The organism is Evansella tamaricis, assembly GCF_019042215.1.
Classification (GTDB): domain Bacteria; phylum Bacillota; class Bacilli; order Bacillales; family Salisediminibacteriaceae; genus Evansella; species Evansella tamaricis.
Genome location: NZ_JAHQCS010000186.1, coordinates 1 through 57,671 on the forward strand (window position 1 = coordinate 1; position 57,671 = coordinate 57,671).

Annotated in this window: 52 protein-coding genes and 2 other RNA genes (1 of these 54 running past the window's edge); 39 read left to right on the forward strand and 15 right to left on the reverse strand. The window is 39.6% G+C overall.

Features of this window, described 5'->3' with window-relative positions; all coding sequences use genetic code 11:
* Positions 1 to 184 precede the first annotated feature (184 nt).
* From KS419_RS23995 to KS419_RS24005, 3 genes are all read left to right on the forward strand, one after another.
* Entirely contained in the window at positions 185 to 703 is a 519-nt protein-coding gene (locus KS419_RS23995) for a YwpF-like family protein (RefSeq protein WP_343215122.1), read from the forward strand.
* 74 nt (positions 704 to 777) lie between these two features.
* Positions 778 to 3,864, forward strand: coding sequence for a GNAT family N-acetyltransferase (locus KS419_RS24000; RefSeq protein ID WP_217069638.1), 3,087 nt, complete (start codon positions 778 to 780; stop codon positions 3,862 to 3,864).
* 18 nt (positions 3,865 to 3,882) lie between these two features.
* Positions 3,883 to 4,734, forward strand: coding sequence for an amidohydrolase family protein (locus KS419_RS24005; protein WP_217069639.1), 852 nt, complete (start codon positions 3,883 to 3,885; stop codon positions 4,732 to 4,734).
* Between the two features lie 27 nt (positions 4,735 to 4,761).
* On the opposite strand, the gene KS419_RS24010 is transcribed toward KS419_RS24005, so the two are convergent.
* Positions 4,762 to 5,139 carry a YhjD family protein gene (locus tag KS419_RS24010; RefSeq protein ID WP_217069640.1) on the reverse strand — a complete coding sequence of 126 codons (378 nt, stop codon included), beginning with the start codon at positions 5,137 to 5,139 and terminating at the stop codon, positions 4,762 to 4,764.
* Between the two features lie 194 nt (positions 5,140 to 5,333).
* Entirely contained in the window at positions 5,334 to 6,053 is a 720-nt protein-coding gene (gene ric / locus KS419_RS24015) for an iron-sulfur cluster repair di-iron protein (protein WP_217069641.1), read from the reverse strand.
* A 116-nt stretch (positions 6,054 to 6,169) separates the two neighbouring features.
* Here ric and KS419_RS24020 point away from each other — a divergent pair, with 116 nt between their 5' ends.
* The 3 genes from KS419_RS24020 (at position 6,170) to KS419_RS24030 (ending at position 11,483) form a co-directional block, all read left to right on the forward strand.
* Positions 6,170 to 6,958 carry a peptidylprolyl isomerase gene (locus tag KS419_RS24020; RefSeq protein ID WP_343215120.1) on the forward strand — a complete coding sequence of 263 codons (789 nt, stop codon included), beginning with the start codon at positions 6,170 to 6,172 and terminating at the stop codon, positions 6,956 to 6,958.
* A gap of 2,058 nt (positions 6,959 to 9,016) precedes the next feature.
* Complete coding sequence (locus tag KS419_RS24025) at positions 9,017 to 9,385, forward strand: ArsR/SmtB family transcription factor (protein ID WP_217069642.1); 369 nt, start codon at positions 9,017 to 9,019, stop codon at positions 9,383 to 9,385.
* Positions 9,378 to 11,483 carry a heavy metal translocating P-type ATPase gene (locus tag KS419_RS24030; protein ID WP_217069643.1) on the forward strand — a complete coding sequence of 702 codons (2,106 nt, stop codon included), beginning with the start codon at positions 9,378 to 9,380 and terminating at the stop codon, positions 11,481 to 11,483. The genes KS419_RS24025 and KS419_RS24030 overlap by 8 nt, the downstream gene beginning before the upstream one ends.
* 189 nt (positions 11,484 to 11,672) lie before the next feature.
* Here KS419_RS24030 and KS419_RS24035 read toward each other — a convergent pair whose 3' ends face one another.
* Together KS419_RS24035 and KS419_RS24040 are read right to left on the reverse strand one after the other, a co-directional pair.
* The gene (locus KS419_RS24035) at positions 11,673 to 13,229 is read right to left on the reverse strand and encodes an alpha-amylase family glycosyl hydrolase (RefSeq protein WP_217069644.1); all 1,557 of its coding nucleotides are present in this window, start codon (positions 13,227 to 13,229) and stop codon (positions 11,673 to 11,675) included.
* 222 nt (positions 13,230 to 13,451) lie between these two features.
* Complete coding sequence (locus KS419_RS24040; RefSeq protein ID WP_217069645.1) at positions 13,452 to 13,628, reverse strand: hypothetical protein; 177 nt, start codon at positions 13,626 to 13,628, stop codon at positions 13,452 to 13,454.
* A gap of 399 nt (positions 13,629 to 14,027) precedes the next feature.
* On the opposite strand from KS419_RS24040, the gene yhfH reads away from it, so the two are divergent.
* Together yhfH and KS419_RS24050 are read left to right on the forward strand one after the other, a co-directional pair.
* A complete protein-coding gene (gene yhfH / locus KS419_RS24045; RefSeq protein ID WP_217069646.1) occupies positions 14,028 to 14,159 on the forward strand; it encodes a protein YhfH in 132 nt (43 codons plus the stop codon).
* 170 nt (positions 14,160 to 14,329) lie between these two features.
* Positions 14,330 to 15,091 carry a DUF3891 family protein gene (locus KS419_RS24050; RefSeq protein WP_217069647.1) on the forward strand — a complete coding sequence of 254 codons (762 nt, stop codon included), beginning with the start codon at positions 14,330 to 14,332 and terminating at the stop codon, positions 15,089 to 15,091.
* A gap of 159 nt (positions 15,092 to 15,250) precedes the next feature.
* On the opposite strand, the gene KS419_RS24055 is transcribed toward KS419_RS24050, so the two are convergent.
* The 3 genes from KS419_RS24055 to KS419_RS24065 all read right to left on the reverse strand — a co-directional run bounded on the left by KS419_RS24055 (position 15,251) and on the right by KS419_RS24065 (position 20,280).
* The gene (locus tag KS419_RS24055; protein ID WP_217069648.1) at positions 15,251 to 17,551 is read right to left on the reverse strand and encodes a thiamine pyrophosphate-dependent enzyme; all 2,301 of its coding nucleotides are present in this window, start codon (positions 17,549 to 17,551) and stop codon (positions 15,251 to 15,253) included.
* Positions 17,551 to 18,564 carry a 2-oxoacid:acceptor oxidoreductase family protein gene (locus KS419_RS24060; RefSeq protein WP_217069649.1) on the reverse strand — a complete coding sequence of 338 codons (1,014 nt, stop codon included), beginning with the start codon at positions 18,562 to 18,564 and terminating at the stop codon, positions 17,551 to 17,553. The genes KS419_RS24055 and KS419_RS24060 overlap by 1 nt, the downstream gene beginning before the upstream one ends.
* A gap of 330 nt (positions 18,565 to 18,894) precedes the next feature.
* Positions 18,895 to 20,280 carry a C40 family peptidase gene (locus KS419_RS24065; RefSeq protein ID WP_217069650.1) on the reverse strand — a complete coding sequence of 462 codons (1,386 nt, stop codon included), beginning with the start codon at positions 20,278 to 20,280 and terminating at the stop codon, positions 18,895 to 18,897.
* A gap of 170 nt (positions 20,281 to 20,450) precedes the next feature.
* Here KS419_RS24065 and KS419_RS24070 point away from each other — a divergent pair, with 170 nt between their 5' ends.
* Both KS419_RS24070 and KS419_RS24075 read left to right on the forward strand, forming a co-directional pair.
* Positions 20,451 to 20,981, forward strand: coding sequence for a type 1 glutamine amidotransferase domain-containing protein (locus KS419_RS24070; protein ID WP_217069651.1), 531 nt, complete (start codon positions 20,451 to 20,453; stop codon positions 20,979 to 20,981).
* 243 nt (positions 20,982 to 21,224) lie between these two features.
* On the forward strand, positions 21,225 to 22,190 hold the full coding sequence (locus tag KS419_RS24075) for an alpha/beta fold hydrolase (RefSeq protein WP_217069652.1): 966 nt from the start codon (positions 21,225 to 21,227) through the stop codon (positions 22,188 to 22,190).
* On the opposite strand, the gene KS419_RS24080 is transcribed toward KS419_RS24075, so the two are convergent.
* From KS419_RS24080 to KS419_RS24095, 4 genes are all read right to left on the reverse strand, one after another.
* Positions 22,114 to 23,289, reverse strand: coding sequence for an MFS transporter (locus KS419_RS24080; protein WP_217069653.1), 1,176 nt, complete (start codon positions 23,287 to 23,289; stop codon positions 22,114 to 22,116). The genes KS419_RS24075 and KS419_RS24080 overlap by 77 nt on opposite strands.
* A gap of 308 nt (positions 23,290 to 23,597) precedes the next feature.
* On the reverse strand, positions 23,598 to 24,869 hold the full coding sequence (locus tag KS419_RS24085; RefSeq protein ID WP_217069654.1) for an L-lactate MFS transporter: 1,272 nt from the start codon (positions 24,867 to 24,869) through the stop codon (positions 23,598 to 23,600).
* 226 nt (positions 24,870 to 25,095) lie between these two features.
* A non-coding RNA gene (gene ssrS / locus KS419_RS24090) (6S RNA) lies at positions 25,096 to 25,279 on the reverse strand.
* Positions 25,280 to 25,372: 93 nt separating this feature from the next.
* A complete protein-coding gene (locus KS419_RS24095; protein WP_217069655.1) occupies positions 25,373 to 25,576 on the reverse strand; it encodes a hypothetical protein in 204 nt (67 codons plus the stop codon).
* A 125-nt stretch (positions 25,577 to 25,701) separates the two neighbouring features.
* Between KS419_RS24095 and KS419_RS24100 the strand changes: the two genes are divergently transcribed.
* From KS419_RS24100 to KS419_RS24115, 4 genes are read left to right on the forward strand one after another with little or no spacing between them, the layout of a single operon-like run.
* Positions 25,702 to 27,279: a spore germination protein gene (locus tag KS419_RS24100; protein ID WP_246594763.1), complete on the forward strand. Its 1,578-nt coding sequence runs from the start codon at positions 25,702 to 25,704 to the stop codon at positions 27,277 to 27,279.
* Positions 27,280 to 27,289: 10 nt separating this feature from the next.
* On the forward strand, positions 27,290 to 28,468 hold the full coding sequence (locus KS419_RS24105; protein WP_217069656.1) for a Ger(x)C family spore germination protein: 1,179 nt from the start codon (positions 27,290 to 27,292) through the stop codon (positions 28,466 to 28,468).
* Positions 28,469 to 28,473: 5 nt separating this feature from the next.
* Positions 28,474 to 29,196 (forward strand): GerAB/ArcD/ProY family transporter, encoded by a 723-nt coding sequence (locus KS419_RS24110; RefSeq protein ID WP_217069657.1) that lies wholly within the window; start codon positions 28,474 to 28,476, stop codon positions 29,194 to 29,196.
* Positions 29,197 to 29,556, forward strand: a complete 360-nt coding sequence (locus tag KS419_RS24115) for a hypothetical protein (protein WP_217069658.1) — start codon at positions 29,197 to 29,199, stop codon at positions 29,554 to 29,556.
* A 45-nt stretch (positions 29,557 to 29,601) separates the two neighbouring features.
* Here KS419_RS24115 and KS419_RS24120 read toward each other — a convergent pair whose 3' ends face one another.
* Positions 29,602 to 29,745, reverse strand: a complete 144-nt coding sequence (locus KS419_RS24120) for a hypothetical protein (protein ID WP_217069659.1) — start codon at positions 29,743 to 29,745, stop codon at positions 29,602 to 29,604.
* A 160-nt stretch (positions 29,746 to 29,905) separates the two neighbouring features.
* On the opposite strand from KS419_RS24120, the gene KS419_RS24125 reads away from it, so the two are divergent.
* The 5 genes from KS419_RS24125 to KS419_RS24145 all read left to right on the forward strand — a co-directional run bounded on the left by KS419_RS24125 (position 29,906) and on the right by KS419_RS24145 (position 34,771).
* Positions 29,906 to 30,076 (forward strand): hypothetical protein, encoded by a 171-nt coding sequence (locus KS419_RS24125; RefSeq protein ID WP_217069660.1) that lies wholly within the window; start codon positions 29,906 to 29,908, stop codon positions 30,074 to 30,076.
* Between the two features lie 348 nt (positions 30,077 to 30,424).
* A complete protein-coding gene (locus tag KS419_RS24130) occupies positions 30,425 to 31,480 on the forward strand; it encodes a C40 family peptidase (RefSeq protein ID WP_217069661.1) in 1,056 nt (351 codons plus the stop codon).
* A 323-nt stretch (positions 31,481 to 31,803) separates the two neighbouring features.
* On the forward strand, positions 31,804 to 32,679 hold the full coding sequence (locus KS419_RS24135) for a polysaccharide deacetylase family protein (RefSeq protein WP_246594764.1): 876 nt from the start codon (positions 31,804 to 31,806) through the stop codon (positions 32,677 to 32,679).
* A gap of 450 nt (positions 32,680 to 33,129) precedes the next feature.
* On the forward strand, positions 33,130 to 34,290 hold the full coding sequence (locus tag KS419_RS24140) for a CapA family protein (protein WP_217069662.1): 1,161 nt from the start codon (positions 33,130 to 33,132) through the stop codon (positions 34,288 to 34,290).
* Positions 34,291 to 34,444: 154 nt separating this feature from the next.
* Positions 34,445 to 34,771, forward strand: coding sequence for a hypothetical protein (locus KS419_RS24145; protein WP_217069663.1), 327 nt, complete (start codon positions 34,445 to 34,447; stop codon positions 34,769 to 34,771).
* 53 nt (positions 34,772 to 34,824) lie between these two features.
* Here KS419_RS24145 and pgeF read toward each other — a convergent pair whose 3' ends face one another.
* The gene (gene pgeF / locus KS419_RS24150) at positions 34,825 to 35,670 is read right to left on the reverse strand and encodes a peptidoglycan editing factor PgeF (protein ID WP_217069664.1); all 846 of its coding nucleotides are present in this window, start codon (positions 35,668 to 35,670) and stop codon (positions 34,825 to 34,827) included.
* A 117-nt stretch (positions 35,671 to 35,787) separates the two neighbouring features.
* Between pgeF and KS419_RS24155 the strand changes: the two genes are divergently transcribed.
* Genes KS419_RS24155 through KS419_RS24170 form a run of 4 tightly spaced genes read left to right on the forward strand, consistent with a single transcriptional unit; the run spans position 35,788 to position 42,033 of the window.
* A complete protein-coding gene (locus KS419_RS24155) occupies positions 35,788 to 38,064 on the forward strand; it encodes a DEAD/DEAH box helicase (protein WP_217069665.1) in 2,277 nt (758 codons plus the stop codon).
* 2 nt (positions 38,065 to 38,066) lie between these two features.
* Complete coding sequence (locus tag KS419_RS24160) at positions 38,067 to 39,332, forward strand: ribonuclease H-like domain-containing protein (RefSeq protein WP_217069666.1); 1,266 nt, start codon at positions 38,067 to 38,069, stop codon at positions 39,330 to 39,332.
* Positions 39,333 to 39,348: 16 nt separating this feature from the next.
* On the forward strand, positions 39,349 to 41,265 hold the full coding sequence (locus KS419_RS24165) for a DUF294 nucleotidyltransferase-like domain-containing protein (protein WP_217069667.1): 1,917 nt from the start codon (positions 39,349 to 39,351) through the stop codon (positions 41,263 to 41,265).
* Complete coding sequence (locus tag KS419_RS24170; RefSeq protein WP_217069668.1) at positions 41,266 to 42,033, forward strand: 3'-5' exonuclease; 768 nt, start codon at positions 41,266 to 41,268, stop codon at positions 42,031 to 42,033.
* Between the two features lie 2 nt (positions 42,034 to 42,035).
* Here the strand turns inward: KS419_RS24170 and KS419_RS24175 are convergent, their stop codons facing one another.
* Entirely contained in the window at positions 42,036 to 42,359 is a 324-nt protein-coding gene (locus KS419_RS24175) for a 2Fe-2S iron-sulfur cluster-binding protein (protein WP_217069699.1), read from the reverse strand.
* Positions 42,360 to 42,830: 471 nt separating this feature from the next.
* On the opposite strand from KS419_RS24175, the gene KS419_RS24180 reads away from it, so the two are divergent.
* The 11 genes from KS419_RS24180 to moaA all read left to right on the forward strand — a co-directional run bounded on the left by KS419_RS24180 (position 42,831) and on the right by moaA (position 51,276).
* Positions 42,831 to 43,109, forward strand: coding sequence for a CotD family spore coat protein (locus tag KS419_RS24180; RefSeq protein WP_217069669.1), 279 nt, complete (start codon positions 42,831 to 42,833; stop codon positions 43,107 to 43,109).
* A gap of 111 nt (positions 43,110 to 43,220) precedes the next feature.
* Positions 43,221 to 43,781, forward strand: coding sequence for an SLOG family protein (locus tag KS419_RS24185; protein ID WP_217069670.1), 561 nt, complete (start codon positions 43,221 to 43,223; stop codon positions 43,779 to 43,781).
* Positions 43,782 to 43,841: 60 nt separating this feature from the next.
* The gene (gene gpsB, locus KS419_RS24190) at positions 43,842 to 44,165 is read left to right on the forward strand and encodes a cell division regulator GpsB (protein WP_217069671.1); all 324 of its coding nucleotides are present in this window, start codon (positions 43,842 to 43,844) and stop codon (positions 44,163 to 44,165) included.
* 14 nt (positions 44,166 to 44,179) lie between these two features.
* Positions 44,180 to 44,587 carry a reverse transcriptase-like protein gene (locus KS419_RS24195; RefSeq protein ID WP_217069672.1) on the forward strand — a complete coding sequence of 136 codons (408 nt, stop codon included), beginning with the start codon at positions 44,180 to 44,182 and terminating at the stop codon, positions 44,585 to 44,587.
* 54 nt (positions 44,588 to 44,641) lie between these two features.
* Positions 44,642 to 45,032, forward strand: an RNA gene (gene rnpB, locus KS419_RS24200) — RNase P RNA component class B.
* 163 nt (positions 45,033 to 45,195) lie between these two features.
* Entirely contained in the window at positions 45,196 to 46,332 is a 1,137-nt protein-coding gene (locus tag KS419_RS24205; RefSeq protein WP_217069673.1) for a THUMP domain-containing class I SAM-dependent RNA methyltransferase, read from the forward strand.
* A gap of 249 nt (positions 46,333 to 46,581) precedes the next feature.
* Positions 46,582 to 47,850, forward strand: coding sequence for a quaternary amine ABC transporter ATP-binding protein (locus KS419_RS24210; RefSeq protein WP_217069674.1), 1,269 nt, complete (start codon positions 46,582 to 46,584; stop codon positions 47,848 to 47,850).
* Positions 47,847 to 48,680: an ABC transporter permease gene (locus tag KS419_RS24215; protein WP_217069675.1), complete on the forward strand. Its 834-nt coding sequence runs from the start codon at positions 47,847 to 47,849 to the stop codon at positions 48,678 to 48,680. Before KS419_RS24210 ends, KS419_RS24215 begins: the two co-directional genes overlap by 4 nt.
* Positions 48,681 to 48,702: 22 nt before the next feature.
* Positions 48,703 to 49,611, forward strand: a complete 909-nt coding sequence (locus KS419_RS24220; protein ID WP_217069676.1) for a glycine betaine ABC transporter substrate-binding protein — start codon at positions 48,703 to 48,705, stop codon at positions 49,609 to 49,611.
* Between the two features lie 36 nt (positions 49,612 to 49,647).
* Positions 49,648 to 49,890, forward strand: coding sequence for a DUF2564 family protein (locus KS419_RS24225; protein WP_217069677.1), 243 nt, complete (start codon positions 49,648 to 49,650; stop codon positions 49,888 to 49,890).
* Between the two features lie 369 nt (positions 49,891 to 50,259).
* The gene (moaA, locus tag KS419_RS24230; protein ID WP_281419880.1) at positions 50,260 to 51,276 is read left to right on the forward strand and encodes a GTP 3',8-cyclase MoaA; all 1,017 of its coding nucleotides are present in this window, start codon (positions 50,260 to 50,262) and stop codon (positions 51,274 to 51,276) included.
* Positions 51,277 to 51,305: 29 nt separating this feature from the next.
* Here the strand turns inward: moaA and KS419_RS24235 are convergent, their stop codons facing one another.
* Complete coding sequence (locus KS419_RS24235; RefSeq protein ID WP_217069678.1) at positions 51,306 to 51,626, reverse strand: HesB/YadR/YfhF family protein; 321 nt, start codon at positions 51,624 to 51,626, stop codon at positions 51,306 to 51,308.
* Between the two features lie 152 nt (positions 51,627 to 51,778).
* On the opposite strand from KS419_RS24235, the gene KS419_RS24240 reads away from it, so the two are divergent.
* The 5 genes from KS419_RS24240 to parC form a co-directional block, all read left to right on the forward strand.
* The gene (locus tag KS419_RS24240; protein WP_246594765.1) at positions 51,779 to 53,293 is read left to right on the forward strand and encodes a carboxypeptidase M32; all 1,515 of its coding nucleotides are present in this window, start codon (positions 51,779 to 51,781) and stop codon (positions 53,291 to 53,293) included.
* A gap of 280 nt (positions 53,294 to 53,573) precedes the next feature.
* A complete protein-coding gene (locus KS419_RS24245) occupies positions 53,574 to 53,996 on the forward strand; it encodes a universal stress protein (RefSeq protein ID WP_217069680.1) in 423 nt (140 codons plus the stop codon).
* A gap of 65 nt (positions 53,997 to 54,061) precedes the next feature.
* Complete coding sequence (locus tag KS419_RS24250; protein WP_217069681.1) at positions 54,062 to 54,469, forward strand: CoA-binding protein; 408 nt, start codon at positions 54,062 to 54,064, stop codon at positions 54,467 to 54,469.
* Positions 54,470 to 54,815: 346 nt separating this feature from the next.
* Positions 54,816 to 56,786, forward strand: a complete 1,971-nt coding sequence (parE, locus tag KS419_RS24255; protein ID WP_281419881.1) for a DNA topoisomerase IV subunit B — start codon at positions 54,816 to 54,818, stop codon at positions 56,784 to 56,786.
* Between the two features lie 3 nt (positions 56,787 to 56,789).
* Positions 56,790 to 57,671, forward strand: the 5' portion of a protein-coding gene (parC, locus tag KS419_RS24260; RefSeq protein WP_217069683.1) for a DNA topoisomerase IV subunit A. It continues 1,650 nt past the right edge of the window; 882 of the gene's 2,532 nt are visible here — the first part of the coding sequence; its start codon is at positions 56,790 to 56,792; its stop codon lies off the right edge, out of view.

Consider the following 57,671-nt stretch of genomic DNA (forward strand, 5'->3'; position numbering starts at 1 on the left):
TCACTTCCGAAGTGCCCCGCAGCGAGTAGGCGCTGGAGCTAGACAATAAGAAAAGCGCAAGCGCCTATGGTCACGAGCGTAGGGCAGTGGAGAAAAACTTATATTTTCTTACCTTTCAAAAAAAGGATTTTTCCGTAATATGCCGAAATTTTAATAGAGATGAGGATGACAAGGCAGAGTGGAGGTGTTGCTATTGAAAACGTTTAAATTATGTAGCCTTGCTGTGTTGTTTGATGAAGATCAAAAGCACGGTGCTACGGATAGAGGGAAAGAAATCCCCCTTGTGGACGGACTGATTATTAATAAGGAAGAGGCTCAAAAAGATTGGCTTTTAGATGCTGTTATTACTCCAGAATGGAAACCATTTTTTGAAGAGTTTCAAAGGAATGATCAGCATTTTATGGCTGAAGTGACCATTACGAAGAAAACAAATGACCCTGCAACTCTTGTTTGCAATGTCAAGGCGATTAACGATTTACACGATAACGTAAGTATCCATTTAGATGGTATTCTAGTTGTGAAAAATGATGACCTTTCAGATATGCTTCTAAAAAATCTTATTAAAGAGGGATATAAAGGGGATAACCTCTTTGAAGAATTTAAACGGAGAAAAAAGGATAGGGGGCAAGCTATTCAAGGCATTTTATCAAACGTCTATAACCAAGTAAAACAAAAAGGGTATTATGATTCAGAGTCATCTTAGATTTGCGAACGTCTGCCATATTCTGGGGGCGTTCTTTTATGTGTTTTTTCCCATTGGAGAGGAGAAAGAGAAAAATGAATCGACAAATTACAATTACAGAGTATAAACCGGAGTTAGCGGGAGCGGTAGCAGAGATGTGGAATAAAAGCCGTGAAGGTTGGGGAGGACACTCTGACGTACGGACGGAAGATCAAGTGCTTAGTGAGGAGGCAAACTCCACGAATCTCCATACCTATATTGCTATGGATGGGGAGGAAGTGGTTGGGTACTGTGGTCTTTCGGAGTATCGGGAAGATGAAGGGGCGCTATATATTCCCCTATTGAATGTGCGTACGGACTACCACGGGAAAAAAGTCGGAAAGAAACTTGTGTTAAAAGCATTAGAAGAAACGATCAAACGGGGATGGCCGAGATTGGATTTAAATACGTGGCCAGGAAATACAAAGGCTGTGCCACTCTATAAAAAGTGCGGCTTCTTTTGGGAAAACCGGGATGATTCTGTCCACTTAATGAATTTTATCCCAGAGGTTTTAAACACCTCTTTGTTTCACGATTTTTTTCAAACGGCTGACTGGTATGAAGACAGTGTCCGTGAAATTGAAATTGCACCTGACGGTCAGGCAAATGGGGAGTTTGATTTTTATGATTATAAGTGGGAAAAAAATAGCCGGTTTTTATATGTAAGTGTGGAGAAAACGAGCCGCGGGATCTGTGCGTTTGAGACGGAACAGTTCAAAGTGGCAATGGAAATCGACCACCATGCCAATGTATTTGGAAAATCTTATCCTGTTCGTCTACATATTGAAAATCGAGGAGAGACGCCACTTGAGATTCAAGTGGAAGGTCAGAAACATCACAATATCGAAGTGACAATGGATAAAACTTTCGTAGTGGAGAATGAGGAACTTGTTACAGGGGAGTTTGTTGTTCTTCCTACAGAATCGAATCAAAGTACGAAAAAAACGCATCCTTCCGTTATGATAAAGGCGTTTATTAACGGGAAAGAAGTGACACTGAAAACAGGTGTTTTTCCAAAAGCACCAGTAAAATGTGAAGTTAAGCTACGGAATCAATACAGCTTTATTGGGAAAAAGGAAACGGCGTTTATTGAACTGGAAAACAACTGTCTGTCTCATGTGCAATTAACGTTCAGCTTACCTTCTGTAAAAGAGGTTGAGTTTTCGGAAAGGGAGTGGGTGATCCCACTACGAGCTAAAGAGAAACAGACGATTTCGGTTGATTATCATCTGCAGCGACACATCTTTTTTGACAAGTATGTGGAGATGTTTATCACATTGGAGAACGGGGATTCTATTGAGTATAAACAACGAATGAGTTTCCCCCTGAATACATTTGGAAAAAGTCTTTTTGGAGAGTGTCAAGAATATTATCACTTATTCAGCGGAATGACTCATGTTGCTTTAAAGAAGGAAAACAATGGATTACTATACGAACGGGGCAGGGAAAATAAAAGTAAGTATTGGTTCCTGTATCCGAAGCTCGGGAAACCATTTTCAGAAGAGTTTTCGATTAAGCAGGCAGATGCTGTTGAATTCTTTGATGACAATGACCGTCTTGGGATGAAATTGGCGTATACTTCCCGTGATTTTCCACAGGTTGCTCTTTATCGGATAGTGGAATTATCGAAGGAAGGATTAATGAGTCAGAATTACGAGATTGTCAACCGCGGGGAACAGATGACAGATCTCCACTTGAATTTTTATCTTACCTATTTCTTGAAAAATGCTTTCTTACCATATAATAACAAGCTCCTTTTTAACCAAGGATCTTACAATAAAGACGTAGCTGTTTGGGACGATAAGCAACTAACGGAAAATTGGTTCTTTGCAGAGCAAGAGGGTTCAAAAGCGGCACTCATCTGGGAACAAGGGATTCCAATTCACTTCCGTCATTGGAATGTACATTATCTGGAAGAGAGCTGGGAACATATAGGCCCTGGCGGAAGTGTATCTTCTAAAACAGTATGGTTTGGTCTTGACGTCTTCTCGTCTAAGGAGGAGGTACGGGAGTTTGCTTTGCAGGCTCACCCCACGGAAAGTCTGGTGGTGAAAAATCCAGTCCACTTATCCATAGAGGGGTCCCCCATTACCGGTTCAGAAGCAACGATCGTTTTTCGTTCCTATTTGAAGCGGAATGCAGAAGTTAATCTTGCTCTTTTCTTGGGGAAAGAAACGGAAGCCTCTTTTGTCACGGCCATGATGGATTCGGAACGGGAAGGGGTTTGGAAAGTGGATATCCCTGTCCAATCGCAGAACTCTATCCTACCGGTGAAGGTGAAGGGAACCCTTTCTTCCGAACAGGTAGAAGAAAGGACAGTTCTTTTTCTAGCTGGAGAAACTCCAATCAGTTTTGATGTAAATGAGGTAAGGGGTCATTCTTCCTATGAGGTGAATAATGGCGTGTTTACGATAAAAGCAGCCCCTGGTTTTTATCCTGGAATCTATTCCATGGAAGATGGAGATACAGAATGGCTCCATTCCTCCTTTCCAGAACCAATGCCTAAATCATGGTGGAACCCTTGGATTGGGGGAATCTCCTTTGGATTAGAAGAGATGTCCCAATGGAAAATGTTCCATTACCCTTCCACTGCTCAATTTGTATCGGTTGTGGACCAATGGGACCAGAAGTGGGAAGGGATACAGATCACGACAGTTCTTAAGGATCATCCTAAATATAAGGGAGCTATTTACCATCAGTTTGCTGTTACGAGACCAGGTCTGCCTGTCTTAGCCCTATTCAGTGGCATTGATCAACAGATAGGCCATCATTTTTTCGGTACGGCACAGTCTTTTCAAATCAACATTGATCCCACAGAGGAAGTTGGCACTGTCACTGTGACAGTGGAAGGGGAACAATCGAAGGAGTTTTCCCATCATCATCATGAAGCGGGGATTAGTGGATTAAAAGATGTCATCTTCCGGAAAAAGGGGGTTTTAAATCAACTCCATTTCCTTCCACGTGACTGTAAAGATATGGAAGTATATATGAACAAGCAAATCATCCTTGCGGGATGCGAAACATCCCTTTATACTGAATCGGGAAGTTTTGAAATAAGTGCACCACATTTCCTTGTTTTATCGGAGATTGCCTATAACTTGGAAGACTACGAGGCACTCCGAGCCATTCGATTTAAACGATAGAAAGGGGGAAACGGCATCGTGAAAATTATCGACGCCCACATCCATTTGTCTCATATCGAATCATTTTATAATACTGCGAAGACTCGCTCCCACTTGGACTACTCCGTATCTGGATTACAGAAAGAAATGAAGGAAAACGATGTCGTCCTTAGCATCGGGATGGGGTTGATGGAAGCGGGAGAGGGCTTTCCCGACCGTGCCCCTGCAACTCCTATGGGACTTGATATGTTAACAGAGCAAGTTCCCAATGTGGTATATTGTGCAGGTGTTAATCCATACCGATTGGGAAAACAGGAACTCCTTCAATTGGAAAAGGAGCTATTAAAAGAGGAAGTAGTGGGAATCAAAATCTACCTTGGCTATTACCCCTTCTATGCCTATGATACCGTCTATGGTCCGGTGTATGAATTGGCAAAAGCCCATGGTGTCCCTGTTGTGTTTCATAGCGGAGATACCTACTCGGAAAGGGGGCTCTTAAAATTTGCGCATCCGTTGACGTTAGATGAAGTTGCGGTCATGAATCGGGATGTCACCTTCGTAATGGCCCATTTCGGTGATCCGTGGATGCTGGACGGGGCAGAAGTGGTTTATAAGAATGGGAATATGTTTGCAGATTTGTCAGGTTTAATTGTAGGTGATAAGAGTGAGGTGAATCGAATCAGAAACACTCCCCACTTCTTTAACCATTTTAAACATGCTATCGCTTTTTGTGATCATTATGATAAGTTTTTATTTGGGACGGATTGGCCGTTGGTCCCCATGGAACCTTATATTGATTTCATTAAGGAGCACATCCCATCATCCGCATGGGAAGATGTGTTTTATAAGACTGCCACACGTGTTTTCCCTAAAATTCAGAAGCGTCTTTGATAGGTTAAACGGCAACACCCCTCCGTCTCAATGGAAGGGGTGTTCCTGTGACCGGTCCCCGTTAAAAAGACCTTCGATTTGCTGGCTCACCTGATTTTTTAAATGGGCATTCAAGTACTTGGCGGTAACGACATAGCCACGAAAAAAAATGGTATACTCTGAAAAGGTCTCATCGTGATCATTTAACTGAACTTTTAAACCAAGTTCTTTCATTTTTGTCTTTGTTGTGCGGAGATTTTTACTTAATTGATGGAGAGTCCTTTCTAATAAGTGAATATACGGATCTTTCAGCTTCATGGGTGCGTGATTCATTTTGGCAAGATCCTTCTCCAGCACTTTTCGGGCCAACTCAAATAAGATGTATGATTCAGTTATGTTTTCTTCTTCCACAGTGAGTTTGGCCATTAGTTTTCACCCCTTTTCTTCTAGTTTGGCCTGATAGTTATAAATTGGAGGGAAAGTGAAACTGAAAACACGAACTAATGTTCCCTTATTATCATTTTACTAATTCACGAAAAATAGTCAAGATAAATCATGGGGATGTTCTCTGGATGTTCACAAAAAAGTTCGGGGACTAAGGTCCCTGAACTTTTTGTGAACTACTCTTCCGTTTCTAAACGTGGGAAAAGAATGTTATTTTCTAAATGGACGTGTTGGAACATATCCGACTCTAATTCCTCTAACCTTTTAAATGTCATGCGATAAGTTGTGCAAGCCCCTGGAGGTAAGGTAAAATCATTAGTAATGTGGCGAATTTGTTTTAATAAAAATCCCGCTTCTTCGTGTTCTGATTCCAGTTCATGAATTCGGCTTAAAGCTACTGTTTTGTCAGTGGATGTTTTGGTGTTCTCATAATGACGGATAGCAGGGAAGATCACTTGTTCTTCCTTAATCATATGCTGCTCCAATTCCATTTTTAACTGATGGAATAACTGGTGAAGTTCTCCAAGTTCTGGATGACTCATGCCGTGAACACGGAAAATCTTCGTTACATAAAAGCTGAGATCGGGTAATTCCTCCACTAAGTAACCGTGGTGGCGGCGTAAAATATGATCCATCAATGAAGTGAAAGGTTCCTTTGTCCAATCAAGACGGTCTGATTCTTTTCTTTCCACAGCCTGTTCCTGTAAGGAGTGAAGGGTCTGTAAAATACTTCCTTCCTCTAATCCTTTTTCCTTAATGGCATCATGTAATGGACGGTTACCTCCACAACAAAAATCAATTTTATACTGTTTAAACAATTCATCTGATCGTGGTACACGTATTACAATATCACGTACAACAGAATCTCGTGTTAGTGTAAATGTAGAACTGGTCATTGTGCTTCCCCCTTTGTTAAGTTAATACTATGATAAGATAGGAATCGTCACTTGTCGGTGATTTGAATCACGATTGTAGTGAAAATGAAAATGAAAAAAGAAGGAGTGCTTTTGAAGTGAAAAAAATAGTTTTTTTAATAGTAATGTTATTTTTGGTTATATCTGCATGTGGACAAGCATCTGAAGAAGAGTCGGAAACTGACAGTGCTTCTGCTGGTGAAGGGGAAGTAACAGAGCAGGATTCAGTGGAAGAAGAGGATGAGGCTGACGATGCCATCCCATCTGATCTGGAAGCGAATCCTTCGGAATACCCTCAATTTCAAGCTGTCTCAGAAGATGAAATCGAGGTGATCATGCACACGAACATGGGAGAAATTCATTTAAAGCTTTTTCCAGAATTTGCCCCAAAAGCAGTGGAAAACTTTATCGCATTAAGCGAACAGGGATTCTATGACGGCATCATTTTTCATCGGGTAATTGAGAATTTCATGATTCAAGGTGGAGATCCAACAGGAACAGGTTCTGGGGGGGAAAGTATCTTTGGAGACACCTTTGAAGATGAATTTACCACCTCTTTAGCCCATTTCCATGGAGCGTTGTCTATGGCCAACCGGGGTCCAAATACAAATAGCAGCCAGTTTTTTATTGTTCATGCTGATGAAACACAAGTGAATGAGGAATATCTTGCTCGAATTGAAGCACAGCGAGGATTTGCCTTTCCGGAGCAAACGAAGGAACGATATTTAGAAGTTGGTGGAACGCCACACTTGGATTTTGGTCATACTGTTTTTGGACATGTGATTGGTGGCTTTGAAGTGGTAAATGCTATTGCAGGTGTTGAAAAAGGGGCTAATGACCGCCCTGTTGAGGATGTAGTAATTGAATCTGTGGAAATCGTTCAGTAATTGGAGAATACGAAGAAAAGACCGTTTTGGCCCCTCTGGTGAGGGCTAAAACGGTCTTTTTCAAAGGCTCTTTTCGTAAACTTTGTTGCTTTTTGAGAAAAGCTTGTAGAAGTGAAAGACGGCGACTCTAGCGACGAGCAAATCCCTTTGGATAAGCTACAGAGCAATGCTTTTAGAGAAAGAGACAGGAAAGCGAGGTGAAGACCACGCAGACACGGTTTTCGTCGGGGAGGCTGAGAAGGAGTTCGGTCAGAAGCTGGGGCAAGTTGTACTCTAACGAGCGGCTGGAGAAGGGGTTCGGTCAGAAGCTGGAGCAACTTGTTCCCGAACGAGCGGGTCGAGAAGGAGTTCGGTCGGAAGTTGGCTCAAGTTGTTCCCGAACGAGGAGGACGAGAAGGTTTTCGGTCAGAAGTTGGCTCAACTTGTGCCCGAACAGGGAGGCTGAGAAGGATTTCGGTCAGAATCTGGAGCAACTTGTTCCCGAACGAGGAGCACGAGAAGGAATTCGGTCAGAAGATGTCTCAAGTTGTTCCCGAACGAGGTGGCCGAGAAGGGTTTCGGTCAGAAGAAGAAGTTGTCTCAAGTTGTTCCCGAACAGGTAGGCTGAGAAGGGTTTCGGTCGGAAGATGCCTCAAGTTGTTCCCGAACAGGTAGGCCGAGAAGGGTTTCGGTCAGAAGTTGTCTCAAGTGTTCCCGAACGAGGTGGCCGAGAAGGATTTCGGTCAGAATCTGGAGCAACTTGTTCCCGAACGAGCGGGTCGAGAAGGAGTTCGGTCAGAAGATGGGGCAAGTTGTACCCGAACGAGAAGACCGAGAAGGATTTCGGTCAGAAGTTGTCTCAAGTTGTTCCCGAACTAGAAGGTCGAGACGGATTTCGGTCAGAAGTTGTCTCAACTTGTGCCCGAACGAGAAGACCGAGAAGGATTTCGGTCGGAAGATGCCCCAAGTTGTTCCCGAACGAGGAGGACTAGAAGGGATTCGGTCAGAAGATGCCCCAAGTTGTTCCCGAACGAGGAGCACGAGAAGGAGTTCGGTCAGAAGATGTCTCAAGTTGTTCCCGAACAGGGAGGCTGAGAAGGAGTTCGGTCAGAAGATGGGGCAAGTTGTACTCTAACGAGCGGCTGGAGAAGGGGTTCGGTCAGAAGCTGGAGCAACTTGTTCCCGAACGAGCGGGTCGAGAAGGAGTTCGGTCGGAAGTTGGCTCAAGTTGTTCCCGAACGAGGAGCACGAGAAGGAATTCGGTCAGAAGATGTCTCAAGTTGTTCCCGAACGAGGTGGCCGAGAAGGATTTCGGTCAGAAGTTGCCTCTAGTTGTTCCCGAACGAGAAGGTCGAGAAGGATTTCGGTCAGAAGTTGGCTCAAGTTGTTACCGAACGAGGAGCACGAGAAGGATTTCGGTCAGAAGATGTCTCAAGTTGTTCCCGATCAGGGAGGCCGAGAAGGATTTCGGTCAGAATCTGGAGCAACTTGTTCCCGAACGAGCGGGTCGAGAAGGATTTCGGTCAGAAGTTGGCTCAAGTTGTGCCCGAACGAGAAGTTCGAGACGGCGTTGGGTAACAAGTTGGCTCAAGTTGTTCCCGAACGGGGAGCACGAGAAGGAGTTCGGTCAGAAGATGTCTCAAGTTGTACCTGAAGGAGGCTGTTTCTTCCTCTACTAGTAAAGCTTTGTAGTATATCCGTCGAAACAAATCGCAGTGGATTCGACGAAGAAAGCCTCTTTGAGGCCGTGCCCGCGGCATAGAAGACACAGCGAAGAATGAGCGGATGCACTTGTTCCTGTGGTGAAAGAGGCCGCCTGTAGTGTATCCAAGCAAAAATTTTACTTTAAAAACAACCATCTATGCAAAAAGAGCCTTTTTTAAGAATTTTTAGTTTTTGGTATCTTCGGGCACGTTCTCCAGCTCCAACACCTACATCCCAGGACACATGATCTTCTCTTGTAAGTGGAAAATAATTATAAAATCACCACAAAACATTCAAATATCCATTTGATTGAAAAGGGGGGTATGGTGTATAATACATTCAAATGTACATTTGAATGAAAAAGGGGTGAAGATTATGTCTAAGGAAGATACTTGTGAAATTTATTGTTATGACGAAGAAAAGGTGAATCGTATAAAAGGAGATCTAATTAATGAAGACATTTCAGGTGTTGCAAGATTATTTAAAGTGATAGCCGAAGAGAGTCGCGCTAAAATTACATATGCCTTATGTCATGACGGGGAATTGTGTGTTTGTGATATTGCCCATATTATTGACGCATCCGTTGCGACCACTTCCCACCATCTACGCACACTTTATAAGCAAGGGGTGGTGAAATACCGGAAAGAAGGGAAATTGGCCTTTTATTCATTAGATGATGACCATGTGAAACAGTTCCTGTTAATTGCATTGGAACATATTAAAGAGGGGAAAACCAATGTCTAAACTAGAAGAAAAAACCTACCGGGTTCAAGGTTTTACTTGTGCTAACTGTGCAGCAAAATTTGAAAAAAATGTGAAAAGTTTACCAGGTGTCGAAGAGGCAAAAGTAAATTTTGGGGCATCAAAGATTACGGTAAAAGGTTTTACAACGATCGAAGGCCTAGAAAAAGCAGGGGCTTTTGAAAATTTAAAAATTCGGGATGACAAGGAACAACGAATACAACCAGTTTCTTTTTGGAGGAAAAAAGAGAATTATAAAGTATACTTGGCAACTGTATTATTACTAGTCAGTTTCGTATGGAAGATGCTATTGGGAGAAGAGAGCATCATCCCCGTGGTGGGCTTTGCTACCGCCATACTGATTGGAGGATATTCACTATTTATAAAGGGATTTAAAAATATCATTCACCTTAACTTCGATATGGCAACTTTGATGACGGTGGCTATTTTAGGTGCAGCAGCCATTGGAGAGTGGGGAGAAGGGGCGGTTGTCGTCATCTTGTTTGCCGTAAGTGAGGCATTGGAACGTTATTCTATGGATAAGGCAAGACAATCGATTGAATCACTGATGACTATTGCCCCTAAAGAGGCATTGGTCCGCCGTAGCGGAAAAGAGCAGATGATTTCTGTTGATCACATGGAAATTGGGGATGTGATGATCATCAAGCCGGGCCAAAAAATAGCCATGGATGGAATTGTCGTCAAGGGAATATCAACTATCAACCAAGCTGCCATTACAGGAGAGTCTGTTCCAGTGACAAAGACAGTGGAGGAGGAAGTGTTTGCTGGAACAATAAACGAAGCAGGGTTACTGGAAGTGAAAGTAACCAAACGGGTGGAAGACACGACCTTAGCGAAAATCATTCATTTAGTGGAAGAAGCTCAAGGAGAACGGGCCCCTTCCCAACAATTTGTGGACCGGTTTGCAAAGTATTATACTCCAGCGATTATCTTCATAGCCTTTTTACTGATTACCGTCCCACCTTTATTTTTTGGGGGAAACTGGGAGGATTGGATTTATCGAGGGCTTACAGTATTAGTAGTGGGCTGTCCTTGCGCGCTGATTATATCCACTCCAGTTTCCATTGTTACAGCCATTGGAAATGCAGCAAAAAATGGAGTGTTAATTAAAGGCGGCATTTATCTGGAAGAAATGGGGGCACTGAAAGTAATCGCCTTCGATAAGACAGGTACGTTAACGAAAGGAATTCCATCCGTAACCGATATGATATTATTCCATAACAATGAGCGGGAAATCCTGACGATTATTGCGGCAATTGAAAATGGATCCCAGCATCCCCTTGCGAAAGCGATTATGAAAAAAGCAGAAGAAAAAGGGATAAATATAAATGATGTTTCAGTAGAAGACTTTCAATCAATCACAGGCAAGGGCGTACAAGCTAGTGTTAATGGTCAAACTTACTTTGTTGGAAATCTTTTATTATTTGATCAACGATTCCATTCGGAGTTGCAAGCAACTATTTCAGAGTTTCAACACCGTGGAAAAACAGTAATGATTTTGGGTACAAAGAAAGAGATCTTAGCTATTATTGCAGTTGCTGATGAGGTGAGGGAGACGTCCAAAAATGTCATTCATAAACTACACGAGGCAGGGATAAAAAGAACAATCATGTTGACAGGTGATAATCAGCGGACAGCAAAAGCGATTGGAAAACAGATAGGAGTTTCCCATATTGAAGCTGATTTACTCCCACAAGATAAATTAAGATTAATAAATGAATTAAATGAAAAGCATCAAAGTGTTGCCATGGTGGGGGATGGTGTAAATGATGCCCCAGCCCTCGCTGCATCTACAGTTGGTATCGCAATGGGAGGAGCGGGAACAGATACAGCACTGGAGACAGCTGATATTGTTTTAATGTCTGATGACTTAACGAAATTACCATATACGATGTCATTGAGCCGAAGAGCTTTAGCAATTATTAAACAAAATATTACTTTTTCGCTCATGATAAAGGCAGTCGCCCTCCTCTTAGTGGTTCCGGGATGGTTAACACTTTGGTTGGCTATTTTTGCAGATATGGGGGCAACCTTGCTTGTTACTCTTAATAGCTTGAGACTATTAAAAGTAAAGGGATAAAGATGAGGGGAGTAAACCTCTTCGTTATCGTAAAAGATTAGCTGACATTATGCTAGGGTAGGGAATTGAATTTAGGAATTACAGAACGGAAGGAAAATAGTTACCGGAGGGAGGTTTGATCATCCATTCGGTAACTAACCCAACTCTCATCTACCTTATTATTCTGAAAATCAAATCCCAACTCCAATGTTACTCAAAAATAACGGTTGAATAGGCGCTGATGTGTAATACTTCGCCATCCCAAGACTGGTCATCGTTTTCTTGAAAAAACAAGTAATTTACCTCATCTTTTAACTCCAGTGTCTTATCTTCCCCTGTCAGGTTGTGAATGACCAGTAACTGTTGATCTTCCGTCTCTCGAATAAAGGCAACGATTCCTTGTTCCCCCGTTTCAGCTTCTTGGAGATCTCCATATAATAATGCCGGCTGAGAACGGCGTAAATGGATCCAAGTTTGATAATGTCTCCAAAGGGAAGTGTCATCCACTTTCAGTTTTTCAACGGATGGTGGATTTTCCCCAAGGTTATGCCTTGCTTGAATCCACGATGTTTGTCCTCCTTCACTGGGATCTTCATACCAAAGCATTGGTTCCCGTATATGTTCATCCGGTTTTTGACCCTCCATTCCTATTTCCTCACCATAATAAACAAAAGGACTTCCTGGTAAGGATAGTAGAAGGGAGGCAGCCATTTTTGCTCTATTTTCGTTCCCCTGTAATTCACTCATGACTCTGTTAATATCATGGTTTGTTAAAAAGGTGGAGATAATATACTCGTCAGAATATCTATTATAACGTTCTAGATCCCTTTGTATGAGGGATATGAGGCGATTTCCCCGTTCTCTTCGGGCAGCATCCAAAAGGTTTTCAGCAAGATCAAAGTCAAAGATGGAGTGTAAGCCATCTTCTAAATAAGGTGCTGTTACTTGAGGAATATCCCAAACCTCACCCACTAAGAGGACGTCTTCTTTTACATCTTCCATGGCTGAGCGAAATTCTGCCCACCATTCTAAGTTTTTTTCCTGTTCTCCGGGAAAAATATGTTTGGCCGCATCTAAGCGGAAACCGTCCACACCAACGTCATCTAACCAAAATTCACCGATTTCAATCATTTTTGACCTCACAGGAGGATGATCGAAGTTTAAATCCGGCATACGTTCCCAAAAGACACTCATATACTGATTTGGTTCAACACCATGCCAAAGATTTTGACCCCAGTCCCCCCGCGCATTTCTATTGGTATCTTCCTCTGCCCAAATATACCAGTCTCGGTATGGGCTAGTTTCGTCCATAAGCGCATCTTGAAACCATTCATGATCATAACTCGTGTGATTCACGACCAAGTCCATGATTACCTTAATGTCCCTATTATGAGCTTCTTCAAGAAACAGTTTAAAGTCATCGAGCGTACCATATTCAGGATTAATGTCCTTATAATCTGTCACATCATACCCATGATAACTTGGAGAAGGATTAATTGGCATAAGCCAGATAGCTTCTACGCCTAATTCCTCCAGATAGTCCAACTGGCTTGTCATCCCTTGTATGTCCCCGATCCCATCTCCTGTGCTGTCATAAAAAGCACGGACAAAGATCTCATAATACACAGTTTCAGGGAAATGATTAAGTAATTCCATCTCTGCCGATGGAAAATCGTTTGGTGTATAGGTGATCGTATCTTCGTCGTTGTTACAACCTACAACTAAAATAATGATAGCTAAACATAAAAATCGTGTTATCCAATTCATTTTCTTCCCCCTTCGAACAATAATGAAAACGTTTGCTCAATTATATTCTATTTGAAATACTAATTAGATTCAATAATTAATTGTTTCTAAACCTTTATATTAAGAAACCGATTGCACAGATAGTGCAGTTACTTGCTGGCTAGAGAGCATTTTCAAAAATATAAAAGCTCGTAATACGAAAAAAGAGCAGAGGTTTCCTCTGCTCTTTTATGTACTATCCAGTTAGTCCCTTATGGCATAATAAATCATCAGAATGAGCGTTGCCACTGCCAAGATAATAAAAGGACCGTTCATTAATGACCCATTTGCTCCATTTTCTTCGCCTGCAGCAAATACGGCAGAGAAGGATGTGAAAAAGAACATGAGTGTTACAAGTGCTGTAAATGCATGTTTGAACATTATGGAAATCCCCCTAACAAACTTTCAGTTGCTACTCTATTATTATAGAGTGCTTTTTATTATCTCGCAAATGGAATATAAAAAGTAATTAATAAACATCCTATAATTTATAGATCACGCAAAAAAAAAATCGCTTTTCAACAAATATTTACAAAATAAACCAAAAAAAGAAAGGGATATTTTCGCATAACTGTTATATAATAAAGTAAATAAAATTTACTTCTGTTTAGAACACTAACAAGGTAAATAACATATATATGTTAGAAATAGTACTATTTCAGTAAAGAAATATTGTGTAAAACTTCACATAATGTTCAAATTGTCTTACTATAACTTATTGTTTTAATACTATTGTTATATTACAATTAAAATGTACTTTGAGGAATGGGGGGATTCACGATGATCATGTCAAGCACAGAGTTTTTCAGAAACTTACCACCGAAAGAGTGTGCAAAATGTGGTGACACTATCGAAGAAATGGCCGATTGTTATTCACACGAATGTGATGATTGCGAAGGAGAAATCCATTGAATAGTAGTAATGAAACCCGTTCACAAGGTGTATGTGTGAATGGGTTTTTTATATTGTCAAAAAATCTAGCTCCGTTGTAAAAGTGTATCTGTCTTCATATAATCCAAAAGGAATCCCGCATATTATATAGAATTAAAAGGGATAGTCAGGAATGAGATGGGGGAAAGGAAATGATTGTTAAGGAAACAGACGATGGATACATATTAATTAAACAAGATGATCATGCGTTTATTTCTGGTGTTTTTGTGAAAAATTGGAGAGACGATATTTTTATGGGAGCTGATCAACGGTCAGTCGTTCATTACGCCATTGAACAACATGACACCTGTTGGCAGGAATTAGATGATCATCCAATTCTTCTAGAGGATAAGGGAAAACCAGCTTCCTTTGTGGAATATCCGTTACAGGATAAGATAACCGCATATCGGACCGGTGTTGACAAGATTTGCAAGGAGAACAAATATGCTGCACTTCTTATTAGCATGCACTATGCCAGCTTTTTTAAAGGGAATGTCGTTCCTGAAGGAGTGATTTACAGGGATCATGAGAAAAAGAGACAGGAAAAATTGATTCAAGAATTAAAACCTGATCAAAATACTGTCCTTACGTTCCATTTTGATCTATTACAATTGTGTGATAATTTATCCCTTTATATTTGCATGAATAAATGGGGAGCGTCGAAAAGGGAGGAATTGGATTGGTTTAGGGGGGGCTTTCCACAACAGTTACTGCCCATGAAAGGGAAACGGTTCTCTGCCAGCTGGTTGAATGAAAAAGAAGTGACACTGGACCCTTATCCTTTCCTTACCCGTTCGATTACAGTGACGATTCCTTACAGATTTATTGCAAAAGCAGAACTGAAGAGAAAATCGTTCCGTAACACCTATAAAGCGAAGGAGGAGCACTATCATTCCATAACGTTTCGCCCGTAGGAAGGGGGGAGGAACTGAGCATACGTCTTGTTTAATGAAAAACGAACGCCCGAAACCGAAACTAAAATCAATGGGGCTGAACGAATATAATTAAGATGCTGTCATCAAAAGGATAAACATTTTCTCTGAGACAGCATCTTTATTTATAGTATAAATGATTTAAATATATGGTGTTTCGTGTTTAACTTTCAACGTTTTCCAGCGTCGTTCTACTTCCGTTTCAAAATCCTTTAAAATGTACTCATTTTCTGGTTTAAGCATATGTTTTGTTTTCCCCATATATTTCAACCATTCTGGTAGATCAATTCGTTTATTTTTTGTCTCCGGGTTATACGTGATCGTTGTTTCTCCACGCTCCACTTCATAAAGTGGGAAGAAGCAGGAATCTACCGCCGCTTTCATGATCACTTCCCCGTCGCGATCCTCAGACTTCCAGTTTAGCGGACACGTAATAAGGATTTTCCCGTAAACAAGGCCTTCATTTTGCGCATACCACTGGGCTTTTGCAGCCTTTTTGATTAAATCTTGAGGGAATGCTTCCGTTCCTGTAAAAACATAAGGAATATTAGTAGCTGCCATAATTTGAGCTGTATCTTTATGGTGGAACGCTTTCCCTGGCTTATTCTTTCCTACCGTTGTGGTACTTGTCATGTGACCAATTGGTGTGGAGTAAGACATCTGCGATCCAGTATTCATGTACCCCTCATTGTCATACTCCAGAATAATCATTTTATGGTTTCTTAAAGCAGTCCCAACAGCAGAGCCCATTCCAATATCCATGCCACCGTCACCGGTAATCATGACAAAAGTAAAGTCATCATTAATGTCTACTTCACCGCGGTCTTTCATTTCAAAGAACGCTTCCAATGTTCCGGATAACGTAGCAGGGCCATTTTGGAATAAGTTGTGAATAAATGGTTGTTTATGTGAGCTGTAAGGATATGCAGTCGTTACAACGTACCCACAGCCTGTATGTAGTAGGATGACAGCATCTCCTTCTATTCCTTTGAAGAAGAGTTCTAATCCAGGGAAAATCCCACAACCTGGACAAGCTCCGTGCCCAGAAGCAAACCGTTTTGGCTTTTGAGTCAACTGACGGAGTGGGGGAATACGGACTTTTAATTTGCCCGATTCTTCGTCTTCTGTCACTTTGATTAAGCCTGTTTTATACGTGTCACCAGTCTGAGGTTCTATCACTTGTTGCAACTGTTTTTCCGGATCCCCTGCAACGTGTCCATAGTAATCAAATGGTTTTTCCGCATATCCAAGTTCTAATGCATTGATTGCCATTTTGAAAAAGTTTTCTGCGTCATCTGCATAAAAGTCTTTCCCTCCAAGTCCAAATACACGACTTAAAACAATCGTCTGATTCTCTTTATCCTCTTGAAGAGCAGATTTCACTTCATGGGTTAAGTTTGCACCATTTCCACCGTAAGAATCAGCACGTTCTCCAATGAGTAATGCTTGGACATTCTTTAACGCCACGCGGATATCCTCAGACGGAAATGGCCGAATAATATTAGGGCTGAAAACTCCAGCTTTAATCCCTTTGGCACGGAGGCGGTCGACCACATCCTTTGCAGATTCCGCAGCAGAGTTTAACAGGAAGAGGGCAACTTCAGCATCCTCCATTTGGTAAAGGTCCAATATATCGTAGTTTCGGCCGGATAGTTCTTCATATTCTGCACGAATATCATTATACACATCATAGGCACGATAAAGGGCTTCTGATTGTTGATAACTGTTGTTTAACAAGTCATCACCATTCATATGTGCTCCAATTGTAACGGGATTCTTCTTGTCAATAGAGGTGGGGAATCCTTTTGGCGCTTCTCCAACGAATCCCTGTACATCTTTACGGTCCTTGAAGTAATCTACTTTCCGTTTTTGATGTGATGTATAGAACCCATCATAAGCAACAATCACAGGTAATCGGACATCTTCATGTTCAGACAATTTGAGAGCCATAATGTTCATATCGTAAACGGCTTGTGGTGTGCGGGCAGATAAAATAACCCAGCCTGTATTTAAAGCGTAGTATAGGTCAGAGTGATCTCCACGAATATCTAATGGTCCACTTACAGCACGGGTCACTAAGTTCATGACCATGGGAAAACGGAGACCGGATTGTACTGGTAATTGTTCAATCATATACAGTAAACCATTGGCACTAGTAGCATTAAACACCCTTGCCCCTGTAGTGGCAGCGCCAAAGCAGATTCCTGCAGAACCATGTTCTCCGTCCGCTGCAATAAGTTCTATATCATGTAACCCCTTTGATTTCATTAAATCTAAATATTGTGCCACCTCAGTAGATGGTGTGATTGGAAAATAACCCATTACATGATAATTGATTTGAGCGGCTGCCATGGCAGCCATTTCATTACCTGATTCAAAGGTTGTCAGTTGTTCTGCACTAGTTTTCCTGTTTTGCTTCATACTTTCTTCAGTCATAGCCATTATCTGACCCCTCCTGTTACAAGTGGGAAGTTGTGCTTCACACGATTTTCTTCTGCGTAACCCATTGTTTCTTCCATGTCTTTCAGGGCATCTGTTGGACAAGCATCTACGCATTTTAAACAGCCTTTACAGAACTGATAATCAATCCCCTGTAAAAACATTTGCTTCCGTCCCCGTTTATCTTCTCCTTCTTTCCAAACAAAACATAGGTCCGGGCATACCGTATCACAGGCGGCACAGTGTATACATTCATTTGCATGGTAAGAAGGGAGGAATCCTTGGCGTGAACCAGATAAATCTTTGAAAATACTATTAGCCTGTGCGGTAATGATTCCACCAATCGGTTGCGTTTCAAATCCCAGTATTGGCTGAACTCTTGTAAATTCTTTACTCTTGGCATTTTTCGGTGCATCATATTTTTTAAATGTAACCTCTTCAAATCCCCGCTCAAATGTACGAATATTAGGCTCTACTAAATGTGGATATTTTTTTTCGAATGTTCTTCGAATGACGTTTTTCATTTTTTCTGGGTCTAAAAAGTCCAATACGCGGTAGAGAGCACCAAGCATAGCTGTGTTTACCTTTGTTTTTTCCTGATAGGCGATGGTTAAAGCATCGACGGTAGCTAGTGTGCCGTATTCTAAGTTTAAGTCTTCTTTAACAGCATCAAATTCCCTTTTTGTATTTACGAGAACGATTCCATCTCCATCTAAACCGCTTACAACGTTAACCATTTTATAGAGTGCTTCATGGAAAACACCAATGACATGTGGCTGTTCAATTGGTGAATGATCCCGTATTTCTGTTTCCGCATCACAAAACCGGACGAATGACTTCACTGGTGATCCTTTTTTCTCAGAACCATAAGATGAGAAGTTAGAACCGTTTAAACCTAGTCCCAGTACTCCTGCTTCGGCTAACATTTTCCCAGCTAAGTTTGCTCCTAGTCCGCCGATAGATTCTAGACGAATTTCGAAGAAGCCCAGCTCATTTTTCTTAGGCAAAATTGACATGTAACATCCCCCTCATAAGAAAAGTACCAAAATCCCTAAGGGCATTATAATGAATTCAGTAAATTTATGTAGTGATAAAAATCACATTTAGCCATAATGTTATTAAACAATAGACTAATACACTCTTATTTCTGATGAAAAAAACTTGATATATTAAGGTATTATGACAGAATTTTGATATAGTACAGTATGAGTGTTTTTGTAGAAACAGATTAGCAATTTACAGGGGAGTTCAAATATCTGAAAGAAGGGGAGGGAGGCGAGAAGCTTTGCGTGCCTAAAAATAATAAAGAGGGTGTCACTTAGGACACCCTTGATCTCATTAGTATTCTAATATGTTCTTGCACCAAGATAACGGTTGCTCCAATACGAATCACTTATGGAATTGATGGAGACACCAGAAGATGTTCCAGTATGGATAAATTGGCCATCACCGAGATATATCCCGGCATGGGAAGGGCCTTTTTTATATGTTTCAAAGAAAACAAAGTCTCCTCTTTTTGGTTCCGAAACAGAGGATGTTACATTCCAAATATCAGCGACAGACCGTGGGAGACTTATTCCAGCCTGATTATACAAATAGACAAGAAATCCGCTGCAGTCAAAGCCAGAAGGTGAGGTTCCTCCCCAAACATATGGAGATCCAATCAACCCTTTTGCCATTGAAATAATTCCCTCTGTACTGGAATCGGAGACGCTAGCTTGATTGTTACTGGAGCTGGTAGTTTGAGTAGAAGTATTGGATTGACTTGCTGCCCTTTGTGCAGCAGCTTCCCGTACTGCTGCAATCTCAGCTAAATCATTTGATTTGAGGAAATTAAACACTTGTTCTCCAGCTAAACCATCTACAGAAAGGTTTTGTTCTTGTTGTAATAAGCGCACCGCCTGATGGGTACCATTACCGAATACACCGTCAATTGCTCCCCTATAATACCCTGCTTTCTTTAAGAGTTCCTGCAATGTCTCAATATCCTTATGTTTATCCCCACGTTGAAAATAATTTCTTTTCTCCTCTTTTTTCTTTTCATTGAAATGCTGTTGTGCAATATATACAGTTTCCATATAATTGGGGTGATAAATATCGGAATACTCTTCGGAATCTTCCTGATCTGTGTCTACGATGTGTTTTGTTCCAACGAGGTGGGCAATTGTTTCTTCCCCTACAATTCCATTAATGGTTAAACCATGATCTTTTTGATAATGTTTTACAGCTTCCTTTGTTTTAGGTCCAAACATTCCATCGGTGTCATGTACATAATATCCTAATTCTTTTAAGTATGATTGAATCGTCTCCACTTTTGGCCCTTCATCGTTAAGGTATAATTCCGTTCCCTCAGGCCATACACTTTGAATGGAGTCGATATCAATTTCTAGTACGTTTTCTATTTCTGATCGAACTAATCGTAGTGGGGGGGACTCTTTAATTGAATCCTTAACAATGGTTCCAGATTTCCGTTCACTTAATGATGACACCGTTCGTAACGTTTCATTCGGTTTGGATTGGAATCCAGATACTTGCTGAGTGGAATGAAACATTGGTATAGTCTGAGCATAGGGACTAATTTGCGGCTGAACGGAATTCGACAATGGGAAATGATCCGGTGGATTCAGACTTTGTTGCTGAGACTGTCCTGAGAGTACTGGTGCTAGTGCCACAGCTGCTACAGAACTGACAATGACTTTTCCTTTGTGGTCTTTCCAATTTCTAATTGACATTCATTCTACCTCCCAGTCGTTCCTCCTTAGTTTAAAAAAACGTCTGCTGAAACTATATTATGTACAGTCATTAAAATTAGAACGGAAACCAAAAAAAAAGGAAAGATTGACTAGATAGTAAAACGGGAAAAGTAAAAATAAACTGATGTAAAGAAAGGAAGGATGTACTAATGTTGCTTGAAGGTAAAAAAATAGTTACTGTTGTGGATGAGGAGTTTGAAGATTTAGAGTTACTCTATCCCCATTACCGATTACAAGAGGAAGGGGTAATCTCACATATTGCAGGGAAGGAAGGAGATAAAATATATGTGGGGAAATATGGTGTTCCAGTAAAAACAGAGTATTCCTTCGAACAAATCAATGTGGAAGAATACGATGGTATTTTAATTCCAGGGGGATGGGCTCCTGATAAATTAAGAAGATATGATGAAGTGCTTAGTATGGTTCAGTATATGGACGAGCAGAAACGGCTTATCGGCCAAATATGTCATGCTGGTTGGGTATTAATTTCAGCAGGAATTCTCCAAGGGAAAAAAGTAACGAGTACCCCTGGAATTAAAGATGATATGGAAAATGCTGGAGCCATTTGGCATAATGAAGAAGTGATTATTGATGGCCATCTTGTTTCCAGTCGTCGTCCCCCCGATTTACCAGCCTATGGGAAATCACTTGCTTCTGTACTTGGTATTCTGTCAAAATAAAATATAAAAGGGCATCTGCTTTTCTTAAAAGGTAAGAAAGTATAAGTACTTGCACCTTCGGGCAAGATGTCTAGCTCCAGCGCCTACAGGCTCGGATCACTTCAGGCCTTTTCGGAAGCCAAAAAGCGGCTTCTGTCAAAGTCCTTCCAGTGACTTTCGCCCGTTACCAAGGCGCTTGCGCTTTTCTTATTCAGATGCCCTTCTCAACTTAAGTATATCTCTTTAGGAAGAGGGCTCTTACATATGGAAAAGGTATGTAAATGGATTGACAATATAAAGGATTCTGATCTGTGCTTGAGGGAAGTGAATCCACACTACCATAATAAAGATTTGCAGAGTTATCTTTCTTATTATCGTTTTGCAACAGAAAAAATTGATGAATACCGTTGTGGTTTATTAAAAGTAAATTCTAAAAATCTGTTTATTCAATTCTTTCTAAAAGACTATTCAAAGGCTACGATCTTCCTTGTTCATGGATATTTGGACCATAGTGGCGGGTTAAGTAGGACGATTAATTTCCTTTTGGAAAATGATTATCAAGTTGTTGTGTTGGACCTGCCGGGACACGGTTTTTCAGAAGGAGAAGAAGGTGTCATTTCCAACTTTAAAGACTATTTAGTAGCTGTAGAAGAGGGGTATAGAAATATACATGAGTTCATTTCCGTTTCGCTACTCTATGGTTTTGGACATAGTACAGGAGGTGCATTGTTGTTCCATGCCGCTTCTGAAAATAAAATACAGTTAAACGGAATTATCTTAGTTGCACCTCTTTTTTACCCGTATCGGTGGAATTTGATAAAAGGGTTTTTGTTGTTTATTGGCAAATACATTCCAAGAAAAAAAAGGTCATTTAAAAAGAATTCAAATGACCGTGTGTACAGAAATTTCATTAAGCACGACCCGCTGCAAGTGAAGGTACTTCAATCTGCATGGGTTAGGGCTATGAATGAATGGCAAGCTGATTTTACGGATTGTCCCAACTTAGATCACCCAGTTTATTTTATTCAAGGGACAAAGGACAAAACAGTTGATTGGCAGAAAAATATTGCGTTTTATCGTAATAAGTGCAGTAAATTTCAAGTTGCCCTTTTCCAAAGGGGACGTCATCAATTATTGAATGAGCGGGTTGAAATCAGGGAACTTGTCCATCGCCAGGTTGTTTCATTACTAAATAGTTGGTCCAATGCTTCCAAAGAACCGAAAAAATAACTAACATACCTAAGAGGAATAATCCTCCTAACAGGAATGGATGACCAAAACCGTCATGCATCACCCCAGCAATAAAGGAACCAAAAACTACGCCAAGGGAGTAGGCAGCATAAAATATTCCAAACGCTTTTCCGCGGTCACTTTTCGTAGATACTTCTACAACCATCCGGTTCATGGAAGGAAATATAAGAGAGAAACCGATACCGTAAGATACAATAGCCAATGTGATACCATAGATAGCATCAATAAAACTTAATGAAATTAAGGCGACTCCAATTATTCCCATCCCCAAGCAGATTAATGTTTGGGGTTTATTTTTATCAAATATGTGATTAAGGGGGGTTAAAAATATCACTAAAGCCATTATTCCAAAACTGCTTAGTAAAACACCTGTAATACTGGAACTCCATCCAAGGAGTTCCATTTTAAGTGGAAAGGCGTATGTTAATATACCCATACTCACCATTAAAGAGAATCCGCTAAAGATGGCTTGAAATAGGAGAGGGTTTTTTAATAGGCTTTGAAAATCGCTTAAGCTGACTTCCCTTCGTTCTGTTATTTTAAATGACTCTTTTAATCCAAGAAAAGCCGCAAAAGCTGTGATTAAAAATAAAAAAGCAACAAAATAAAAAACCATTTCAATGGAATAACGTGCTGATATCATTCCTCCAAGAGCAGGTCCAATGATCGCGGCTGTACCGATACAGGCACCTGAAAATGCCATTGATTTACCTCTTCGGTTCTTGGGAGCAATATCACCTAAATAAGCAAAAGCAGCTGGAATAAGTGCTCCACCAGCTAATCCATGAAGAAGCCTTGTAAAAAATAAAGCCCATCCGGTCTGAGCAAGTGGATACAAAAACAGTGTTATCGATACAAAGAGCATTCCATAACAGAGGATTTTTTTACGACCGTAACGATCAATCCAGTGACCTGAAATGCCGTTGCCAATCATATTCGCTAAGGAATAGACAGCAATGATCATGCCAGTTAGAATACTGGATGCACCTAGAGATTGTGCATATGGCGAGATCACAGGTAATTGAATAAATGTATCTAAAAAAGCAACTATGATAAGGGAATAAAATAAAATTAGCATCGAATCGGTTACCTCACTTTCACTATTATCATACACGTATTCTATTTTTTCAGCCAATGATAAATTTCAGATATATAATATTCCCTTTTGTCCACGGTGTTTACTAAATTCATGTAAGGTTTTACTACCAAATGATCGCAAAAAAAGAGACTGGATACTAGTGTTTTTATTTAATGATAAATCCGAACAAAATGATAGGTGATACAATCATTAGCTCTAGCCATATACTCTGCTATGGTTGTATACTATCGGATTTTCATTTAAACACTTGTTGTGTCCAGCCTCTTCATTGTATTAACGGAAATTAATTAACTTGCGGCTTTTTTATCAGTTATGTTTAAATCTTGTTGTTTGCGTAAACGATGAACATCAATTCTTACTAAAAAAGTGGTAATAAAGGCTACGATAAACATGGCTGAAAAAATATAGAGCATACTTTGATAACTTCCTGTTGTTTCCCGTAACCAAGCAGTCAAGATCGGTCCCACTAATCCGGCAGCTGCCCAAGCAGTTAGAATATAACCGTGAATTGCACTTAATTGTTTGGTTCCAAACATATCTCCAATGTAAGCTGGAATAGATGCGAATCCACCGCCGTAACAAGTAATCGCAATAAATAGAACCACTTGGAATAATACAATATGAGTGATACTTGGTAAAGCAAAGAAAGCAATAATTTGAATTAAAAAGAATGCAGTATATGTGTTTGTTCGGCCAATATAGTCAGAGAAGGAAGCCCAAGCGATACGTCCGGCACCATTAAATACGCCAATTAATCCAACCATTGTAGCAGCTGCTGCTGCACTCATTCCTACAAATTCCTGTGCCATTGGCGATGCCACTGAGATAATGGCAATACCACATGTAATATTAATAAATAGCATAATCCACAAATACCAGAAACGTTTTGTTTTTATAGCTTCATTCGCAGTTAGTTGGGCTAAGTCTTTGGAAACTTTTGCTTTTACGTCTCCTGCTTTGTTATCGAAACCAGCAGGGACCCAGCCCTTTTTAGGTGGTGCTAAATATTGAGCAGAACAAATGATAATCACGAAATAGGAAGCCCCTAAAATAAAGAAGGTGTACATGAGACCTACAGAATTAATTAAAAAGTTAATGATCGGACTACTGATCATGGCTGCAAAACCAAATCCCATGATTGCTAATCCTGTTGCAAGTCCCCTACGGTCTGGAAACCATTTCACAAGGGTAGAAACCGGTGTAATGTAACCGACACCAAGACCAATTCCACCGAATACTCCATAAAATACATATAAGAGATAGATGTTTTCAAGCAATATAGCCAATCCTGAACCGGCAATACCTACTCCAAAGAAACAAGCAGATAAGATACCAGATGTTCTTGGACCGTATTTTTCAACAAAATGTCCTAAAAAGGCAGCTGATAGTCCTAAAAATAGGATGGCGATACTAAATGTGAGTTGCACATCTGTTAATTCCCAATTAAATTGTTCAGTAAGTGGTTTCGTATAAACGCTCCATGCATACACCGAACCGATCGAGATATGAATCCCAACTGCTGACAAGGCAATCAGCCAACGATTTTTTGTTTTCTCCATTGTTATTTCCCCTTTTTTCTGTGATAGTACATCCAAGACGCTGAATCAACCAACTTCTTAAATTAATTGTGTTAATTAGTTCTGATTATAATTGTACATTAGTTCACAAATGTTAGTAGACCCTAAACATGAAGATTTATTGAACATAATTGGAAAAATGACAACCATTATGTTTTCTTATTCATCCACAAAAAAATCCCTTCGAACATGAAGAGATAAATAAAAATTGGTCCCCACTTTGCCGTTGTTCCAAAGTCTTAATACCCGCACTCCTGCAGGTGGGTAATTTCACTATTTTTTTCAACGTCCCTTCGAATGTGGAGGGCTTGTTGGCTAAAATAGATAATTAATTTCCCGTATTAAAAATATCGGTTTAAGACATTATGAACTGACGTGCATCGTAGGACTTTATGATGTTTTCTACTGAAAATATATCATATGTTTCTCCGATTAAATAGTGGAAACACGAGGTGTTGGATGAAATGATTTCCATTACCATCTATTTATGAAGGTCCGGTTGAACCATTTTTATTTGTCGCTTTTTTCAATTTTTTAAGTACTTGAAATTTAAGTTTCTTTTCCGTCAGACTAAACCACATAATGACAATTCCTAAACAGTTAAAGAGGAATACAAATCCAATAATGATTAAGACAAAAATCTCGGTATTAATGATTGTTTTGTAAACCCACAGGTCAAATATAGTCATAAATGACACATCCTTTTTTCTCTATCGACTTTATTTTTCTATTAGGGAGAATGAATTATTCTAATTGTTTCATACTAATTGAGATACTATCCTTTCAGTCATGTCATATAGGAGAGAAAGACATTATGGGAATAAAGGAAAAATACGAACAAAATTTTCACAACAGTATGATTTTAAATATAAATGATATAGAAGAAATACTTGGCGGGAGTTCGGATATTAAAAAGAGGGAGTTTTATTTATACGAAGCAAGCCATATTAAAGCAACCTTGTTTTTTATAGATGGGTTAGTGAATGAAGAAGTGATTGACAAAACCATTATTTCACCGTTAATAACGAAAAGCTATGAATCCATATTGGACAAAACAAGACCAGCTCTTGGTGTTTACTTATCGGAAAGGATTACAAAACATCTCGTTTCAAATCCTTCTATCGCAACAGTTTCCAAGTTTAAAGACGGAATTGACGGGTTACTGAGCGGACAATCTCTTTTATTAGTAGATTTTTGTGAAGAGGCTTTTTTAATTTCGACACCAGGGTGGGATGCCAGAAGTGTCAATGAACCTCAGACAGAGCCTGTTATTAGAGGTCCTAAAGACGGATTTGTGGAGAAACTTTCCACTAATACCGCTCTAGTTAGGCGAAGAATTAAAGACCCTTTTTTCAGAATAGAGTCTTTACAGTTGGGGGAAAGATCAAAAACAGAAATCGCTATTGGTTATATTGAAGGAATTGTTCGAGATGGATTAGTTGATGAGGTGAAACAGCGATTACAAGATATAAAGATTGATGCAATCATAGAAAGTGGATATGTGGAAGAGTTAATTAATGATGCCCCGTTATCGCCCTTTGTTACCGTGCAAGGAACGGAAAGACCAGATAAAGTTTCGGCAGAAGTGTACGAAGGAAGAGTAGCTATATTTGTGGATAACACACCATACGTTTTAATCGTTCCAACCCACTTTTGGCAATTCTTAAATGCCAGTGATGATTACTATTCCCATTATCTCATTGGGAGTTTTTATAGGATTTTGCGTTATATTGCGTTTGTTGTAAGTTTAACTTTACCTTCCATTTACGTGATGCTCGTAAGTTTTCATATTGAAATGCTACCAACACCACTAGCTATCACGATTGCAGCAGGAAGGGAAGCTATTCCATTCCCGGTTTTAATAGAGGCATTAGCCATGGAAATCGCTTTTGAATTGATGCGGGAAGCTGGGTTAAGGATGCCAAAACCGGTTGGACAGGCAGTTAGTATTGTTGGTTCCTTAATTATTGGACAAGCAGCGGTGGACGCTGGATTAGTGTCCCCAATTATGGTCATCGTTGTTGCTACAACAGGTATTGCATCATTTGCCATTCCTAACTACGATGCATCCTATTCACTCAGGTTACTTCGTTTTCCGTTACTTATAGCTTCTGGAACTATGGATTTATTAGGATTTGCTGCAATTTTTGTCATCATTATTATTCACGCCCTCTCTTTGCGTTCATTTGGAGAACCGTTTATGTCCCCTATTTTACCGATGTATGGGACGGATATGAAAGATACGATGGTACGAATGCCATGGTGGTCGAAGAAAAATCGGCCAACTACTGCAAAAGGGGATACGAAAAGGGAAGGATCCAATCAGAAACCTGCACCACCAAAGTCAAACTCTGCATCTAAAGATAGCCAAAAGAACAATAATTCAAATTAGGGGATAAATGATGAAACGACTTTTAGTTATTTTACCGCTATTCTTCCTTTTATCTAGTTGTATCGGGAAAGAGGAAATCAATGATTTAGCACTTGTAATGGCGGTGGGTTTTGATAAAAACGAAGAAGATGAAATTGTTATCACTGCCCAAATTGCTCAACCTGGCGATGTTCGGGGAGATGCAGCAACGGCAGGACAGACTGGGAGTCCATTATGGACAGTGTATGCAGAAGGGAAAAGTATATTTGAAGCGATTCGTAATATAGCGAGGTTTTCCTCAAGAAGGGTCTATTGGGCTCATAATTTTATCATTGTAGTGAATGAACAGGTTGCCAAAGAAGATGGGATTGTGGATGTCATTGACTTTTTTAACCGTAATAATCAACTGAGGATGCGTACGTGGATTGTCATTACTGAGGGAGAAGCTAAAGAAATAGTAGCAACACAAACGGGACTTGAGGTTATTACAGGTGAGTCACTTGATAAGTTATTCCGTTACAGCCGTATCGTTGCGGAAGCACCACGAACGGATATTATGACTTTATCTGCTGCTTATATGGGGGAACATACTCAACCATATTTAGCGATGGTCAGTTTAAAAAATCATGGCATTGATGCCGAAAAAGAATTTGGGGATGTTCCCCAAGTGGAGTTATCAGGAACGGCCATTTTAAAAAATGACAAAATGGTTGGCAAACTGAATCAAAGGGGATGCAGGGGTTTTTATTGGTTTGTGGAAACCGTGGAATCGGGAATAATCCCACTTACATGTCCGGAAGAAGAAGGAAGGGTCAGTGTTGAACTTCGGGAGAATCGATTTGAACTTACTCCTAACTATAAAAATGGTCTAGTGAGTTTTGATGTAAGTGTTGATTCGAAAGCAGACTTGGTAGAATTGGGTTGCCCAACGGAAATGGAACATAGTGAAGTGGTAGATAGTTTAGCGAAACATGTAGAAACGGAATTGAAATCAGAAATCGAAGCTATGTTATCAACGATTCAAGGGGAATTCAAAGTGGATAGTATTCGTCTTGGCCGGACGTTCTATGGGAAGTTCCCGAAAGAATGGGAGGGATTGAAGGATGATTGGGAAGATCTGTTTCCTAATGTACCTATTAACATAGACGTTTCAGTGGAGATCAATGATCCATTACTACTAGAAAATCCAACCAGACCATCGAAGGACTGATAGGTATGAAAACGCAATTATCAAATGGGATGTTAATTGCCCTTATCATTAATATTGTTTATGCAAAAGGGATCGGAGTTACTCAAGGAATTATTGCAAGACAAGCTGGTGGCGATATGTGGATTATTACTTTCCTTTCTGCAATGATTTGTTTAGGGTTTATGGTTATTACAATTTTTATTATTAGAAGATCTCCAAAAGAAAATATGATGGAACAAGCTGGGTCCATGGTCGGGAAATGCGGAGAAAAAGTGGTTGCCGGTTTAGTGTTTTTATTTTTTGTCGGTGCTTTTGGAGGGGTGATGATAACCGTTGTGTATCACCTGCAAGACTATTTTCTTCCGGATGCTCCTACCATTTTGTTTATCATAGTATCGATTGTAGTTGGTCTGTATGGGGCATATGCAGGAATCGAAGTTATAGCCCGTCTCTCAATGCTAGGTGTCTTCTCCATCGTGATCTTAAATGTGCTTATCCTGTTTGGTTCCCTTTCTTATTTCGAGATTAGGCATTTTCTGCCAATCATGAGAAATGGTGTGATGAAGGCTTTTTTAATCACGGAACATCATAATGCTGATTGGGCCATGGCTATCATGATGGTTTCAATCCTATTGCCAATGGTCAAGGAACAAAAGAAATGGGTTGGTTCAGGAGTTAGGGGAGTGGTTTATGGGGCATTGTTTATTGTACTTTGGCCTATATTAAATGTTGGTGTTTTATCACCTTAAGTGGTCGGACAATATATTGTTTCCTGTATGCAAATGGCAAGAAGTGCGGAAATCGGGCTTTTTATACATAGATACGAATTAATTATGATTATATTTTTCTCCATATCTGCACTCGTCCAAGTAATGATTAGTATTTTATGTACAACCATTGCTTTAAAACATGTAACAGGAATTACAAAGTTAAACAAACTAATTTTTCCTGTATCACTACTCCTTGGAGCGTTTGGATATTGGGTGGTGGAGGATCATATTCGTGCCATGGACTTATTAACATATTATTGGCCAATCATGGCTAATCCTATTGGACTAGGTCTTCCTTTGTTAATCTTTTTATTAGGTTTTTTTTTTCAAAAGAAATAGGGGAGCCAATGAAAAGTAATACTAAAACTGAACCCGTCCTCCTATTTAAGGACGGGTATTTATTTTATTCTTATTTGGTTTCCGTTTTGAGGTGGAGTTTCCGCTAGTATAATCGTACGTTGCTTCCACACCACTGTTCTTTAGTGCTCCACTGGTTACTTGATACTGTCGTTTATCCCGATAAGGCATCTTATACTGCTCCTTTCATATCTTTCATCATGTTTATCCTATTGTTCCAATTCATGTAATCCTTCATTCCTTTATTTCAATTGGGTATATTATAAACGACGTTTTAAACATAATCGTCCTTTACTGAAACGTAGTGAACTGGACTGAAAGGAGTAATTTCATGGTAAAATGGAATGAAGAAGCAGCACCAAACTTAAATTTGAAACCATTAACATTAAAAACATCTAAGTTTATAGGGAAAGATGATAAAAAGAACCATGAGTTTTCCGAAGAACTTGCTGATGGTGGCGAGCGGGATGAAATCATTGAGCAACAAATAAGAGATGATTAGCTCTTCCACGAGGCTAACTTACTTGAATATTCAAAAGGACACTACAAGTATAGTGTTCTTTTTTAATGATGTTTTTTGTCAATGCCTTAACTTCAATGGGGTTAGGTAATTATGGGATGGCATCTGCAGTCAGCATGAGGACAGATCTTATAACAATTTACACAAAAAATTATGGCTCAAGTAGGGCTATACGCCATGGATGGGGCAAAGATATTTGTGAAAAATCGTTGGTTTGAAAAGCCTCCACAAAGTCTTGATCGCAATGAATTGCAAAAATAAAAGAATAAACAAAGAAAAACAACACAACCTATATGCTGTATGAAAAGAATGGAAACAGGAGGATTTACTATGAACAAGCACCGTCGATTTAACTTCATACTTGCCAGTTTCATCTTGATAGTCAGTATTGTTACCCCTTTTCAAGTAGCAAATGCGTATGAACAAATTCCCACTGCTGGTATTGTTGTCAATGGAAAAACGGTGGATGGAATTGATCCAATCAGATTAAATGGTACATATTATCTTCCATTTACCAAACTTGCAAAAATACTTGGCTACAATGATCTTCGTTTTGAGTCCCCTACGAAAACATATGAGATTACGGATGGTTCCACAACCGTACGGATAACAATGGGAGGGACACGTGCCAGGAGGGGAGATGAATATATTAATATTCAAGCTCCGAGATGGATCAATGAAACGGGTTATGTTTCTTTAGCCGCAGCAAGTAGTTTATTTAATTCCTATATTTACTTTAAACCAGAGAATGGTTCGATCCAAGTGGAAAAACCAGCAACAAAGTATATTGTACAGCGTGGGGATTCTCTTTGGTTAATTGCTCAGGCACACCATACGACAGTTGCAAAATTAAAGGCTATTAATGAACTAACATCGGACCTTATTTATCCTAACCAAGTGTTAAAGCTCCCTGCTTGGGAAGATTCGAAAGAAACAGAACCAATCAAAGAGAAAAAACCGGTAAGTGACAATAACCCTGCACCGAGGTCAGAAGTAGCAAATGCTATTATTGGGGAAGCGAAAAAGTATATTGGAGCAGGTTATAAATTTGGGGCAACGTATCAGGAAGCACCATATTTATTTGATTGTTCTTCCTACACACAGTTTGTGTTTGGAAAACATGGTATTGCCCTGCCTCGTAATTCCCGTCAGCAAGCAAGTGTAGGGACACATGTGGCAGTTTCTAATTTAGAACCGGGGGATTTAGTATTTTTCTCTAGTCCAGACCTTTATTCCGATGGCCGTGTAGGTCACCTTGGGATCTATATTGGCAATGGAGATATGATTCACGCATCCTCATCAAGAGGAGTTCATATTGCAAGGGACTTCCTAAATATTGGTTATTGGAAGCAAAACTATTTATTTGCTAAAAGGGTTATTGATTAAATAAGGAGAAGAGGCTGGGACATTTGTCTAGTCTCTTTTTTAAAAGGTAAGAATTTATAAGTTTTTGCACCGTCGGGCAAGTTGTCTAGCTCCAGCGCCTACGGGCTCGGATCACTTCAGGACTTTTCGGAAGCCAAAAAGCGACTTCTGTCAAAGTCCTTCCAGTGACTTTCGCCCGTGACCAAGGCGCTTGCGCTTTTCTTATTGCATCTAATTTGAATAAATTCACTTAAAAAACTGAAAAATATAAGTGTTTACAATTCAATCACTTCTTGACGGTAGCCTTATTACGGGAGGATAGTGATTAACGAGGAGATGATAATATGCAGAAAGCATATGTGAAAGTGTTCCTGGTATTGGTTTTAACAATTGGGTGTATGGTTTCTGGTGAACATGTTTTTGCGGAGTATTTATCAAATCCAGATGATGTTAAAGAGGAATGGTGGTGGAAAGATAAGGAGAATGATGATTCAAGGGAAACGGATCAACCTCCACCTTTAGAAGGGGGAGGTGAAATGTCGGAAAGACAGCAATTGCCTGTTTCCAATATTTTATTACAGCAGCAATATCCTGAAACAGTTGTCTTACAAGGGGCAACAGGGGACAATCGTGTGGCGTTAACTTTCGATGATGGGCCAGATCCACGTTTTACAGAACAAGTTTTAGATGTATTAAATGAATATGATGTTCCTGCCACTTTTTTTGTCATGGGTGCTAGAGCAGACGCGTATCCTGCAATTGTAACTCGCATTCAAGAAGAAGGACATATCATAGGAAACCATACTTATTGGCATCCTAATTTGGTGGAAGAAGGGGAAATTTCTACACTAGAAAGAGAAGTAACACAAACAGAAGATAAACTTGCGGATATTATTGGTTACAGGACAAAATTATTTCGGGCACCATATGGATTTTTATATAATGAACTAGTGGAAAAATTAGCGGAGATGGAGTATACGGTTGTGGGATGGTCCGTAGACTCATTGGATTGGAGAGAAGGGCCACCAGAAGAAATCGCTTATAATGTATTAAGTAATGTTCAACCTGGAGCAATCATTCTCATGCATGATGGTGCGGAATGGGAAGGGGATCGGACGAATACAATTGAATCTCTTCATCAGATCATTCCAGCACTACAGGCGCAAGGGATAGAATTTGTAACGGTGCCTAATTTATTAAATATACCATACCAAAAATAATTTTTTATAAGGTAAGAGGTGTAATTGAGGAGGAGCCATATAAAGTGGTTCCTTCTCTTTTGGTTCCTTATAAAAATTGGCTCTTTTCGCATTGATAGTTGTTTTTAAAGCGAAATTTTTTGCTTGGATACACTACAGGCGGACGCTTGATTGACTCGTTGTTGGAGTCGCCGCCTTTCACTTCTCCAAGCTTTTCTCAAAAAGCAACAAAGTTTCCGAATAGAGCCTAAAAAATTAAATAGATTTTATGAAGGTTTATTCAATTACTTGGAAACCTCTTTTAAAAGGAATTTATAAGTTTTGGATTCGGGCATTGTCTAGCACAAAATTTTTCTTACACGTCTCAAAATATTCAGTTATAATAGTTTAGTAAAGTTGGTGTCTCTATTAGGCTCATTAAATAATTCTACCGACTTTTATATCATGAGAGACAAGTGGTGATGAGAGAGAATGGTTAAAGTCCGAAAAACAAAGAAGATTTTCTTAGTTTATTGTATTGCAATTATTATTTTTATTACAGGTGCATTTGCTTTTTATCAACTGACTCAACAGAATCATTCCATACCAGTAGATTCGGTGGAGAAAGCAGCAAGTATCGTTAAGGAGAGGGTTCCTTTCCAACCTACTAGGGGAGAGGCTGCCGCTTGGGGGAGAATTGAAGAACCGGTCCGTATCACTTTTGTAGGGGATGTATTATTAGATTTAACTATTAAAGAAACGATTAGAACTAAAGGACATGATTACCCGTTTGTATATGTGAAAGATGATCTTCAAAGCGTAGACTTAGCAGTGGCTAACCTAGAAACGCCGTTAACAAAAAGAGATTCCAGTTATAAAGACACGAATCAGCGATTTAACTTTCAATCCAATCCAGAAGATTTTCAAGGGATAATTAATGCGGGATTTGATCTTGTATCATTAGGAAATAATCACGCTTTAGACTATGGGGAGAAGGGTTTACTGGATACCATGGAAGCCTTAGAAGATTATGGATTTGATTATATTGGTGCCGGACGTACTATTGATGAGGCATTCCAGTCACAAACCTATAAGATTAACGGTAAAACAATCAGTATCATGGGAGCGACGAGATTTGTTCCAAGCGGCAGTTGGTATACCTTTGGACAAAATACCCTTGCTGGGGTTGCTGGCGCTTATGATCTGGACTATTTAGTTGAAATGGTAAAGCGGGAAAAAGAAGGAACAGATTACCTAGTTTTATATATTCACTGGGGAATTGAGCGGACTGACCGTCCTGCTGAATACCAAAAATACTATGTAAGGAAATTAGTAGAAGCAGGTGTGGATGCCATCGTTGGTCATCATCCGCATGTACTACAAGGCTTTGAATATTATGATGGGGTCCCTGTTGCGTATTCATTGGGGAATTTCTTGTTTCCTGATTATGTTACTGGACCTACAGCAGAAACTGGTTTATTAACATTAACGTTTGATGACGGAAAAATAGGGATGGAGTTTAAGCCATATTATATTTATAAGGATCAAATCATTCCCTTATCAGACGATGAACAAAAGCGAATTTTAAATAAGCTGGAAAACCTTTCGTATGATGTAAAAATTGATGGATATCAAATTATAGATTTAAGGTAAAGTAAGAGACTAACAGATAATTAGATTAAGGTGGTGTGTCGCAATTCTGGATACATCACCTTTTTATGTGGTTTACTGAGATTCAGGAATATTCAGTAATAACATGTTATTTATGTCTCTTTTGGTAAGACTAAAATGGAAGGAGGAGATGGTAATGCCGCGAAAAACTGCTGCCCCCCCAGAAAATGTGAATATGGAAAATGAAGACATACGAAAGAGACAAAACGGAAATCCAGAAGATGAAATTTCGAAATTAAACAGGTTGTTAGCCACTGTATTAAACTATCTATCCGATGATGAAGTGGAGGAAATTGATATAGACTCCCTGCTTGATAACACAGAAGGCTTACGGGAGTGGTGGGAGAAATATCGGGAAGATAACCGTAAACATATGGAAGAAGAAATCATCCAATCCCTCGCGAACTTAACTATCGATGATTTAGAAAGTATTCAAGAAAAGATTAAAGAGCTAGAAGAATAACAGAAAAAGGGTGTCCTAAAAGTGAATCTTTTAGAAACCCCCTTTGGTGCTCCCTATTTTTCTTTTCTGCCGATAAAACTCATTAATCGTCCGGTCTTCCCTTTATCACGACGGTGTGAGAAGAAGAGACTTGTTTCACAGGAGGTGCAATATTTAGACTGCACAATGTTCTCCTGCTGGATCCCGGCAGCTTCCATCAAAAATCGATTTAATGCTTTTAAATCCAATGAATATTGTCCTGTGTCCACTTCGTTATAAACTAAATTTTCCCCGCTTTTTCCAAGAACTTCGTTGACAAACTGAATTACATAATCATCAACCACATAACAGCAAGGTCCAATGGAAGGTCCAATGGCTGCGTGAATATCACGAGGATGGATACCTTCCTTTTCCTGCCAAAGTCTAACCATCTCACCGGCGATATCTTTAACTGTGCCTTTCCAACCTGCATGGGCCACGCCCAATAATTTTTTCTTAGGTTCTAAAAAAAATAGAGGGACACAATCTGCATAAAAAGAAGCTAAAAGAATATTGGGTTCTTTCGTATAGAGACCATCAGTACCAGTAATGCTGCTCTCATAATCAAAAACTCCTCTCCCTGCATCTTCCGCTGTGATTTCCTCGATTCTATTTTCGTGAATTTGTTCACCACACACCCAATTGGCAGGTGTAAATGAAAGGAGGTCTCCAATGCGTTGTCTGTTTTCGAGGACTTGTGAGGATTCATCATTTACATGTAGACCAACGTTTAACGATGTAAATGGTTTTTCACTAATCCCCCCATTTTTTGTAGTGAAACCTACAGTAAGGTCAGGGAGTAGTGAATCCCAATGATCAAGTTTCAAAATTTGCTCATTTAATAATGAAAATGGTTCCTTAAACACGATCTTGTCCCCCATAGATTAGATTTATTTTTATTTTATCATATGTGATATTAACATATTCGTTTCAGAGATTTTACTTTGTCAGCCAAACGTATATTCGCTATAATAGATTGGAAGAGTGGAGGGAGAATGATGTTTGGTAAACGATCTTTAAATGATTTAATAGACGATTTAAAAAAAGATGAACACATTGCTCATTGGCATGAAATGAAAGAAGAACCTGCATCCACCGTACCGTTCCCCAAATCAATGGATGACCGCATTATAGATGCTCTCAGAAAACGGGGGATTGAGGCATTATATACCCATCAGGGCAGTTCCTTTCAGGCAGTGATGGACAGGAAAAATATTGTGGCAGTAACACCAACTGCTTCCGGAAAAACATTGTGCTATAATTTGCCAGTTGTTCAGCGCATTTTAACTAAACCGGAATCACGTGCCCTTTATTTGTTTCCAACAAAAGCATTGGCACAGGATCAAAAGACAGACATGAACACATTCATTGATCAACTAGACGTAAATATCAACAGTTATACATATGACGGGGATACCCCTGCTAACATCAGACAGATTGTGAGAAAGGCAGGTCATATTGTAATCACGAATCCAGACATGTTACATTCTGCCATTTTGCCCCATCACCCGAAATGGATTTCTTTATTTGAAAACTTGGAAACGGTTGTTATTGATGAACTTCACACCTACAGGGGAGTGTTTGGTTCCCATGTGGCTAATGTCATCCGCCGTCTGAAACGAATTTGCAGATACTATGGAAGTGAACCCACGTTTATTTGCACATCGGCAACGATAGCTAATCCAAAAGAATTAAGCTCTGAACTTATTGGGGAGAAAGTAGAACTGATCGATAATAACGGCGCCCCAAAGGGGAAGAAACATTTTGTGATGTACAATCCCCCTGTAGTAAATAAACAATTAAATATTCGAAAAAAAGCGATGAGCGTAGTTAATGACATTGCAGCTACTTTTTTAAAAGAAAGAATTCAGACCATCGTTTTTTCCCGAAGTCGTGTCAGTGTAGAGATTATATTAAGCCATCTTCAGGAATTGGTGAAAAATGAACTACAGCGGAAATCTATCAGGGGCTATCGGGGTGGTTACTTACCGAAGCAACGCCGGGAAATTGAACAGAGTTTAAGGAATGGGGAGACAATCGGTGTGGTTAGTACTAATGCACTGGAACTTGGGGTGGATATTGGCCAGTTACAAGTTTGTGTCATGAATGGTTATCCAGGTTCTGTTGCCTCGAGTTGGCAACAGGCAGGCCGGGCAGGCCGAAGGAAAGATGAGTCGGTCGTTATTATGGTGGCTAATTCTAGTCCAATTGACCAGTATATCTTTCAACATCCTGAATTTTTCTTTGAAGGTTCTCCAGAAACCGCTCGGATTAATAAAGATAATCTTATTATTTTGGTGGATCATTTGAAATGTGCTGCCTATGAACTCCCGTTTGAAAAAGGGAGCACTTTTGATGGTGTAGAAGTAGAAGAGATCCTTGAATATTTGACAGAGGAAAGGGTTCTTCATCATCAAAGGAATAAATGGTTTTGGATGAATGATGCCTTTCCTGCTCATAACATCAGTCTCCGTTCGGCCGCTCAGGAAAACGTGGTAATCATCGATCAGACGAAAGTGGAAAAGCACCGTGTGATCGGAGAGATGGATACTTTCAGTGCCATGACGCTTCTCCATGATGAGGCCATATATCTTCACGAAGGAACACAATATCAGGTAGAGTATCTCGACTGGGACGAGAAAAAAGCTTTTGTGAGAGAAGTGGATGTGGAGTATTATACGGATGCAAATTTAGCAGTACAATTGAAGGTATTAGATGTGGATATGGAGAAACAGTTAGGCAATGGTACATTAGAATATGGAGACATGATGGTGACAGCAATGGCTACCATCTTCAAGAAGATAAAGCTTGAATCCTTTGAAAATATAGGGTCTGGTCCGATTCATTTGCCCGAACAGGAACTGCACACAAATGGCGTTTCGTTATCTTTTCATCCGGAACAGATGGAACGGTTTGATAAAAAAGTGGTGGAACAGCTTTTGTTAGGTGTTGCCCATGTGGTACAACATGTGGCGTGTGTCCGTGTGATGTGTGATAAAAACGATTTACACGCAGTTCCTGAAGTGAAAGCAATACATTCGGAAAAACCAACTGTTTATTTATATGATAGGTATCCTGGTGGTATTGGATTAAGCGAAAGTGTTTATAAGCAGATGGAGAATATTTTACAGGAAGCAAAAAATTATATTGAAGGTTGTCCGTGTGAAGAAGGATGTCCTTCTTGTATTGGCATAGCAGGTGCCACAGAAGGGAATATGAAAACAACTGTGAAACAATTGATAAACAGCTGTTTAACGAATACAGGCAGGGGATAGAAATGAGTATAAAATCAAAATTACAACGTATGAAGACTCACTTAAAAGCGGAAGACACACATGACGGACTTGTGGAAAAACTGGAAGATAGTCCACCTGTTCTCGTTTTTGCCGATTCTGACCGGGAATTAGCTGAAAAATGGAAGAAGCATGGATTTGATCCCTTCTCCTTTGGGGACCAGATTTCCTACCGAAAACGGTCCTTTTATCCATGGAAAAATAGTGCTGAAAAGAGAGATATTGAGACGACTTACAAATTATGGGACGAATATTCCCATGAGCACCCCCTTTCTTGTAAGGATGTCCCACTCCACCGAATGTTGTTCTTTGATACGGAAACTACTGGTCTATCCACTGGAGCAGGGAATACGATCTTTTTAATAGGGTATGCCCGTGTTTTAAAAGAAGGAATTGAGGTTATACAACATTTATTAGGTGATCCGTCTTCGGAAGGGGCGTTTCTTTATGGTTTTCTTCAGGATTTCCATGAGGAGGATTATTTGGTCAGTTATAACGGGAAAGCCTTTGATTGGCCTCAAGTCCGATCCCGTCATACGTTTGTAAGGGATCAGGTTCCAAGACTGCCTGCCTTTGGACATATTGATTTGTTGCACGCTGCAAGAAGACTTTGGAAACATGAACTTCCGTCTTGCCGGCTTTCGATTGTGGAAAAGGAAAAACTGGGGATATTCCGGTCAAATGACACTCCTGGAAGTATGGCACCAATTCTGTATTACGAGTACTTGCAGGAAGAAGATCCGGAGCACTTGCTTGGAATCATTGAACACAATAATCAAGATGTCCGATCGTTAATAAGTCTCTTTGTTGCCATTTCCAATCGTATATTTTTTCAATCACAATCCCCGTTCTCTCAAATGGAACACATCCAAATCGGAAACTGGCTCGAACAGACCGGAAATTTGGAAGGGGCAAAGGGGCATTATATAACAGCTTCTAACTATGATGACAAAGACAGTGGGGACGCTTTTTATCGTCTTGGTCTCCTTTTGAAAAAAATGGGAGATGTTGCAGATGCAAAGAAATCGTTCACCAAATGTGTTCAAATAAGCCCATTTTGCCACATAGACGCATATATTGAACTTGCCAAACTGGCTGAACATCAGGAAAAAGATTATTTGCTTGCACATGCTTATGCTAGAAAAGCCAAACAAGGTTTAAAAGGATCTCAACGTCTAACGAAAAAACAGACGGATTTATTGTCCGCTGTAAAAAAGCGAGTGGAACGCTTGGAAAAGAAACTTGGATAATAGGGAGGTGAATCGTTTGAAGGAGGAAAATAATCGTACGAATATGGATGTTATCCGTACTACACGCCCATTTAATTTATTATCTGACACGGAATTTATGGAGATGACTGGCAATAGCAAACGTCATTCTTTCAAGGAAAATGAATTCCTTTTCCATGAGGAAGATGAGGAAGTTGAGATGCACTTTTTATTGCAGGGATTAGCAAAAAACGTCCTCCACCGTGAAAATGGGCAGCCATTTTCTGTCCGCTTTTATTATCCAGGAGACTTAATTGGTACATTGATCCTCCTCGCCGGAAATCAATTAAACTTTTCGGTGCAGGCCCTGGAACGTTGTGAAACAGTCCAATTTAATAAAGCCGCATTCCTTAAAGTGATGACAGAAAACAAACTGTTTTCTGATGTGATCCTTGGAGAAATCGGAGACAGGATGAAATCACTCTATGAGGAAATTAAACGGAGTCGTTCCAATGGGGACACGGAGAATATTCCATTATACCGAACAAGGATTCGAACGATTATGGAGAAGGTACCTGCAATTTTAACAGAAAGAACCATTAAAGAAGCAGCACGTACCATTTCAGAACTCCGTAAGCCAGGGTTAATTGTTTGGGACAGGGATAAAAAACTTGTTGGAATCATAACACAGCATCAAATTGTGGATGCCCTCATGCAAGGGAAAGGGAATGAGTATGTTCAGGATTGGGCATTTAGGGGGGCGAGAACGATTCAAGAGGATGCTTTCTGTTATGAGGCTTTACCATCGTTTAAAGATGAGCATGTAGATCTACTGCCTGTGTTAAGAAAAAAGAAAGTGGTTGGAATAGTAACTGCAGAATCTTTTCTTTTATTACAGGATTCGAAATACATTAATTTATCTTTTGAATTACAGCATGCTGACAGTCCGGAAGCACTGGGGAAACTCTCACCAAAAAACAATGAACACTTCATCTCTTTTACCGATGCCCTACTACGAGATGGGACACCAGCCTCGGAGGTTTGTGAGCTCATTTCCAATTATAATGATCTGATCCACAGGAAAGCAATTAAGATTGCGTTAAAGGAAATGAAAGAGGAAGGGTATGGTCTGCCTCCAGTTAACTATTGTTTCATTGTCATGGGTAGCCAAGGAAGGAAGGAACAGGCTTTTAGTACCGATCAGGACAATGGTTTTATACTTGATAATTATGAACACCTTCCCCATCAGAAAGATATAATAAACTATTTTAAATATTTTGCAGAAAAGATAAATCGGATGTTGGTCATGTGTGGATTCCCAGAATGTACCGGTGGCATCATGGCACGGGAGGAAAAGTGGTGCAGAAGCCTTCAAAGCTGGACGGAGGAAGTTAAGAGGTGGGTTAAAGAAACAGATTCACAGGAAGTAAGGGATTTTACAATCTTTGTGGATTACCGCCCCGTTTTTGGTGATTTTGATTTAGCTATTCGTCTGCGGGAAGCTGTCACTCCAACTATCCAAAAGGGGAAAATACTTCATGCCATGCTCATGAAAGATACGATTCGGTTTCGTGTACCGATTAATTCATTCAATAAAATCGTTACGAAGGGTAAATCAAAATCCTTCGATCTCAAGAAATCAGCAATGATGCAAATCGTAAATGGTGTTCGAATATTTGCTATTCGATATGGGATTATGGAAGTAAGTACGTCAAAACGCTTAGATGAACTGGAAAAGGCAGAAGCTTTTCATCCCCGGGATGTAAAAAATGCAAAACTTGCATTGGATTATCTTCATTTATTTCGAATTAGGGAGCACATGAATCAGTTAAAAAGTAATATTCCCCTTTCCAATGAATTGTCCATAACATCGCTGACAAAAGAGGAAAAAAAGAGGCTGAAAGAATCTTTAACGATTGCGAAGAGGTTGCAGCAAATCAGTGAATTAAGTTTTGCAAAGAATCGGGGGATATAGATGGAAATATCTTTTTTTCAAGTACTAAAATATTTTGTGTATGATTTCCATCGTTTTAAAAGCTATCGACTTCGTTTTATTTGGGAAAATAAAAGACTGTTTGACCAAAACTTAGCAGTTTTTCAAGAATCTCAGTTTTCCCCCTATGTTATGGATCTGCCATTAGATGAGATAACATTTACTGTATTTGATTTGGAAACAACCGGTTTTTTTCCAAAGATAGGGGATGATGTGATCGCCATCGGAGCGATGAAAATTAACTTAAAGAATATGAAGTTCCCGGAACATTTCTATGAAATTATCAAACCCTTCAAAGAACCTTCCGAAGATGTTTTGGAGCTTACAGGGTTAACAAGAGACGAAGTGAAAAATGGAAAGTCTTTTCCCGACGCCTTTGCAAATTTTTTATTGTTTTCCCATAATACCGTTCTTGTTGCGCACCCAGCCAGCTTTGATGTTCCATTTTTGCAAATCCAAGCCAAAAGATGGGGGTTTCCTAACTATTCACCCAAGTACATAGATTCTTATGAAATGGCCCAAGTCTTGTATCCCCATGAAAACCAAAGCTTAGATGATTTGTTATCCCGGTTTGAAATTGAGAAAAAAAATAGGCATCATGCGCTGCATGATGCTGATATGACTGCAAAATTGTTTCAAAAGTTTGTTGTCGAATTAAAAAAACATGGTATTTTTACTTATTCCGATTGGGATAAGGCAATGAAAAACCGGAAAAAAGTTATTCGGAGAAGGCGGCCAAACCACGTATAATTCTATTTTTCTGGACGAGGTCCTGGTTCTAAACCGGATTTGGAAACTGTCATTATTGGTTCCACTGTAATATCTTCTTCCACTCTTACTTGGCACGATAACCGGCATGATTGATCGAGGCCTTTTCGAGCAAAGGCTTCTTTTTCTATTTCTGTTAGAGCTCCTAAATCTCCACTTAAAACGTTTATTCTACAGGTAGTGCATTTTGCTTTTCCACCACATCGGTGGAGTATATCTACTCCATGATCCTCAAGTGCAAGGACAAGTTTTGTCCCTTTAGCTACTTCAAATGTATCAAAACCAGGTACTGTAATGTTTACTCCCATTGATACTCTCCCTTCCTGAAAATACTTATAGTATTCCATCAATTCCCGATTTTTCACAAACTTAAACATCACTATATTTCCCAGGAGAGCGCAGAAAGCCTAATTATTCGAGGGATTTTCTTATTGAAGTGGAAGTTATGACAACAGAGATGTGAGGGAAATGACGAAAATTAATATTTTTTGTTGAAGGAAATAAAAAACTACTTGTTAATAATCTAATTTGGCCTTAAACTGAATTGGAATTATACATTGTGAAGGGAAGATGAGAAAGTGGCTAAACTATTTTTAGTATCTTTTTTTGTGGTAATTGGTATGACTTTTTATATGTTTCAATGATAGTTGCCTAGTTTTTGCTTAAATTTACCTTGAAATAGAAATTTAGACGGTAAAATTAGGTTACTACACTAGTACTTTTCAGTCGTTTTAACATAGTTTGTTATTGAATCAAAAAATAAAGGAGGAAATAACACTATGTTTAGCCCACGACCAGGAGTACCAGCAGGACCTGGAGCAGCACCGGCAGGACCTGCACCAACAGCAGCTCAGTACTATCCGCCACGGGTAGCACCAGCTCGTCAAGCAGTAAGACAGTTTAATGTTGATCATGTAGTACCTGTAGTACACCCTAGCCATACAACAAATGTAGTAAATAACAATTGGAGATATTACCACAGCTTCCCTCATTCAGAATCTACGGTGTGCCGTACTACTTGTCAGGACTTTATTTGCCCACCACGACGCGGATGCTAATTTTATAGCTAAAAGCGGACCAGATTATTCTGGTTCGCTTTCACCTTTATATCAGTACAGAGAGCTTAAATATGTTATAGTTATTTAAATTGCTTGGAAGGGGAGAAAGAAATGTACCCGGTTTTAGCCATTTCAGGTTATAAACCTCACGAACTTGGCATATATAATGAAAAACATGTCCAATTAGATCATTTAAAGTATGCGATCAAAAAAAAGCTACAAGAACTTGTGGAGGAATTTGGGATACAATGGATTCTCACAAGTGGCCAGCCAGGTGTTGAACTGTGGGCTGCGGAAGCGGCTATTGGACTAAAAGAAATGTACCCAATCAAAGTGGCAACTTTAGCACCATTTTATGAACAACAGGAGCGATGGAGTGATCCTGTGAAAGAATTATATACTTACATATGGGAACAAAGTGATTATAATGATTATATATCAAAACGGAAATACGAACATTCTTCCCAACTTCGCCAAAAGAACCAATTCATTATTGATAAATCGGATGCCTTTTTGGTCCTTTATGACGAACATTTAGAAGGTAGTCCAAGTTTCTATTTAAACTATGCAAAGAAGCGAGAAGCGGTCTCTGACTTTCCTATTTTCTACCTCACTCCAGATGACATTGAAGATGTGATCCGGGAATCTCAGGAAGAAAATAATTGGAATTGACAAGCTACACGCTTTTTGAAAAAATAAAATAAACAGATCGATTAATAGAGGTGAACTTAATTGAGCCAAAAACGAATAAGCCGTCTCACACAAAAGGATATTCTTGAGAAAGATTTTAAATCAGGGCTCCGCGGTTACAATCAAGAAGAAGTGGATCAGTTCCTTGACCAGATTATTAAAGACTATGATGCCTTTGAAAACAGAGTAAACTGGTTAGAAAAAGAAGTGGAACGCCTGAAAAAAGAAGCTGTCCAATTAACGGAGCACACGAAACGTCAACAGCAGCCTCAACAGTCTCCGCCGCCTGGGAATACGAACTATGACATTTTAAGGCGTCTGTCTAATTTAGAAAAGCATGTCTTTGGGAATAAGCTTCAAGGGTAAAAGGAGCGGACATATTGATAGAAGTCTATATTGATGGGGCCAGTGCTGGTGATCCGGGGCCTTCTGGTGCTGGAATATTTATTAAAAACCGTGGAGAATTAATTCGAGAGAGTATTCCTTTAGGAACAATGTCCAATCACGATGCTGAATTTCAAGCTCTGATACATGCGTTAAAACTATGCCGTGATTATGGATTTCGTCTACTCTCGATCCGAACAGATTCACAAATACTAGAAGATGCCCTTGACAAAAAATATGTTAAAAAAGATCGGTATCGTGTCTTACTTAATGAATCACTGGACTTAATTGAAAAAGAATTTGACTATGTTTTTGTGAAGTGGATTCCAAGCAAACAAAACAAAGAGGCAGATCAATTGGCAAGAAGAGCTGTTCAGTCATCAAAGGGAAAAAAAGGAACTTGAAGGCTCTAGATAGTTATGTTATTATAGATCTTGTCGCTTAAACGACAACCATTTATGTTTGAGTAATCGCTGCTTCATTTGAAGTAGAGGAAAGTCCATGCTCGCACAGTCTGCGATGACTGTAGTGTTCGTGCCTAGCGAAGTCATAAGCTAGGGTAGTCTGGTCTCGACTGGACTAACGGCAGGGAAAACACCTACGTGAATTTCGGTTCATATGGTGTGAATACCTTGAAAGTGCCACAGTGACGAAGTCTGTCTGGAAACGGACAGAGTGGAACGGGGTAAACCCCACGAGCGAGAAACCCAAAATTAGGTAGGGGCATCCCCAGGAAGGAATTGAACGGAATGGGGAACAGACAATTTGTCTGTAGACAGATGATTGCTGCCTGAGTACGAGGGCCGACACCCGTTTGTAGTACGATGGTACAGAACATGGCTTACAAAACATGAATGGCGTCAACACTTTTAACGATGATATAACCCTACGATTCCAATTAAGGTATCGTGGGGCTTTTTCATGTCCAAAATAGTAAAAACATTGAACCTTTACACACTTTGCGCCATACTAGTAAAGAATTGTACATTCTCAGGTGAAAGGATGAAGATCTGTGGAATCCGTAACGTTAATTGCAACTGCGGCAATGGGGTTAGAATCGGTTGTAGCAGAAGAAGTAAGGGCTTTAGGGTATCAGGATGTGACTGTGGAGAATGGGAAGGTGATTTTTGAGGCAGACCCTTCAGGAATTGCGAGGGCAAATCTCTGGTTAAGGACAGCGGATCGGGTGAAACTCCTTGTTGGTCAATTTACGGCACTAAGCTTTGAGGAACTATTTGAAAAAACAAAGGCATTGCCCTGGTCCGATTACATATCGGAAGATGCTGAATTTCCTGTTATCGGGCGATCTGTGAAATCAAAACTCTTTTCCATATCAGATTCACAGGCAATTGTAAAAAAAGCAGTTGTAGAAAGTTTAAAACAAAAATATAATATCAGCTGGTTTGAAGAGAAAGGGTCTTTGCATCGAATAGAAGTTGCCCTTTTGAAGGATGTGGCAACGTTAACGATTGATACAAGTGGTACTGGGTTACATAAACGGGGATATCGTTATTTACATAATGAAGCGCCATTAAAAGAAACACTAGCTGCTGCCATGATTAAATTAACGAATTGGCATCCGGATCGTCCGTTTGTAGATCCGTTTTGCGGATCTGGTACACTGCCAATTGAAGCAGCAATGATAGGTCAAAATATAGCGCCTGGAATTAACCGCGAGTTTGCCTTTGAAAACTGGGACTGGTATAAAAAGGAGTGGTACGATCTTGCTCTTCAAGAAGCGGAAGATATGGCAAAGTATGATCAGCCCCTTCAAATTTTTGGGTCTGATATTGACCATAACATGATTGAACTTGCAGTGAACAACGCCATGGAAGCAGGATTTCCGGATCAAATTAAATTCAAGCAGATGCAGGTAAAGGACTTTACAACAAAAGACGAATACGGAGTAGTTGTTGGCAATCCCCCATATGGTGAACGGATGAGTGAAAAGGCGTATGTGGAAAACTTATACCGGGAACTGGGACGAACATTTCGTCCGCTGGAAACTTGGTCCGCCTATTTTATTACTTCGCATGAATACTTTGAAAAATTGTACGGAGCAAAAGCCACAAAGAAACGGAAGTTGTATAACGGTAATATCCGAACGGACTTTTATCAGTACTGGGGTAAACGTCCCCAAAAAAAATAAAAACTACTTAATTACTTACCACTGTTTATATAAAACGGTGGTAAGTTTTTTATTTCGCAGAAGTATGTTAATTTTTCTTTGTTCTTTTTCCTCCCCTGCACCACTTCGTAATCAAAACTAGAAGCGTGTTTTATTCCAGATTCAATCGATTCATTGAATCAGCTATCCAATCAAAACGGAATGCATGGATTTACTATATATGCAAATAGTAATCTTATGAAAAATTGGAGCTTTGAAAAGGAGTTCATTATGAAAAAAATAGAAGTGAAGAACTTAACTAAAGTATTTGGTTCTCATCCTAAGAAAGGAATATCACTTTTACAAGAAGGAAAATCAAAGGATGAGATCCTAAGGGAAACTGGGATGACAGTTGGAGTAAACAGGGCGTCCTTTGATGTGGAAGAAGGAGAATTTTTCGTAATTATGGGGCTCTCTGGTAGCGGGAAATCAACATTAATTCGTCTTATAAATCGGTTGATCGAACCTACAGATGGAGCTATTTATTTAGATGGGGATGATATCTCCAAAATGGACAAAACAGCATTATTAAATGTTCGCAGGAAAAAACTTGGAATGGTATTTCAACGTTTTGCTTTACTTCCACATCGAACCATATTGAATAATGTGGAATTCGGACTGGAAATACAAGGACTTGATCCTGAGGAAAGGGGTAAAAAAGCAAAAGAAGCGATCAATGCCGTAGGGCTTGCTGGATATGAAGATAGCTACCCCGATCAACTTAGTGGCGGTATGCAGCAGAGGGTAGGATTAGCAAGGGCACTTGCATCTGATACCGATATATTGTTAATGGATGAAGCATTCAGTGCATTGGATCCACTAATTCGAAAAGATATGCAAGATGAGCTTCTTACACTTCAGGAAGAGTGGAAAAAAACGATTATTTTCATTACGCATGATTTGGATGAAGCTCTTAAATTAGGGGATCGTATCGCCATTATGAAGGATGGAGTAATTGTTCAGATTGGGACATCTGAAGAAATTATGCGCAATCCGGCAAATGAATACGTTTCGAATTTCGTGGAAGATGTGGATCGGTCCAAAGTATTGGTTGCTGAAAATGTTATGATCAAGCCGGATGTTGTCACTACATTCAAGGACGGCCCAAGAGTTGCAGTACGCCGAATGCAGGAGAAAGGGATCTCCAGTATCTTTGTGGTCGACAAAGGGGGAAAATTAAAAGGATTATTGACAATAGATGATGCAGTGGATGCGATCAGAACAAATAAATGGGTAGAAGATGTATTAATTCAGGACTTCCATCAGACGGATCCAGACACCCCTTTAACGGATCTAATCGGTGTGGCGGCAGAAACTAAATATCCTATCGCGGTGATAAAAAATGAACGGTTAGCTGGTATTATTGTCCGTGTTTCTATTTTATCAGGTCTTGTTTTAGGTAAAGGTGAGAACGGTGTGGAAGAATCTGAAGATAATATCAAACAAATGGTGGGTGATTCTATTACAGAGGATGTAAAACAAGGAGGTGAGCAATCATGAATTATTTCTATTTCCCTTTAGAAGAATGGACCAATATGTTTGTGGATGATTGGTTAATTCCAACGCTTGGGGGATTTTTTGATGGTATAAGAGCGATGATAGGTTGGGTATTGGATATAGTTGCTTCTATTCTATTGTGGGGTCCTCCTGAATTATGGGCAATTATTATTATTGCCATCGCTTGGAAAACCGCTGGGAGAGGTGTTGCTATCTTTACATTAATAGGGTTTCTTTATTTGGGATCTGTAGACCTCTGGGTTGAAGGGATGCAAACTCTGTCAATAGTAATTGTAGCAACGATATTTTCCATAATTATTGGTATACCAATTGGTATTTGGAGTGCTAAATCAAAAACGGCAGACAGGATTATCCGACCTATCCTTGATTTCATGCAGACATTACCAAGCTTTGTCTATTTAATACCAGCAATTTTGTTATTTGGTTTAGGAGGTGTACCTGCTGTCATATCCACCTTTGTCTTTGCTACACCACCTTGTGTTAGGCTAACAAATCTTGGAATTCGCCAAGTACCGGAGGATGTCGTGGAAGCTGCCCGTGCCTTTGGGGCCACGTCTTGGCAAATGCTGACAAAGGTACAGTTTCCGTTGGCCATTCCTACGATGATGGCTGGAATAAACCAAACCATCATGCTCGCCCTGTCGATGGCAGTGATCGCCTCCATGATTGGAGCCCCAGGTTTAGGGAACATTGTACTGGCAGGGATTTCCAGAGTAAATGTTGGACTAGGCCTGATTGGCGGATTAGGAATTGTTGTATTAGCGATCATATTAGACAGAATCACACAAGGGTTAAATCCGAAAAAAACATAAGTGAAAGGATAGAGTAAAAAAAATGAAACTAAAACTGAAATGTTTACTGATCGTCTCGTTAATTGTTGGCTTATCTGGATGTGGACAGGCTGATGATGGAGGAGGCACTACAGATACAGGAGATGGTGGTGGAGATATTAATCGTGATCAAACCATTACCTTTGGTGTAACTAATTGGACTTCAACGATCCCTCCTACTCATATTGCAAAGGAGATATTGGAGGATTTAGGGTATACGGTGGAGTTACAAAGTGCTGACCCTGGTGCTATTTATACTGGTTTACACCGTGGTGATCTTGATGTATTCATGGATGCATGGTTACCGGATATGCACGCAAATTATATGGAGCGATTTGGGGAAAATATAGATGATGTAGCTGTAAGTTATGCTGAAGGGGAATTAGGTTGGGTTATCCCTGAATATGTGGAAGGAATTAATTCCATCAGTGACTTAAGGGGAAACGAAGGTATGTTTGATAATAAAGTTTTTGGGATTGAAGAAGGGGCAGGTATGACGGATTCTGGAAGAGCCCTAATTGAATCGTATGATTTAGATTTAACGTATGTGGCTTCCAGTGAAGCGGGAATGTTAAGTGAAGCAAGAAGGCATATTTCCAGCGGAGATCCAGTATTGTTTTTAGGTTGGAGACCACATCCCATGTTTGCTGATTGGGAGTTGCGTGTTCTAGAAGAAGATGAAGAGGAATTTCATCCCACATCTGAAGTTCACATTTTAACGACAAATGGACTTGATGAACGTGCTCCAGAAGTTTATGAATTCTTTTCTAATTGGAGTTTTGATGTTAGTGATGTGGAAAATATGATTGTTCAGTTAGACGAGGGAATTTCCGAAGAAGAAGTTGCCAGACAATGGATCGAAGAAAATCAGGAAAAGGTAAATGAAATGACAAATGGAGCATGGGAAGGTTAAGAAGGTAGGAAAAAAATTAAAGGAGATGAATAGCAAATGTCAGAACCATTTGACGATAAACATCAGCTTGAAATGGCAGTGAAAGCCGCTCAAAAGACTGTTGGGAGTGCTACAATGAGTATGGATCCAGATCAATTAGAAAGTGCTGAGGATGCTATTCAATCGGCAAAAGCTCAACTTAGGATGGGAATGGAACACCATCTAGATGAGGAATTAATTACCTATTGCTCTGGATTAATCGAAAAGTTGGAGCATCAAATTCACGAGGCAAAACAATAGGAATTTTTAGTAATACGTTCGATAAACTATACTAAGATAAACTGTTTTAAGGGCTGCGTACTTTTGTGACGCAGCTTTTGTTGTAGTTAATTGAAAGAGCGCAACGACGAGGATACTCGCGAACCCTCCGCTGCTAAGAAGACACCATGTATACGAACGAAGTGAAGTAAGATGGATGTGGCACTTGTGCTTGAGGTGAAAGGGAGCGTCCTGAAGCAAAAATCAGCAGCATTATATACCATAGCAAATTTTAAAGTAACTAATGATAAGGTTAAAATATTTATAGTTGGTAAAAGTCTGAACCTTTTTTTCCCTTGTTAATTAAAAAACGTTCAACGTATAATAGAATTACTGGGGGGAAGAAATATTATGGTTAAAATGAAGGATCGATTAGGGAGACCTTTAAGGGATTTGCGGATTTCAGTAACAGATCGATGTAATTTTCGGTGTCGTTATTGTATGCCTCCAGAAATATTTGACAAGGACTTTCAATTTTTGCCAAAGGGAGAAGTTTTGACATTTGAAGAAATTGCTTATTTAACTAAGTTATTTGTAAAAAGTGCCGGAATCAGAAAAGTAAGACTAACTGGTGGAGAACCACTTATGAGGTCCGATCTTGTTCGCTTAGTCTCTATGATTAATGATATTGACGGGGTTGAGGACATTGCCATGACAACCAATGGTTCCCTCCTTCCCGGGCATATTAAATCATTAAAAAAAGCTGGATTAAATCGCGTTACTATCAGCCTCGACTGCTTGAATGATGAAAAATTTCGGTATATTAATGGCAGGAATATAAGTGTGCAAACCGTTTTAGATGGTATAGAATCGGCAGTTAAAGCGGATCTTAATGTGAAAATAAATATGGTAGTAAAGCGGGGAATGAATGAAGAGGATATCCTCCCTATGGCAAAATATTTTAAAGACACGGGTGTCATCCTCCGATTTATTGAATATATGGATGTGGGAAATACAAATGGTTGGAAGTTGGATCATGTAGTAAGTAAAAAAGAAATATTTACTATTATTAATAAGGAACTACCGCTGGAACCTGTAGCACCAAATTATATTGGAGAAGTTGCCGATAGATTCCGATACAAGGAAAATGGTAATGAAATCGGAATTATTTCTTCTGTTACAGATGCCTTTTGCTCCACTTGTTCCCGTGCGAGACTATCAGCAGACGGCAACTTGGTTACTTGCCTTTTTGCAACAAAAGGGCATAATCTGAGAGACCTTCTTAGATCCGGTGCAAGTGATGATGAAATGATTCACCGTATTGAAGAGATTTGGACAAATAGAAATGACCGTTATTCTGAGGAAAGGTTGTTCAATACGGATAAGAAACAAATAAAAAAAATGGAAATGTCCCATCTAGGGGGATGAACACTGATAGGTTAGGGGCATTAGGATATTTATGTCCCTTTTGAATGGGGATTTGGATTGGTAACATCTTCAATACTAGGATTTTCAAAGATCATTTGTCCAAGGTCTTCATCAAAATCGATGGTCATTCCGTCGAAATACCACGCATCTTCTTCCGTAATATAAAAGGTAATACCTGATTGGTGAAAAGTATAATGGGGAGTGTCTGGTTTCTCCTTAGTAACTCCTACGGAAAATCCACCGGAACCGATCCCACCAACCCTAACAAAAAACATCAGTGTATCTTGCTCCTGCAACTGCATTTCCTTTTGATACAAAACAAGTGCCTTATTACTAATTGTAAAATTCATCATTTTCATCCTTTCTACTCACTTATAGTATCGGAAAGAAAATCCTAATGCAATAAGTGTTTAAGGATGATCTACGAATGATTTGGAGGTATAATAAAAAAGCCAAATCAAATCACTGTAAATTATTACATAAATCAAAGGGGGAATGCGTTTTGTCAATCGAAAAAAAAGCTACAGCATTTCGCGAGTATTTGAAGAAAATATCGAATTATCAGGAAGCTATTGGATTAATGGCATGGGATCTAAGAACAGGGGCACCTAAAAAAGGTGTGGAACAACGATCAGAAGTTTTAGGAACATTATCTTCTGAAGTGTTTAGTATGAAGACCTCGGAAGAAATGAAGGGATTTCTGGATGAGTTAACGGAAGAAAAGACATTCGGTCAGTTGGATGAAGTGACAAAGGGGTGTCTTCTTGAATGTCAGAAGGAATATAAAAAGCTAACAAAGGTTCCAGCTGAAGAATATTCTAAATTTGTTGTCTTAACCGCAAAGGCGGAATCCGCTTGGGCAGAGGCAAAGGAAAAGAATGATTTTCCTTCCTTTCAACCTTATCTCGAAAAAATTGTAGATTTCAACCGGAAGTATGTGGACTGGATTGGCTACGAAGGAAATAAATATAATACCCTGCTTGATGAATACGAACCAGGTTTGACGGTGGATATTCTTGACGGTGTATTCGGACAATTACGGGAAGAAATAGTTCCGTTAGTGAAAGAAGTAACAGAAGCCTCAAATCAACCTGCTACGGACTTTTTGTTTAAGCACTTTCCGTCGAAAGATCAAGAGGCACTGAGCAAAGAAATCTTATCAAGTATGCAGTATGATTTTGATGCTGGCCGTTTGGATACGACAGTACATCCTTTTGCCATTGGACTAAATCCAGGGGATGTAAGGGTAACTACGAAATATGATGAGAAGGACTTTCGAACTGCTGTATTTGGTACAATTCATGAGGGGGGACATGCCCTTTATGAGCAGAATATAGACAAAAAATACATTGGAACACCTCTTTGCACAGGTACTTCCATGGGAATTCATGAATCGCAATCTCTCTTCTGGGAGAATTTTGTTGGAAGAAATAAAGCTTTCTGGGAAAAGAACTATAGCCTTTTAAAAAGATATTCACCAGGTCAATTTGATGATGTAGATCTAGAAACGTTTTTCCGTGGAATTAATGTGGCAGGACCTTCGTTTATTCGGATTGAAGCCGATGAAATGACATACTCCCTTCACATTATTTTGAGATATGAATTGGAGAAGGCTTTGATTAACGGGGAATTGGAAGTGAAAGACCTCCCAGATGCGTGGAACGATAAGATGGAAGAATTCCTTGGAATTCGTCCTGCAACGGATGCAGAAGGTGTATTACAGGATGTTCACTGGTCCGGGGGTTCTTTTGGGTACTTTCCTTCTTATGCATTAGGTTATGTTTATGCTGCCCAACTAAAGAAGGCGATGGATAAGGACATTCCAAATTTCGATAACCTGTTGCAAGCTGGAGAACTGGCGCCTATTAAAGAATGGCTCACTGCTAACGTACATCAGTATGGAAAAAGGAAATTGCCGTTGGACATTCTGAAAGATGTTACAGGAGAAGGCGTGAATGCCACGTATTTAATTGATTATTTGAAAACAAAATACCGTACCGTTTATCAACTTGTTTAGTAGAGAAGGGCCTCTGTGAACTTACTACTGAGGTTTTTCTTAAAACATCATATTTAGATATTTTTTTCACGTACCGTATTAACAATCTAAAATAAATACAAAATAAAGATTGTTAAATATAATAAAACGAATAGAGATAAACTTGCTCAAGGTATCTTAAGATCTCTTATGCAGACGTTTAAAAGATTGGGAAACGTGAATAGGATAAAGTAAGGAAATATTAATGGGGAGTAAGTTGAATGGGGAAGTGTGAAAAAAAACTAATATCGGAGGGGGAAACATGTTTAAGAGGATATTATTAGCCGCAGAAGGTTCAAATCATTCTAAAAGGGCGATGGAAAAGGCACTGTTTTTAGCTAAAAATACCGAAGAATCATCCATTACTTTAATTCATGTTGTAGATGATATTCCAGGACGAAAAGAAATCGTGGATAAAGATGTAAAAATGAAAGAAGTACCGGAAGATATGAAACAAAGAACAAAGGAAATAGAAGATGTTATTCGGAAAGAAGATGTGATTCTCTATACGAAACATATGTATGGGGATCCTGGACCTTCTATCATCAGAGAAGCAAATTCAGGAGAATATGATATTGTTGTCATTGGAAGTCGAGGCCTTAACCCTTTACAAGAGATGGTTTTAGGCAGTGTGAGTCATAAAGTTGCCAAAAGGGTAAATTGTCCAGTATTAATAATTAAATAGTTTTAATTCGAAAGCGCATACATTGCAGTAAGGCAAGGAATCGTATTCAAGAAGGGGGATTAAATATGGAAAATCCAACTCGTGAAGAAATAGGAAAAATTCTAAAAAGCTCGAAAAAAATTGCGATTGTGGGGCTCTCTGATAATCCAATGCGTACGTCCTACCAAATAGGAGAAGCTCTTCAGGCTGCTGGATATGACATTATTCCAGTTAATCCTACAGTTTCAGAAGTTTTAGGCGTAAAAGCAGTCCCTACTCTCAAGGATTTACCAGGTCCTGTAGACATTATTAATGTCTTTAGACGTAGTGAACATTTACCTGATGTTGCAAGAGATGCTGAAAAAGTGGATGCTAAAGTGTTTTGGGCACAACAAGGATTAATAAATGAGGAAGCTTATGAGATCGCTAGTGGGGCAGGCATGACAGTTATCATGGACAGATGTATTAAAGTAGAACATGCACTAACAAAATAAATCTCAATGGAAAACAACCGGCTTGGTAGCCGGTTGTTTTTGGTAAGATAATAGGTAGTATAATTTTTTTTATATTTTTCATACTTTTTCCTTATTTCTTTCCTTATTTGAATGAATTCTAGAGATTGATTTCATGGAAAATCTTTCGGTTAAAATGATTAATTTTGTAATTAGAATTGACAAACGTTGTATGAATTCTTTATCGTAATTAGTACTGATGTATGGAAAAAGACATACAAATGATCTTTTTTCAGTAATAAATATCGAAAGACTCCGATTGTTATGTTATGTTATATAGTAGTTTTAAGGTATGTTCGGTTTGAGAAGGGAGAAGAATTCATTGTCCATGAAGGAAAACTTTGACTATAATGATGACGCCATTCAAGTACTTGAAGGCTTAGAGGCGGTTCGCAAACGCCCAGGAATGTATATTGGTAGTACAGATCATAGAGGTCTCCATCACCTTGTTTATGAAATTGTTGATAATTCCGTAGATGAAGCCCTTGCAGGGTACGGAAATGAAATAATTGTAACGATACATAAAGATGAAAGTATAAGCGTGAAGGATAACGGCCGTGGTTATCCAACTGGAATGCATCGTACAGGGAAACCGACTCCGGAAGTTATTTTAACTGTACTGCATGCAGGAGGGAAATTTGGTCAAGGTGGTTATAAAACAAGTGGAGGACTTCACGGAGTTGGTGCGTCTGTTGTAAATGCGCTCTCCGAGTGGTTAGAGGTGACCATCCACCGAGAGGGTTATATCTACCGTCAGCGTTTCGAACGTGGTGGTACACCGGTTACAACGCTCGAAAAAATTGGCACGACTAAAAAAACAGGTACAACTGTTCATTTTAAACCGGATCCCACGATATTTAGTACGACATCCTATCATTTTGATACATTGGCAGAACGTCTAAGGGAAGCGGCATTTCTTTTAAAAGGTTTAAAAATAGAACTAAAGGATCTTCGGTCAGATAAAGAAAATGACAATGAGGTTTTTCAATTTGAAACGGGTCTAGAGGCTTTTGTGGAATACTTAAACGAAGAAAAAGAACACCTCCATTCCGTTGTCTCTTTCGAAGGAGCCCAAGACGGTATTGAAGTAGACTTTGCTTTCCAATACAATGATGCATATACCGAGAATATGCTATCTTTCGTAAATAATGTTCGAACAAAAGACGGAGGAACCCATGAGCTTGGAGCTAAAACTGCCGTTACCCGAATAATGAATGAGCATGCGAGGAAACTCCAACTGTTAAGGGACCGCGATAAAAATCTGGATGGGAACGATATTAGGGAAGGCTTTACAGCCATCGTATCCGTTCGTGTACCAGAGGATCGACTTCAGTTTGAAGGGCAAACAAAAGGGAAATTAGGGACACCACAGGCACGATCTGCTGTGGATAGTATTGTATCAGAGAAATTGAGTTTCTTTTTAGAAGAGAATCCAGATCTCAGTAACTTGCTGATCCGTAAAGCTATAAAAGCATCTCAGGCAAGGGAAGCGGCCAGAAAAGCAAGAGAAGATGCGCGGAGCGGGAAAAAGAATAAACGAAAAGACGCTATGTTAAGCGGCAAGCTGACACCAGCCCAATCGAAGAATCCGAAACGAAATGAGTTGTATCTTGTGGAGGGGGACTCCGCCGGAGGCTCTGCAAAACAAGGGCGTGACCGTAAGTTCCAGGCTGTGCTCCCATTAAGGGGTAAAGTCATTAATACGGAGAAGGCAAAGCTTGCGGACATTATGAAAAACGAAGAAATACGTACCATTATCTATGCTATTGGCGGAGATGTTGGTTCCGACTTTCATTTAGAGGATATTAATTATGATAAAATTATTATCATGACAGACGCGGATACAGATGGTGCTCATATTCAAGTATTACTTCTTACGTTTTTCTATCGATACATGAGACCTCTTGTGGAAGCGGGACGTGTCTATATTGCCCTTCCACCGCTCTATAAAGTGAGCAAAGGTTCTGGAAAGAAGGAGAAAATAGAGTATGCCTGGGATGAAGTAGGTTTAAAGGATGCAATTAAAAAGATTGGTAAAGGGTACATTATCCAAAGATATAAAGGTCTTGGTGAAATGGACGCCACTCAACTTTGGGAAACAACGATGGATCCCGAGACGAGAACACTCGTGAGGGTTCGTATTGACGATATAGCAAGGGCAGAACGTCGGGTCGCAACACTAATGGGTGATAAGGTGGAACCCCGTCGAAAGTGGATTGAACGAAATGTTCAATTTGGTTTAAATGAAGAGACGAATATACTAGATAATGAAAATATGCTAGTCACAGAGGAGGAGTAATCCTTGCAGGAAAAAGAAAGTTATTTAGACCTGCCTTTAGAAGATGTCATTGGGGACAGGTTTGGACGATACAGCAAATATATTATTCAAGACCGTGCTTTACCAGATGCAAGGGATGGGTTAAAACCTGTACAACGGAGAATTTTATATGCTATGCATATGGATCGGAACACATTTGATAAACCATTTCGTAAATCAGCGAAGACAGTTGGTAATGTTATCGGTAATTATCATCCCCATGGTGATTCATCCGTTTACGATGCGATGATTCGTTTAAGCCAAGATTGGAAAATGCGCAATCTCCTTGTTCAAATGCATGGTAACAACGGATCAATTGATGGTGACCCTCCCGCTGCAATGCGATATACTGAGGCCCGTTTATCAGCAATCTCCAGTGAGTTATTAAGTGATATAGAAAAAGACACGGTTGACTTCATGTTAAACTTTGATGATTCATTAGAAGAGCCTGTAGTACTCCCTGCAAGATATCCTAACTTACTAGTAAATGGCTCTACCGGTATTTCCAGTGGGTATGCTACTGATATCCCTCCACATCAATTAGGCGAGGTTATTGATGCTACAATTTATCAGATGGAAAACCCAGAATGTACAATTGATGATTTAATGAAGTACATAAAAGGTCCTGATTTTCCTACAGGTGGTACCATCCAAGGAGTAGAAGGTATTAGAAAGGCATATGAGACAGGAAAAGGGAAGATCGTACTACGGGGAAAAGCAGAAATTGAGGAACTTCGTGGTGGAAAACAACAAGTAACCATTACGGAAATTCCTTATGAGGTTAATAAAGCAAATCTTGTGAAGAAAATGGACGAGCTAAGAATTGATAAAAAAGTAGACGGAATTGCTGAGGTAAGGGACGACACA

What these genes read in the sequence shown, in the direction of transcription:
- KS419_RS24000 (WP_217069638.1), top strand. Translation starts at nt 778, where the DNA reads ATGAATCGACAAATTACAATTACAGAGTATAAACCGGAGTTAGCGGGA.
- KS419_RS24010 (WP_217069640.1), bottom strand. Translation starts at nt 5,139, where the DNA reads ATGGCCAAACTCACTGTGGAAGAAGAAAACATAACTGAATCATACATC.
- ric (WP_217069641.1), bottom strand. Translation starts at nt 6,053, where the DNA reads ATGACCAGTTCTACATTTACACTAACACGAGATTCTGTTGTACGTGAT.
- KS419_RS24025 (WP_217069642.1), top strand. Translation starts at nt 9,017, where the DNA reads ATGTCTAAGGAAGATACTTGTGAAATTTATTGTTATGACGAAGAAAAG.
- KS419_RS24030 (WP_217069643.1), top strand. Translation starts at nt 9,378, where the DNA reads ATGTCTAAACTAGAAGAAAAAACCTACCGGGTTCAAGGTTTTACTTGT.
- KS419_RS24035 (WP_217069644.1), bottom strand. Translation starts at nt 13,229, where the DNA reads ATGAATTGGATAACACGATTTTTATGTTTAGCTATCATTATTTTAGTT.
- KS419_RS24040 (WP_217069645.1), bottom strand. Translation starts at nt 13,628, where the DNA reads ATGTTCAAACATGCATTTACAGCACTTGTAACACTCATGTTCTTTTTC.
- yhfH (WP_217069646.1), top strand. Translation starts at nt 14,028, where the DNA reads ATGATCATGTCAAGCACAGAGTTTTTCAGAAACTTACCACCGAAAGAG.
- KS419_RS24050 (WP_217069647.1), top strand. Translation starts at nt 14,330, where the DNA reads ATGATTGTTAAGGAAACAGACGATGGATACATATTAATTAAACAAGAT.
- KS419_RS24055 (WP_217069648.1), bottom strand. Translation starts at nt 17,551, where the DNA reads ATGGCTATGACTGAAGAAAGTATGAAGCAAAACAGGAAAACTAGTGCA.
- KS419_RS24060 (WP_217069649.1), bottom strand. Translation starts at nt 18,564, where the DNA reads ATGTCAATTTTGCCTAAGAAAAATGAGCTGGGCTTCTTCGAAATTCGT.
- KS419_RS24065 (WP_217069650.1), bottom strand. Translation starts at nt 20,280, where the DNA reads ATGTCAATTAGAAATTGGAAAGACCACAAAGGAAAAGTCATTGTCAGT.
- KS419_RS24070 (WP_217069651.1), top strand. Translation starts at nt 20,451, where the DNA reads ATGTTGCTTGAAGGTAAAAAAATAGTTACTGTTGTGGATGAGGAGTTT.
- KS419_RS24075 (WP_217069652.1), top strand. Translation starts at nt 21,225, where the DNA reads ATGGAAAAGGTATGTAAATGGATTGACAATATAAAGGATTCTGATCTG.
- KS419_RS24080 (WP_217069653.1), bottom strand. Translation starts at nt 23,289, where the DNA reads ATGCTAATTTTATTTTATTCCCTTATCATAGTTGCTTTTTTAGATACA.
- KS419_RS24085 (WP_217069654.1), bottom strand. Translation starts at nt 24,869, where the DNA reads ATGGAGAAAACAAAAAATCGTTGGCTGATTGCCTTGTCAGCAGTTGGG.
- KS419_RS24095 (WP_217069655.1), bottom strand. Translation starts at nt 25,576, where the DNA reads ATGACTATATTTGACCTGTGGGTTTACAAAACAATCATTAATACCGAG.
- KS419_RS24100 (WP_246594763.1), top strand. Translation starts at nt 25,702, where the DNA reads ATGGGAATAAAGGAAAAATACGAACAAAATTTTCACAACAGTATGATT.
- KS419_RS24105 (WP_217069656.1), top strand. Translation starts at nt 27,290, where the DNA reads ATGAAACGACTTTTAGTTATTTTACCGCTATTCTTCCTTTTATCTAGT.
- KS419_RS24110 (WP_217069657.1), top strand. Translation starts at nt 28,474, where the DNA reads ATGAAAACGCAATTATCAAATGGGATGTTAATTGCCCTTATCATTAAT.
- KS419_RS24120 (WP_217069659.1), bottom strand. Translation starts at nt 29,745, where the DNA reads ATGCCTTATCGGGATAAACGACAGTATCAAGTAACCAGTGGAGCACTA.
- KS419_RS24125 (WP_217069660.1), top strand. Translation starts at nt 29,906, where the DNA reads ATGGTAAAATGGAATGAAGAAGCAGCACCAAACTTAAATTTGAAACCA.
- KS419_RS24130 (WP_217069661.1), top strand. Translation starts at nt 30,425, where the DNA reads ATGAACAAGCACCGTCGATTTAACTTCATACTTGCCAGTTTCATCTTG.
- KS419_RS24135 (WP_246594764.1), top strand. Translation starts at nt 31,804, where the DNA reads ATGCAGAAAGCATATGTGAAAGTGTTCCTGGTATTGGTTTTAACAATT.
- KS419_RS24140 (WP_217069662.1), top strand. Translation starts at nt 33,130, where the DNA reads ATGGTTAAAGTCCGAAAAACAAAGAAGATTTTCTTAGTTTATTGTATT.
- KS419_RS24145 (WP_217069663.1), top strand. Translation starts at nt 34,445, where the DNA reads ATGCCGCGAAAAACTGCTGCCCCCCCAGAAAATGTGAATATGGAAAAT.
- pgeF (WP_217069664.1), bottom strand. Translation starts at nt 35,670, where the DNA reads ATGGGGGACAAGATCGTGTTTAAGGAACCATTTTCATTATTAAATGAG.
- KS419_RS24155 (WP_217069665.1), top strand. Translation starts at nt 35,788, where the DNA reads ATGTTTGGTAAACGATCTTTAAATGATTTAATAGACGATTTAAAAAAA.
- KS419_RS24160 (WP_217069666.1), top strand. Translation starts at nt 38,067, where the DNA reads ATGAGTATAAAATCAAAATTACAACGTATGAAGACTCACTTAAAAGCG.
- KS419_RS24170 (WP_217069668.1), top strand. Translation starts at nt 41,266, where the DNA reads ATGGAAATATCTTTTTTTCAAGTACTAAAATATTTTGTGTATGATTTC.
- KS419_RS24175 (WP_217069699.1), bottom strand. Translation starts at nt 42,359, where the DNA reads ATGGGAGTAAACATTACAGTACCTGGTTTTGATACATTTGAAGTAGCT.
- KS419_RS24180 (WP_217069669.1), top strand. Translation starts at nt 42,831, where the DNA reads ATGTTTAGCCCACGACCAGGAGTACCAGCAGGACCTGGAGCAGCACCG.
- KS419_RS24185 (WP_217069670.1), top strand. Translation starts at nt 43,221, where the DNA reads ATGTACCCGGTTTTAGCCATTTCAGGTTATAAACCTCACGAACTTGGC.
- KS419_RS24210 (WP_217069674.1), top strand. Translation starts at nt 46,582, where the DNA reads ATGAAAAAAATAGAAGTGAAGAACTTAACTAAAGTATTTGGTTCTCAT.
- KS419_RS24215 (WP_217069675.1), top strand. Translation starts at nt 47,847, where the DNA reads ATGAATTATTTCTATTTCCCTTTAGAAGAATGGACCAATATGTTTGTG.
- KS419_RS24220 (WP_217069676.1), top strand. Translation starts at nt 48,703, where the DNA reads ATGAAACTAAAACTGAAATGTTTACTGATCGTCTCGTTAATTGTTGGC.
- KS419_RS24225 (WP_217069677.1), top strand. Translation starts at nt 49,648, where the DNA reads ATGTCAGAACCATTTGACGATAAACATCAGCTTGAAATGGCAGTGAAA.
- moaA (WP_281419880.1), top strand. Translation starts at nt 50,260, where the DNA reads ATGGTTAAAATGAAGGATCGATTAGGGAGACCTTTAAGGGATTTGCGG.
- KS419_RS24235 (WP_217069678.1), bottom strand. Translation starts at nt 51,626, where the DNA reads ATGAATTTTACAATTAGTAATAAGGCACTTGTTTTGTATCAAAAGGAA.
- KS419_RS24245 (WP_217069680.1), top strand. Translation starts at nt 53,574, where the DNA reads ATGTTTAAGAGGATATTATTAGCCGCAGAAGGTTCAAATCATTCTAAA.
- KS419_RS24250 (WP_217069681.1), top strand. Translation starts at nt 54,062, where the DNA reads ATGGAAAATCCAACTCGTGAAGAAATAGGAAAAATTCTAAAAAGCTCG.
- parE (WP_281419881.1), top strand. Translation starts at nt 54,816, where the DNA reads ATGAAGGAAAACTTTGACTATAATGATGACGCCATTCAAGTACTTGAA.